At 61.9% G+C, this 55,716-nt stretch carries 57 protein-coding genes (1 of these 57 cut by a window edge); 18 read left to right on the top strand and 39 right to left on the bottom strand.

Annotation, left to right across the window (positions count from 1 at the left end):
• Nucleotides 1-247, top strand: partial view of a zinc-dependent metalloprotease gene (locus HMPREF2808_RS08465; protein WP_070624438.1) — the end only. It extends 1,172 nt beyond the left edge of the window; only the last 247 of its 1,419 coding nucleotides appear in the window; its start codon lies beyond the left edge, outside the window; its stop codon occupies nt 245-247.
• On the opposite strand, the gene HMPREF2808_RS08460 is transcribed toward HMPREF2808_RS08465, so the two are convergent.
• Nucleotides 244-741, bottom strand: a complete 498-nt coding sequence (locus HMPREF2808_RS08460) for a M48 metallopeptidase family protein (protein ID WP_070520212.1) — start codon at nt 739-741, stop codon at nt 244-246. The genes HMPREF2808_RS08465 and HMPREF2808_RS08460 overlap by 4 nt on opposite strands.
• Nucleotides 742-815: 74 nt before the next feature.
• On the opposite strand from HMPREF2808_RS08460, the gene HMPREF2808_RS08455 reads away from it, so the two are divergent.
• Entirely contained in the window at nt 816-1,646 is an 831-nt protein-coding gene (locus HMPREF2808_RS08455) for a TOMM precursor leader peptide-binding protein (protein WP_070624437.1), read from the top strand.
• Here the strand turns inward: HMPREF2808_RS08455 and HMPREF2808_RS08450 are convergent.
• The 8 genes from HMPREF2808_RS08450 to HMPREF2808_RS08415 are packed head-to-tail and all read right to left on the bottom strand — an operon-like array spanning nt 1,643 to nt 13,942.
• On the bottom strand, nt 1,643-3,697 hold the full coding sequence (locus HMPREF2808_RS08450) for an ATP-dependent DNA helicase UvrD2 (RefSeq protein ID WP_070624436.1): 2,055 nt from the start codon (nt 3,695-3,697) through the stop codon (nt 1,643-1,645). The two genes, HMPREF2808_RS08455 and HMPREF2808_RS08450, sit on opposite strands and share 4 nt — an antisense overlap.
• Nucleotides 3,669-4,400: an NAD(+) diphosphatase gene (locus HMPREF2808_RS08445; RefSeq protein WP_070624435.1), complete on the bottom strand. Its 732-nt coding sequence runs from the start codon at nt 4,398-4,400 to the stop codon at nt 3,669-3,671. The genes HMPREF2808_RS08450 and HMPREF2808_RS08445 overlap by 29 nt, the downstream gene beginning before the upstream one ends.
• Nucleotides 4,400-5,512 carry a potassium channel family protein gene (locus tag HMPREF2808_RS08440; protein ID WP_070520204.1) on the bottom strand — a complete coding sequence of 371 codons (1,113 nt, stop codon included), beginning with the start codon at nt 5,510-5,512 and terminating at the stop codon, nt 4,400-4,402. The genes HMPREF2808_RS08445 and HMPREF2808_RS08440 overlap by 1 nt, the downstream gene beginning before the upstream one ends.
• Nucleotides 5,513-5,554: 42 nt before the next feature.
• On the bottom strand, nt 5,555-8,767 hold the full coding sequence (locus HMPREF2808_RS08435; RefSeq protein ID WP_070624434.1) for an ATP-dependent helicase: 3,213 nt from the start codon (nt 8,765-8,767) through the stop codon (nt 5,555-5,557).
• Nucleotides 8,760-11,936: an ATP-dependent helicase gene (locus HMPREF2808_RS08430; RefSeq protein ID WP_246818546.1), complete on the bottom strand. Its 3,177-nt coding sequence runs from the start codon at nt 11,934-11,936 to the stop codon at nt 8,760-8,762. The genes HMPREF2808_RS08435 and HMPREF2808_RS08430 overlap by 8 nt, the downstream gene beginning before the upstream one ends.
• A 3-nt stretch (nt 11,937-11,939) precedes the next feature.
• Nucleotides 11,940-12,713: a hypothetical protein gene (locus HMPREF2808_RS08425; RefSeq protein ID WP_070520200.1), complete on the bottom strand. Its 774-nt coding sequence runs from the start codon at nt 12,711-12,713 to the stop codon at nt 11,940-11,942.
• 33 nt (nt 12,714-12,746) lie between these two features.
• The gene (locus HMPREF2808_RS08420; protein WP_070520198.1) at nt 12,747-13,688 is read right to left on the bottom strand and encodes a DUF3152 domain-containing protein; all 942 of its coding nucleotides are present in this window, start codon (nt 13,686-13,688) and stop codon (nt 12,747-12,749) included.
• A 32-nt stretch (nt 13,689-13,720) separates the two neighbouring features.
• The gene (locus tag HMPREF2808_RS08415) at nt 13,721-13,942 is read right to left on the bottom strand and encodes a DUF3107 domain-containing protein (RefSeq protein ID WP_070520196.1); all 222 of its coding nucleotides are present in this window, start codon (nt 13,940-13,942) and stop codon (nt 13,721-13,723) included.
• A gap of 104 nt (nt 13,943-14,046) precedes the next feature.
• Here HMPREF2808_RS08415 and HMPREF2808_RS08410 point away from each other — a divergent pair, with 104 nt between their 5' ends.
• Together HMPREF2808_RS08410 and HMPREF2808_RS08405 are read left to right on the top strand one after the other, a co-directional pair.
• Nucleotides 14,047-15,435, top strand: a complete 1,389-nt coding sequence (locus HMPREF2808_RS08410) for a DEAD/DEAH box helicase (protein ID WP_070520193.1) — start codon at nt 14,047-14,049, stop codon at nt 15,433-15,435.
• Nucleotides 15,432-16,733 carry an Rv3212 family protein gene (locus HMPREF2808_RS08405; protein ID WP_070520190.1) on the top strand — a complete coding sequence of 434 codons (1,302 nt, stop codon included), beginning with the start codon at nt 15,432-15,434 and terminating at the stop codon, nt 16,731-16,733. Before HMPREF2808_RS08410 ends, HMPREF2808_RS08405 begins: the two co-directional genes overlap by 4 nt.
• Nucleotides 16,734-16,743: 10 nt before the next feature.
• Here HMPREF2808_RS08405 and HMPREF2808_RS08400 read toward each other — a convergent pair whose 3' ends face one another.
• Complete coding sequence (locus HMPREF2808_RS08400; protein ID WP_070520188.1) at nt 16,744-17,202, bottom strand: hypothetical protein; 459 nt, start codon at nt 17,200-17,202, stop codon at nt 16,744-16,746.
• A 578-nt stretch (nt 17,203-17,780) separates the two neighbouring features.
• On the opposite strand from HMPREF2808_RS08400, the gene HMPREF2808_RS08395 reads away from it, so the two are divergent.
• Both HMPREF2808_RS08395 and HMPREF2808_RS13985 read left to right on the top strand, forming a co-directional pair.
• Nucleotides 17,781-18,038 (top strand): WhiB family transcriptional regulator, encoded by a 258-nt coding sequence (locus tag HMPREF2808_RS08395; protein WP_010189168.1) that lies wholly within the window; start codon nt 17,781-17,783, stop codon nt 18,036-18,038.
• An 85-nt stretch (nt 18,039-18,123) separates the two neighbouring features.
• Nucleotides 18,124-18,198, top strand: a complete 75-nt coding sequence (locus HMPREF2808_RS13985; protein ID WP_100227335.1) for a 50S ribosomal protein bL37 — start codon at nt 18,124-18,126, stop codon at nt 18,196-18,198.
• 78 nt (nt 18,199-18,276) lie between these two features.
• On the opposite strand, the gene rsrA is transcribed toward HMPREF2808_RS13985, so the two are convergent.
• Nucleotides 18,277-18,549 carry a mycothiol system anti-sigma-R factor gene (gene rsrA, locus HMPREF2808_RS08390; protein WP_070520186.1) on the bottom strand — a complete coding sequence of 91 codons (273 nt, stop codon included), beginning with the start codon at nt 18,547-18,549 and terminating at the stop codon, nt 18,277-18,279.
• Entirely contained in the window at nt 18,549-19,154 is a 606-nt protein-coding gene (locus HMPREF2808_RS08385) for a sigma-70 family RNA polymerase sigma factor (RefSeq protein WP_070520183.1), read from the bottom strand. Before HMPREF2808_RS08385 ends, rsrA begins: the two co-directional genes overlap by 1 nt.
• 37 nt (nt 19,155-19,191) lie before the next feature.
• Between HMPREF2808_RS08385 and ybaK the strand changes: the two genes are divergently transcribed.
• Complete coding sequence (ybaK, locus tag HMPREF2808_RS08380; RefSeq protein ID WP_070520181.1) at nt 19,192-19,695, top strand: Cys-tRNA(Pro) deacylase; 504 nt, start codon at nt 19,192-19,194, stop codon at nt 19,693-19,695.
• Nucleotides 19,696-19,883: 188 nt separating this feature from the next.
• On the opposite strand, the gene HMPREF2808_RS13095 is transcribed toward ybaK, so the two are convergent.
• Together HMPREF2808_RS13095 and HMPREF2808_RS08375 are read right to left on the bottom strand one after the other, a co-directional pair.
• Nucleotides 19,884-20,573 carry a hypothetical protein gene (locus tag HMPREF2808_RS13095; RefSeq protein WP_210386357.1) on the bottom strand — a complete coding sequence of 230 codons (690 nt, stop codon included), beginning with the start codon at nt 20,571-20,573 and terminating at the stop codon, nt 19,884-19,886.
• A 124-nt stretch (nt 20,574-20,697) separates the two neighbouring features.
• Nucleotides 20,698-21,360 carry an SOS response-associated peptidase gene (locus HMPREF2808_RS08375; protein WP_070624433.1) on the bottom strand — a complete coding sequence of 221 codons (663 nt, stop codon included), beginning with the start codon at nt 21,358-21,360 and terminating at the stop codon, nt 20,698-20,700.
• On the opposite strand from HMPREF2808_RS08375, the gene aroA reads away from it, so the two are divergent.
• Together aroA and rsgA are read left to right on the top strand one after the other, a co-directional pair.
• A complete protein-coding gene (aroA, locus tag HMPREF2808_RS08370) occupies nt 21,359-22,663 on the top strand; it encodes a 3-phosphoshikimate 1-carboxyvinyltransferase (protein ID WP_070624432.1) in 1,305 nt (434 codons plus the stop codon). The genes HMPREF2808_RS08375 and aroA overlap by 2 nt on opposite strands.
• Nucleotides 22,656-23,678: a ribosome small subunit-dependent GTPase A gene (rsgA, locus tag HMPREF2808_RS08365; RefSeq protein ID WP_070624431.1), complete on the top strand. Its 1,023-nt coding sequence runs from the start codon at nt 22,656-22,658 to the stop codon at nt 23,676-23,678. The genes aroA and rsgA overlap by 8 nt, the downstream gene beginning before the upstream one ends.
• A gap of 69 nt (nt 23,679-23,747) precedes the next feature.
• On the opposite strand, the gene HMPREF2808_RS08360 is transcribed toward rsgA, so the two are convergent.
• From HMPREF2808_RS08360 to HMPREF2808_RS08345, 4 genes are all read right to left on the bottom strand, one after another.
• The gene (locus HMPREF2808_RS08360; protein ID WP_070624430.1) at nt 23,748-24,353 is read right to left on the bottom strand and encodes a hypothetical protein; all 606 of its coding nucleotides are present in this window, start codon (nt 24,351-24,353) and stop codon (nt 23,748-23,750) included.
• A gap of 53 nt (nt 24,354-24,406) precedes the next feature.
• Nucleotides 24,407-24,748, bottom strand: a complete 342-nt coding sequence (locus HMPREF2808_RS08355; protein WP_070597299.1) for a hypothetical protein — start codon at nt 24,746-24,748, stop codon at nt 24,407-24,409.
• Between the two features lie 85 nt (nt 24,749-24,833).
• Entirely contained in the window at nt 24,834-25,340 is a 507-nt protein-coding gene (locus HMPREF2808_RS08350; protein WP_180952063.1) for a DUF6912 family protein, read from the bottom strand.
• A gap of 12 nt (nt 25,341-25,352) precedes the next feature.
• Nucleotides 25,353-25,763 (bottom strand): HAD-IA family hydrolase, encoded by a 411-nt coding sequence (locus HMPREF2808_RS08345; RefSeq protein ID WP_070522579.1) that lies wholly within the window; start codon nt 25,761-25,763, stop codon nt 25,353-25,355.
• 123 nt (nt 25,764-25,886) lie between these two features.
• Between HMPREF2808_RS08345 and HMPREF2808_RS08340 the strand changes: the two genes are divergently transcribed.
• On the top strand, nt 25,887-26,408 hold the full coding sequence (locus tag HMPREF2808_RS08340) for a hypothetical protein (RefSeq protein WP_227486282.1): 522 nt from the start codon (nt 25,887-25,889) through the stop codon (nt 26,406-26,408).
• On the opposite strand, the gene HMPREF2808_RS08335 is transcribed toward HMPREF2808_RS08340, so the two are convergent.
• From HMPREF2808_RS08335 to HMPREF2808_RS08295, 9 genes are all read right to left on the bottom strand, one after another.
• The gene (locus tag HMPREF2808_RS08335; RefSeq protein ID WP_246818544.1) at nt 26,405-26,731 is read right to left on the bottom strand and encodes a hypothetical protein; all 327 of its coding nucleotides are present in this window, start codon (nt 26,729-26,731) and stop codon (nt 26,405-26,407) included. The genes HMPREF2808_RS08340 and HMPREF2808_RS08335 overlap by 4 nt on opposite strands.
• A 179-nt stretch (nt 26,732-26,910) precedes the next feature.
• On the bottom strand, nt 26,911-29,463 hold the full coding sequence (gene secA, locus HMPREF2808_RS08330; protein ID WP_070624429.1) for a preprotein translocase subunit SecA: 2,553 nt from the start codon (nt 29,461-29,463) through the stop codon (nt 26,911-26,913).
• A 275-nt stretch (nt 29,464-29,738) separates the two neighbouring features.
• Complete coding sequence (gene hpf, locus HMPREF2808_RS08325) at nt 29,739-30,383, bottom strand: ribosome hibernation-promoting factor, HPF/YfiA family (protein ID WP_070522571.1); 645 nt, start codon at nt 30,381-30,383, stop codon at nt 29,739-29,741.
• A 171-nt stretch (nt 30,384-30,554) separates the two neighbouring features.
• Nucleotides 30,555-31,235: a ComF family protein gene (locus HMPREF2808_RS08320; RefSeq protein WP_070624428.1), complete on the bottom strand. Its 681-nt coding sequence runs from the start codon at nt 31,233-31,235 to the stop codon at nt 30,555-30,557.
• Between the two features lie 21 nt (nt 31,236-31,256).
• A complete protein-coding gene (lpqB, locus tag HMPREF2808_RS08315; RefSeq protein ID WP_070564896.1) occupies nt 31,257-32,966 on the bottom strand; it encodes an MtrAB system accessory lipoprotein LpqB in 1,710 nt (569 codons plus the stop codon).
• On the bottom strand, nt 32,963-34,636 hold the full coding sequence (gene mtrB / locus HMPREF2808_RS08310; RefSeq protein WP_256388863.1) for an MtrAB system histidine kinase MtrB: 1,674 nt from the start codon (nt 34,634-34,636) through the stop codon (nt 32,963-32,965). The genes lpqB and mtrB overlap by 4 nt, the downstream gene beginning before the upstream one ends.
• A 69-nt stretch (nt 34,637-34,705) precedes the next feature.
• The gene (gene mtrA, locus HMPREF2808_RS08305; protein WP_070522560.1) at nt 34,706-35,392 is read right to left on the bottom strand and encodes an MtrAB system response regulator MtrA; all 687 of its coding nucleotides are present in this window, start codon (nt 35,390-35,392) and stop codon (nt 34,706-34,708) included.
• A gap of 1 nt (nt 35,393) precedes the next feature.
• Nucleotides 35,394-36,014 (bottom strand): dTMP kinase, encoded by a 621-nt coding sequence (locus HMPREF2808_RS08300; protein WP_070530849.1) that lies wholly within the window; start codon nt 36,012-36,014, stop codon nt 35,394-35,396.
• Between the two features lie 33 nt (nt 36,015-36,047).
• The gene (locus HMPREF2808_RS08295; protein WP_070522555.1) at nt 36,048-36,401 is read right to left on the bottom strand and encodes a DUF4259 domain-containing protein; all 354 of its coding nucleotides are present in this window, start codon (nt 36,399-36,401) and stop codon (nt 36,048-36,050) included.
• 377 nt (nt 36,402-36,778) lie between these two features.
• Here HMPREF2808_RS08295 and HMPREF2808_RS08290 point away from each other — a divergent pair, with 377 nt between their 5' ends.
• Together HMPREF2808_RS08290 and HMPREF2808_RS13775 are read left to right on the top strand one after the other, a co-directional pair.
• Nucleotides 36,779-37,510: a DNA-directed RNA polymerase II gene (locus HMPREF2808_RS08290; protein ID WP_246818542.1), complete on the top strand. Its 732-nt coding sequence runs from the start codon at nt 36,779-36,781 to the stop codon at nt 37,508-37,510.
• A 29-nt stretch (nt 37,511-37,539) separates the two neighbouring features.
• A complete protein-coding gene (locus HMPREF2808_RS13775; RefSeq protein ID WP_246818541.1) occupies nt 37,540-37,719 on the top strand; it encodes a hypothetical protein in 180 nt (59 codons plus the stop codon).
• Between the two features lie 51 nt (nt 37,720-37,770).
• Here HMPREF2808_RS13775 and manA read toward each other — a convergent pair whose 3' ends face one another.
• Entirely contained in the window at nt 37,771-39,000 is a 1,230-nt protein-coding gene (gene manA / locus HMPREF2808_RS08285; RefSeq protein ID WP_070624426.1) for a mannose-6-phosphate isomerase, class I, read from the bottom strand.
• 9 nt (nt 39,001-39,009) lie between these two features.
• Nucleotides 39,010-39,963, bottom strand: a complete 954-nt coding sequence (locus HMPREF2808_RS08280; RefSeq protein ID WP_246818540.1) for an exopolyphosphatase — start codon at nt 39,961-39,963, stop codon at nt 39,010-39,012.
• Nucleotides 39,964-39,992: 29 nt separating this feature from the next.
• Between HMPREF2808_RS08280 and cobA the strand changes: the two genes are divergently transcribed.
• Nucleotides 39,993-40,721, top strand: a complete 729-nt coding sequence (gene cobA, locus HMPREF2808_RS08275) for a uroporphyrinogen-III C-methyltransferase (protein WP_070624424.1) — start codon at nt 39,993-39,995, stop codon at nt 40,719-40,721.
• A 22-nt stretch (nt 40,722-40,743) separates the two neighbouring features.
• Here cobA and HMPREF2808_RS08270 read toward each other — a convergent pair whose 3' ends face one another.
• Genes HMPREF2808_RS08270 through HMPREF2808_RS08255 form a run of 4 tightly spaced genes read right to left on the bottom strand, consistent with a single transcriptional unit; the run spans nt 40,744 to nt 44,381 of the window.
• On the bottom strand, nt 40,744-41,760 hold the full coding sequence (locus HMPREF2808_RS08270; protein ID WP_070624423.1) for a sulfite exporter TauE/SafE family protein: 1,017 nt from the start codon (nt 41,758-41,760) through the stop codon (nt 40,744-40,746).
• Nucleotides 41,753-42,445, bottom strand: coding sequence for a sirohydrochlorin chelatase (locus HMPREF2808_RS08265; RefSeq protein WP_070624422.1), 693 nt, complete (start codon nt 42,443-42,445; stop codon nt 41,753-41,755). Before HMPREF2808_RS08265 ends, HMPREF2808_RS08270 begins: the two co-directional genes overlap by 8 nt.
• Nucleotides 42,446-42,465: 20 nt before the next feature.
• Nucleotides 42,466-42,714: a hypothetical protein gene (locus HMPREF2808_RS08260; RefSeq protein WP_070624421.1), complete on the bottom strand. Its 249-nt coding sequence runs from the start codon at nt 42,712-42,714 to the stop codon at nt 42,466-42,468.
• Complete coding sequence (locus tag HMPREF2808_RS08255) at nt 42,711-44,381, bottom strand: nitrite/sulfite reductase (RefSeq protein ID WP_070624420.1); 1,671 nt, start codon at nt 44,379-44,381, stop codon at nt 42,711-42,713. Before HMPREF2808_RS08255 ends, HMPREF2808_RS08260 begins: the two co-directional genes overlap by 4 nt.
• 229 nt (nt 44,382-44,610) lie before the next feature.
• Between HMPREF2808_RS08255 and HMPREF2808_RS08250 the strand changes: the two genes are divergently transcribed.
• Nucleotides 44,611-45,963 carry an FAD-dependent oxidoreductase gene (locus HMPREF2808_RS08250; protein WP_070624419.1) on the top strand — a complete coding sequence of 451 codons (1,353 nt, stop codon included), beginning with the start codon at nt 44,611-44,613 and terminating at the stop codon, nt 45,961-45,963.
• Nucleotides 45,964-46,129: 166 nt separating this feature from the next.
• Here HMPREF2808_RS08250 and HMPREF2808_RS08245 read toward each other — a convergent pair whose 3' ends face one another.
• Both HMPREF2808_RS08245 and HMPREF2808_RS08240 read right to left on the bottom strand, forming a co-directional pair.
• Nucleotides 46,130-47,497, bottom strand: coding sequence for a phosphomannomutase/phosphoglucomutase (locus HMPREF2808_RS08245; protein ID WP_070624418.1), 1,368 nt, complete (start codon nt 47,495-47,497; stop codon nt 46,130-46,132).
• A 48-nt stretch (nt 47,498-47,545) separates the two neighbouring features.
• Nucleotides 47,546-47,989 carry a DUF3499 domain-containing protein gene (locus tag HMPREF2808_RS08240; protein ID WP_083299235.1) on the bottom strand — a complete coding sequence of 148 codons (444 nt, stop codon included), beginning with the start codon at nt 47,987-47,989 and terminating at the stop codon, nt 47,546-47,548.
• Between the two features lie 93 nt (nt 47,990-48,082).
• On the opposite strand from HMPREF2808_RS08240, the gene HMPREF2808_RS08235 reads away from it, so the two are divergent.
• A complete protein-coding gene (locus tag HMPREF2808_RS08235) occupies nt 48,083-48,553 on the top strand; it encodes a metallopeptidase family protein (protein WP_070564863.1) in 471 nt (156 codons plus the stop codon).
• 128 nt (nt 48,554-48,681) lie between these two features.
• On the opposite strand, the gene HMPREF2808_RS08230 is transcribed toward HMPREF2808_RS08235, so the two are convergent.
• From HMPREF2808_RS08230 to HMPREF2808_RS08220, 3 genes are all read right to left on the bottom strand, one after another.
• The gene (locus HMPREF2808_RS08230; protein ID WP_005528147.1) at nt 48,682-48,930 is read right to left on the bottom strand and encodes a WhiB family transcriptional regulator; all 249 of its coding nucleotides are present in this window, start codon (nt 48,928-48,930) and stop codon (nt 48,682-48,684) included.
• Between the two features lie 489 nt (nt 48,931-49,419).
• A complete protein-coding gene (locus HMPREF2808_RS08225) occupies nt 49,420-50,514 on the bottom strand; it encodes a mannose-1-phosphate guanylyltransferase (RefSeq protein WP_070522520.1) in 1,095 nt (364 codons plus the stop codon).
• A gap of 56 nt (nt 50,515-50,570) precedes the next feature.
• Nucleotides 50,571-51,446, bottom strand: a complete 876-nt coding sequence (locus tag HMPREF2808_RS08220; protein WP_070565257.1) for a glycosyltransferase family 2 protein — start codon at nt 51,444-51,446, stop codon at nt 50,571-50,573.
• An 89-nt stretch (nt 51,447-51,535) separates the two neighbouring features.
• On the opposite strand from HMPREF2808_RS08220, the gene HMPREF2808_RS08215 reads away from it, so the two are divergent.
• The 3 genes from HMPREF2808_RS08215 to HMPREF2808_RS08205 are packed head-to-tail and all read left to right on the top strand — an operon-like array spanning nt 51,536 to nt 54,679.
• Nucleotides 51,536-53,188 (top strand): LCP family protein, encoded by a 1,653-nt coding sequence (locus HMPREF2808_RS08215; RefSeq protein WP_193629808.1) that lies wholly within the window; start codon nt 51,536-51,538, stop codon nt 53,186-53,188.
• A 45-nt stretch (nt 53,189-53,233) separates the two neighbouring features.
• Nucleotides 53,234-53,932: a TIGR03089 family protein gene (locus tag HMPREF2808_RS08210; RefSeq protein WP_070624416.1), complete on the top strand. Its 699-nt coding sequence runs from the start codon at nt 53,234-53,236 to the stop codon at nt 53,930-53,932.
• Between the two features lie 24 nt (nt 53,933-53,956).
• A complete protein-coding gene (locus HMPREF2808_RS08205) occupies nt 53,957-54,679 on the top strand; it encodes a sulfite exporter TauE/SafE family protein (RefSeq protein ID WP_070624415.1) in 723 nt (240 codons plus the stop codon).
• 88 nt (nt 54,680-54,767) lie between these two features.
• Here HMPREF2808_RS08205 and HMPREF2808_RS08200 read toward each other — a convergent pair.
• On the bottom strand, nt 54,768-55,716 hold a 949-nt coding region (locus HMPREF2808_RS08200), incomplete at its 5' end, for a type IV toxin-antitoxin system AbiEi family antitoxin domain-containing protein (RefSeq protein ID WP_246818539.1).

The following is a 55,716-nucleotide window of genomic DNA, read 5'->3' as shown; positions in this document are numbered from 1 at the left end:
GCGTGACTCCGCCTGGGACCACCCGGACCTGCTGCCCACCGCCGAGCACTTGGAGAACCCGGCTTCCTTCATCGACGGTTTGCTCGATGACACCCCCGACGAGGGCTTTGAAGAAGAGTTTTCCAAGCTGGAGGAGATGCTCCGCCAGCAGGACGCCAGCGGCAGCGATGCTGCTGACGAGGACAAGAACACGGACGCTGGCGAGGATAAAGAAAACAAAAAGGACAAGCCGGAAGACGAGAACTAGCGGAAGCGCTGGTAGGCCTCGAGGTATCCCTTCGCGCGCTCGGCTTTGGGGGCTCGATCGGCCCACTCCCAAAACTCCGGGCCATGGCCCGGGATGAAGGTGTGTGTTAGCTCGTGGATGATGACGGCGTCGAGGACGTAGTCGGGAACATCCTGCAGCCGGTCAGAAATCCGAATATCTCCCGTTGAGGTAGTACAACTACCCCAGCGGGATTTTTGGTTACTCACCCACCGGATGGATCCCACCGTGGCGCGGCCCTCCAGAAAGCGGGCATTCAGGGTACGGGCGCGAGAGGACAAGGAGTCGTCGGAAAGCTGCGAAGAGCTGTGCTTCTTGCGGACCTTCGCCACGATGCCATCCACTGCTTCACGTTCCTCCGCCGCCGACATCCAGGCGGGGATGCGCACCTCCACGACGCCATCAACGACGCGGGCTTGGACAGTGCGGCGGCGCCGGGCGGAGCGGATAACGCGTACCTCGGGATTGCTCGACATGACAGGGCATTCTACCTGTGGTGCAATGGTGGCTAAACACAACTGGGGTGGGTTAAAGAACGGGGAGGAAAATCATGGGTGCTAAGACGTACATGTTGGCGCCAGAAACCGTGGTCATTGAACGCGAGCCTGGAATTCTCCAATGTGGGATGGATGCCACGCGCGTTGGGGTCTTCGAAGCCCACCCGCAGCTGGCGGGGCTGCTCAACCGGCTGCGCACTCCGCTGACCCGGCAGACCATTGAAAAGTCCATCGAGAACACAGGCGTTAGCGCCTCCGCTGCTCGCAGTCTGGTCGATGATCTGATTAGCTACCGCGTTCTGTGGCCGGCTCCCCGTCCCCAGCGCGTGGCGGTTTTGGGGACCTCGGCCCTGGCCAATGAGCTGCGCGACGTCCTGCTTAGCGATTCCTTCCAACCCCGTTCCCCTCTCCACAGCGAAACCCCCGCCGAGTACATCGCGAACGTGGCCGGGCACCTGCCTATCGTGGCCGTCGATATGTTGGATGGCGCCACGGAATGGGCACAGGCACTGAGTAATTCCCCGGCGACCTGGCTGCCAGTGTCCATGCTCGATGCCCGCGGCATCATCGGACCGGTCCGCGTAGCTGGAGCCGGTCCCTGTCCGATGTGCGCGCACCTGCATCGCATCGAAGCCGACGAGCAGTGGCACGAGGTGGCTCACCGCGCCGCAGCGGTAGAGCCACCGGGTGATCCCATCGTGCGCACGGCGATAGTGATGCATGCGGTGGTGACCATCCGCCGACTCTTGGGAAGACCCGCCCCACCCGGGGCACCAGGCGGTAAACCGCTAGCAGGTGAGCTCACGGAGATAGACCTCTACGGCATGGAGCAACGCCGCCTGCTCATTGAACACCCGCGCTGCGCGTATTGCGCCGGTGTTTAAGCGCGGGCAGACGCGATGATCTGCAGCACCTCCGCACCATAGCGCTCCAGCTTGGAAGGGCCCACCCCGGAGATATCGAGCAGCTCCGCCTCGTTTGTGGGAAGCGCCTCCGAGATCGCTTGCAGGGTGGCGTCAGAGAACACGACATAAGCAGGTACCTGAGAGTCCTTCGCCACGGACGCACGCCACGCGCGCAGTGCGTTGAAGACATCCTCATCGCCCTCGTATTCACACCACTCGTGGCGGCCTAAGACCTTTTCCGCTGGGCTGCTGAGCTGGCCCGAGCACACCCGGCAGCGGCGCGGGCGATAGCGGCGGTTGGAGGATTGGCTTTCTTCGATTCCTGGCACCACGCCATCCAAGAAACGAGTGCGCTCACGCGAAGCCCGCGAGCCGGTGGTCTTTGCCAGAGCCCACGACAAAGCTAGGTGCTCGCGCGCACGAGTAATGCCGACATAAAACAGCCGGCGCTCCTCCTCCACGTGCTCATCGCCGGCCTTGATGGCGTGGTTGATGGGTAGCAGTTTTTCGGTGAGACCAACGAGGAAGACCGCATCCCACTCCAAGCCCTTGGCTGCGTGGATGGTGGCCAAGGTGACGCCCTCCATCGTGGGGTTGTGCTTGTTTTCGGAACGGCGGTGTAGCTCACCGAGCACGCCGGGAAGATCGATGCCCTCGTGGTCCTCCACGATTTGTGCGATGAGATCCACCAGTGCGGTGAGCGACTGCCAGCGCTCACGGGCCTGCGCGCCCTGCGGCTCCGTGGCGGACAGTCCCAGCTCCACGAAGGCCGCGCGCGCCACGGCCACCGGATCGTTCGGCAGATCATCGCGGCGCGTGGCGGCGATGAGCACGCGGATGGCCTCCAAGATCTCTGGGCGGCGGAAGAAGCCTTCGCCGCCGCGGACCTGGTAGACCACTCCGGCGTCGGCAAGCGCCTGCTCAAACTGCTCCGACTGCGCGTTGATGCGGTAGAGGATCGCAATCTCCGAGGCCTTAACTCCCTGGTTGAGCAAGGTCAGAACCTGGCCCGCGACCTCCTTGGCCTCGATCTCCTCAGACTCATAGGCCTTAAACGTGGGCTCGGGCCCTGGCTCGCGCATACCCTGCAGCTCCAGACGGGTTCCCGCAGCGCGGCCTGAAGCCTTTGAGATAACTTCGTTGGCCAAGTTCGTCACCTGCGGGGTGGAGCGGTAGTCTCGCTGCAACTTCACCACAGTGGCCTGCGGGTAAGTGCGAGAAAAATTCAGCAAGTACTCCGGGGAAGCCCCGTTGAAGGAGTAGATGGTCTGGTTAGCATCACCCACAACCGTCAGGTCATCGCGCTCCCCCAACCACGCCTCCAACACTCGCTGCTGCAGCGGCGTGACGTCCTGGTACTCATCCACCACGAAGGTGCGGTACTGCTCACGGAATACCTCAGCCACCGAAGGAACGTTCTCGATGGCACCGGCGATATGCATGAGCAAATCATCGAAATCGAGGTACATGACATCCGGAGTGGCCTTCATGTCCTCATAGCGGCGAAAGACCTCCGCCACCTTGGCCGGGTCCCCCGGTGCCTCGCGGTCCGTGGATTCGATGATGCCGGGATAGCCCTCGGGGCTGATCAGCGAGGACTTTGCCCACTCGATTTCCCCCAGGAAGTCACGGATGGTGTCCTTGTTGTTGTCCAATCCGAGTGAGCGCACCGCGCGCCCCACGAGGCTGAACTTGTTGTCGATGAGCTGCCAAGGCAGATCCCCCGCAACCTGCGGCCAAAAGTACTTCAGCTGACGGCGCGCCGCGGCGTGAAAGGTTTGGGCCTGCACTCCCCCGACGCCCATGTGATTGAGACGCTCACGCATTTCGCTTGCGGCACGAGTAGTAAACGTGACGGCCAGAACGCGTTGCGGGTTGACGAAGCCCTGGTCCACCATGTGGGCAATGCGATAGGTAATCGTGCGCGTTTTGCCCGTACCGGCACCCGCGAGGATGCAGACCGGACCGCGCGGCGCCGTGGCTGCGGCCCGCTGGTCTTCATCAAGCAGGGACAGATCCGGTCTCATCACCGTGGAACCACTCCATAATCATCGTGTGTGCAATTGAGCCCTTGCGGGCAATGGTCAGTTCTGGCAGTTCAGCGCGGGACACCCACCGCACTTCCGCGAGCTCTCCGTCAGTATCGCACACGGGCCGGACATCCTCCGTGACCGCGGAAAAGCCCACCATCAGCGAACCGCTCGGTGGCCAGGGTTGCGAGCCCCAGTAGGTAACTGATTCAACGCGGCGACCGGTTTCTTCCAAAGCCTCGCGGACCATGGCCTCTTCGAGGGTCTCGCCGGGATCAACATAACCGGCAATGAGCGAAAAGAACCCTGAACGGTGCCGGTTGCGAGCCAGAAGAATACGGTCCGTTTCCGGGTGGCGGATGATGCCGATGACGGCCGGATCGAGGCGCGGGAAAACGAGGCGCTCGCCATCGTGGCCCACAGCCCCCGGGGCAGGATAGGACAGCTCACGCCCAGTGCGCGGATCAAAGCGCGCTTCACGACGGTTACGAATCAGGTGCAGCGCTTTGAGAATATCGCGCTGGCCGTTGAAGAAGGTGGCATCGCGCAATGTCCCGAGCCGTTCGGCGGACTCAGTGTCCATGAGGAAAGCATGGATGGCCCCGGCTGTCACCACGATATCCCCCGCCGGCTCAGCCAGGTAAACAGGTTGCCCTCGTGGCGTTACCGGAACGCGGCCGGCTTCGGTGACGGGCAGGAACATTAGTTGCCTTCGTCCTCATCTTCATCGGTATCTTCCGCGGCTTGCTGCATCTCGTGCTTGATGTAGAGCAGGCGGTCACCGGGCTTGAGCGCGTAGGCATCTGCCGTGTCGACGCGGTGCAGCTCGTTATTACGCAGGACGGCCAGGACAATGTCCGCGAGGTGGCGCGGGTTGGAGCCCACCTCGAATTCGCGTACAGCGCGCTCGGCCACGGAGAAGCCCTCATTCGGAGAGAGGAGGTCCTCCATCATCTCCACCACCGTTGGCGTCACGGTGGCGAGGCCCAGGAGGCGGCCGGCCGTTTCCGCGGAGGTGACCACCGAGTCGGCACCGGACTGCAGGAGAAGGTGGCGGTTTTCGGATTCGCGCACAGACGCGACAACCTTGGCCTTCGGATTGAGCTCGCGCACAGACAACGTGCACAGCACCGCGGTATCGTCCGTGGACGGCGTCACCACCACGGAGGAGGCGTGCTGCGCGCCGGCGATGCGCAGGACATCCTGTTTGGTTCCGGAGCCATAGATGGTGACAAGGCCATGGTGCTCGGCGCTGGCTAGGGCCGCACGGTTATTGTCTACGACCACGATTTGGGAGGCTGGGACGTCATCGGCGATAAGCGCGGCGACCGCACCGGCGCCCTTGGTGCCATAGCCGATGACGACGGTGTGGTTACGCAATTGCTTTCTCCAATTCTGGATTTCAAACGTGCGACGGGCTCGATCCGTCAGAACCGACAAGGTAGCACCGACCAACAAAACAAGGAAGAGCAGGCGGGCCGGAGTAACAATAACGAGGTTGATAAAGCGCGCCGTGGGGGTCACAGGGACGATATCGCCGTAGCCCACAGTGGTCAACGACACCGCTGAATAGTAAGCGGCATCGAGGAAGGACAGGTCTTCGCTGTAGCCATCGCCGTCGAAAAAGACGACGATGGTGACGAAGACCAACAGCCCCATGGCCCAAATAACGCGGCTTGCCAGCTGTTTCCACGGGCTAGTGCTCTGCGTGCGCGGAATCGTGATGACGTCGATCAGCGCATGATCTGGCTGCGAGGTCAGCTCAACCTGCGACAAGAAACGCGATGTAAAGCGTTTACCTAAGTGCTTGGGCACGAAGTGCCAACCTCCCTAGACAGTGCGGATTTCCTCGTGAGACTACCTTAGACTCAACCCCGGTGGCGTGGAAACTGCGGAGCTTAAAAGCTCAGCCAACCGTGCTCCGGTGGGCAAGTCATCCGGCTCCAAGAGATAATTCTCATGCACGTAGAAGAACGCCGCGCGGACGGTCTCCACGCCGTGGATGCGCCGCCATGCTTCTGCGTAGACAGCCAGCTGAATCTGCGCCGAGGCCAATGCGGCGCCCTGCGGGCGGCGGCCGGTCTTCCAGTCCACGATGAGCCAGGAGCCATCCGGCTGCTGGAACACCGCGTCCATGCGGCCGCGGACAACCGAGTCCCCAATGGTGATCTCGAAGGGTGCCTCGACATAAGCGGGAGTGCGCTGTGCCCACTCGGAGGCCAGGAAAGACTCCTTGAGGGATTCCAAGTCATGGTCCGGTTCGTCATGCGAGCCTGGCAGCTCGTCCTCCCCCAGCAAGGCTGGGGAACCGAAACGATCCTCCAGCCAGGCGTGGAAAGCTGTGCCGCGCTTGGCATAGGAGTTGGGCTTGAAGGGAATGGGGCGACGCTGGCGGCGCGCGAATTGGGTGGGATCCGCCGACATAGCCACCATGTCGGAGGCCGTCAGCTCGCCAGGCAGTTCAACATCGACCACGGGGGCTTGAAGGGCCTTGTATTCTTCGATGAGCGCACTCGCCTCCTGCTCCCAGAGCCCAAAGACTTCGCCATCACGCAGCGACGGTAAGTCCTCCATCGCCGCGCGCACCGCGTCTGCTGCTTTCAGCGCTTCCGCTTGCGGGGTCAGCGAGGGGAAAGACGCCTCTTTAACCGCGCCTTCCGCTTCTTCTTCCGGAACCTCGGGGACCTCCCAATGGACCACCAGATCTGGGTGCTTATCCGCCAGCAACTGCAGGTAGGAATAGGGTCCCTTCTTATTCTTTCCCTTCATCCTGTTGGTGCCGGAGCCCGTCACCGTCAGCGTGGACTCGGTGCGGGTCATCGCCACATAGAACAGACGGGCCGCTTCCTCTGCCTGGAACTCGCGGTTTTGTTCTTTGAATGCCGTGCACGCCTTGTCGAAGTCGGTGCGTGTCACCGCATCCTCGGGGACATCAATGACGTCCTCATCGCCTGGGGCTTTCTCGATCTTGGTCAGGAAGGTTTCCGCCTGCGCCTTGTAGCTCGAGGAATCCGCATGTGCCACGCAGACGTGCTCCCATTCCAAGCCCTTGGCCTTGTGCACCGTCATAATCTGCACGCGGTTGCGCACGAGCGGGACCTCTCCCAGCTCGAGTCCATCTTCCTTCTCCTTAGCCAGCTCAAGGTAGTCCAAGAGGCCCGCCAGGCCATCCCCGTGGAAGCCCGCGACGAAGTCAGCGAAAGCGTCGAGGTGCGTAGTCCCACCAGCCTTGCCGGAAGCGAGGACTTCGGTGCGCAGGCCGAAGAGTAGCTCAATGTCGGCGATGATGTCATTCAACGACTTCCCCAGGGAATAGGTGCGCAAGTAACGCAGCTTGGAGGAGACCTCCTCCATGCGTTCCAATCCTTCGGCGCTGTAGCGATCGCGTTCGCCGAGGTCTGCGAGGGCGTCGGCAAGCCCCAGCACCTGGTCCGGCCCCTCCGCAGTGATCTCTTCGACCTGGATAGCCAGGTGCTCCAAAGGATCACCGCCCTCCCACCGCGTGCGGCCCTCGGTGGCGCCTGCGAGGTTGCGCTGACGCGAATGCAGCGCCTGGATATCGGCGATGCCCAAGCCGCACATCGGACCGGTCAGCACACGCAGTGCCGCCGCGCTGTCCTGTGGACGCACCAAGAGCGTAGCCACTGCCACGAGGTCTTGGATCTCTGGCTGCCAGAGCAGGCCACCCAGGCCGAAGATCTCATTGGGCACGCCAGCCTCATCCAAGGCGGCGGCGATCAAAGGCGATTGCCTATTGGTGCGCACGAGCACGGCGGCGCTGAAATCCTCGCCTTCCGGCGTGGACTCATAGAGCTGACGAAGGTGATCAGCGATGAAGGAGCGCTCCTCGTCCTCAGATGCGAAGTAACCCAGCTCAACCGTGCCAGCCGGTGCCGTGGGCTTGGGCGACAGCTCATCCACGGGGCGCTCGCCGGGGCTTGAGGAGAAGAGCTCCGAAGCCACGTCATTGGCCAACCCCAGCACCGTCGACGGGTTACGCCAAGAGGTAGTGAGCTGATCCTTCGGCGCCGGGGTGCCATCAGGCTGCGGAAAGTCCGTGACAAAAGCCTCCAGGTTTTCGGCCGTCGCGCCACGCCAGCCATAGATGGACTGCATGGGATCACCAACCGCAGTAACGGATAGTCCCTCGCGCTCGCCGCCGAAGAGGGAGCGCAATAGGATGCGCTGCGCGTGGGAGGTGTCCTGGTACTCATCCAGCATGATGACGCGGTAGCGCGCGCTTTGTTGCTCACCCAAAAGCGGGAAGTTTTTGGCCAGGGTGGCGGCGATGGACATCTGCTCACCGAAGGTGATCACCCCGCGCTCCGCTTGCTCTTTCTTGAGAGCTTCCACCAAGGGCAGGTGCTCCAAGCGCAGGCGCTGGATATCCAAGTACTTCTGCAAGTCTTTACCGAACTCGCCTTTAGTCCGCTTGCTCTTTTCTAGATCCTCAGCGGTTTTTCGGAAGATATCCTCGTGCTCATAGAGATCCTGCGGATCTTTGAGCTCCCCGTCCATCGTTTCCGCGAGCTTGAGCAAGGTCGCGGTCACCGTGGCCACCGCATTATCGGTGCTCAGCGAACCCGTGTAGTTGCTGACCACCTCGTGGGCAATGGCATAGCGTTCCGCCTCCGTGATGATGCGGGCATTCGGCTCCACCGGCATGAGCAAGCCATACTCGCGGACGAGATCGCCTGCATAGGAGTCATACGTGGACACGTTGGGGGCGATATTCTCTACCGCCTCAGCCGCCGGGCTGCCCGGGGCAAGGATTCCAGAAGATCGCAGCGTCAACAGCTGGCGGCGGATGCGCTGCTCCAGTTGCTGGGCCGCCTTGCGGGTAAAGGTGAGGCCGAGGACCTGCTCGGGCCTCACCAGACCATTCGCCACGAGTGAGACCACGCGTGAGGCCATCGTTTCCGTCTTACCAGCGCCGGCGCCGGCCACGACGAGTTTCGGACCGAGCGGGCCATCGATAACAGCGGCCTGTTCCGGGGTGGGAGGAAAAGGCTTGCCCAGCGCGGCAGCAAGCTCCTCAGGGCTGAAGTGTTGAGCCGGATTCTTAGGCATTGGTCACCAGACCTCCTTCATTCATCACGGGGCAAATAGAGCGGATTGGGCAGCGATCACAATCGGCATTTTCGCGCGCGGTCAGATCCGGTCCGCGCAGCTCAGCCACGAGTGCGGGCAGCATTTGTGCAAATTCCGCAAGCTCTTCTGGGGGCTTGGTGGCTTGTTCTCGGGTGGGCACGGAGGCAGCGCTCGACCGCGGGAACACCAGAACACCACCGCCTCGCGGCAGGCCATCACCGGTCCGGATGGACACGTCATGAGATTCGCTACCTGGTTCTGCTGCAGCCCCGACGAGCTGGCCGTGTGCTAGCGCCAACTGATACGTCATGAGCTGAGTGTTGTCCTGGGCACTGGTCGCCGACGGGACTTTTGTCCCCGTCTTGAGATCCACCACGACATAGTCCTCGCCGGCTTTTGCCAGCCGGTCGATGAACCCACGGATGGTGACATCAGGACCGATATCCACGGTGACGGGGACCTCGACGCCCACGGGCTCGAGCGAGACTGAACTCGAGAGCACCCAGCCATGGGTGCGGTCGATGAGGCGTTCAAAGTCTGCGCGTTCAGCTTCCCGGTGCCACGCTGGGCCTTCGAGGAGCGAGTCGAAGGCATCGAGCACCAGCCGCTTCGCAGGCTCAGCGGCCGCGCCGCGGCCTAAAGCCTCCAAGAAGGCATGCGCCAGGTTGCCCCGCACGAGGTTGATGTTCGAGGAATCATCTTCCACCAGCTGCCCCAGCACGGCGTTGAGCGGGCACGTGAGCAGGGCATCGACCCGGGACGGCGATACTGTGCTCGCACCACGCAGCGGCAGCTCGGAGGCCACGCCGCGCGCGGCCCACCAGTGATCCGGATGCGCCCCTGGGACCCCAGCCTTTGCCAAACGTGCCAACTGCCGTACCGCTTGGGAGCGCTCCGCCTCTCCGGTTTCCGGATCGGTAGCGCAGCGACGTAGCTGCGCCACGAAGGAAGGCACTGACAACACCGAGACATCGAGGGGATCCACTTCCTCATCCCCACGTGAACCGCTGTGCAGTGTGACCGGGCTCGGATCCGGAACCTCGAGGCCCAACTCGCGCGGCCAGGCCTGGCGCGCCAAGCGCTTGCCGGCCTCCCGGCGCGCTTGTGCACCGGGAACATCGACTCCGCGTGCAGAAAGGAATTCGTCGATGAAGCGGGAGGGTTCCTCCACCACATCGCCCTCCGGCGAATCCACCGCCACGATGAGCAGGCGGCGCAAGTGGCGGGTGGTAGCCACGTGGAAGAGGCGGCGCTCCTCCGCTAAGCGCCCGGACACGTGGCTCACCGGTGTGCCGGGCGTAATGTCGCGGTCGATGAGATCAATGAGGTCTTCTTGTCCAAAGAGGGAGCCGGTCTCCCCCACCGAGGGCCATGTGCCCTCTTGAACGCCCGCCACAATGACGGTGTCCCACTCGCGCCCCACCGCGCCGTGCGCAGTGAGGATCTCTACAGCATCGGGCAAGGCCGCGCGACGGTCGCGCACGCCGGTAGGCAGCTCCTGCTCCGTGATGTGCAGGATGAAGGACTCCAACGATGCCGCCGGACGGCGCTCGGCGTAATCACCGGCAGCGTCGAACAACGCCATCATCGCATCCAGGTCGCGGTCTGCCTGCGAGCCCGCGGCACCACCGCGCAGAGCCGCTGCCTGCAGGCGCGTGTCCAAACCGGTGGCCTGCCACACCTCCCAGAGGACTTCCTCAACGGCAGCTCCCGCGCGCAGGGCCGCACGCCCGGCAGACAGCACCCCGCGAATGCGCGCCAGAATCGCTTCCTCGCGCTCCGTGAGGAGGTTGTTGAAGTCCGGCAACTCACCGTCCAGCAACTCACGCAGCGATTCCATTCCGCGCTGCTCCGGCTTCCAACGGCGCAGGCCGCGGATGAGTCGGCGCAATGTTACCGGGTCAGCTCCACCGACAGGCCCAGTAATCAGGTCCTCGAGCTCTGCAGGATCGAGTTCGTTCTCCAAGGCACGCAATGCCAGGAGCACTGCTTTGACCAAGCGCTGCTCTGCAAGCACGACGTCCGTGGGATTGATATGTACCGGCACGCCAGCGCTGAGCAGTGTGCGACGGGCGGGACCAATATCCCCGGTGGAGCGCACTATCACCGCGATATCGCGCCATTGCACCCCGTCCTCGAGGTGGCGGCGGCGAACCGTATTAGCCAAAACATCGCGCAAAGTACCGCGGGAATCCACAACGCTGACGCACGCCGGGGAAGGCGTGCGGTGCGTAGAGTTCAGACGCAGCTCGTTCTCTGCCTCCCAAGTGGTGAGGAATTCCGAGTTGGCACCGCGGAAGGCAAAGACCGCTTGGTCGGGGTCACCACCAATCACTGTGAGGCGAGCGGTCTTTGCCAGCTCAGCAATTAATTGTCCTGAGGTCGGGTCCAGCAGCTGGGCATCATCGACCACGATGGTGTGCCATGGATGCTCACGCAGCAGCTCCGGGCGCAGAAGAACCTGGCTAACCAGCTCCGCAGCGGAATAGGAATGCGAACCCGCCAGCGCCTGGGTGCGCTCATATTCGCGCAGGAACTCGCCCGCTGCCGCCCACATGGGCCGGGAGTAGCGCTGTCCCAGTTCCTCCAAATCTGAAGGCCCCAGGCCGCGTTCGATGGAGCGCAGCAACAGGTCACGCAGTTGGCGCGCAAACCCCACGTACTCAAGGGCTGGGCGCATCTCCTCCGGCCACGCGCCCCTGCCATCGGCAGCATGTCCCTGGAGCAGTTCACGGATCACCGCATCCTGCTCAGCACCGGTAATGAGGCGCAGCTCTTCCTCGCTGCCTTGGCGCAGGAGCGCAAAAGCCAGCGAGTGTACCGAGCGCACCATCGAGGTCTGCGCGGCGTAGTCATCGAGGTTTTCAGCTAACTCGCGGCGCAGCAACGAGCCGGATTCCTTGGACGGGGCAACGACAAGGATGCCGGAGGCATCGGCGCCGGCGTTCAGTTGTGCCAAGACAACGTCGATAAGCAGGCTCGATACTCCCGATCCCGCCGCTCCCAGGACTCTCCACGTGCCCTGTTGCGGCAATGGCACGTCCCACGTGCGCGAGGCAGCACGACGTCTTCGGGGAATAAGGCGGACATCCGGCGAGGGGGGAAGCGTGACGCCGGTACGTGTGGGGGATTCGCTGCTGTACTTCACGCCCTACAGTCTGTCAGATGTTGCGGACACGAGGGCCGCTTCTACCCTTTCGATGTTCGAACGCACGGTCGCCTTTGACCGCGGGTGCAGGATATTGACGTAACGGCGGTACGCCACAGCACGCAAGAGCAACTGCTGTATACCGGGCACTGACGCAAAGCGAGCACAAATCTCATCGTCCACCGCCCCTGCAATGAGGCCATCCACCATGACCACCGCGGCGGACCAGCCCACCGGGCGCGGGGCCGCGGAAGGCACAATATCAGTCAGCGCCGGCGGGTTAGCCCCGGAGAACACCGTGGTCCCCAGGACATCCACGTGCGCGGTGACCAGCGGAAGCCCTGCAAGCTCAGTATCGGAATAGGCCTCACCGCTCTCCTCCCAGGCAGCCCTCTCCGCCCGCGCAAAAACATCTTCGCGCCTATCCAGCGTGGGCAATGGCGCCAGCGCTAGGGCCTCATCGAGCCGCAGCGCCAACTGGGCAGTCTCATCAATGCGCCCGCGCAACTGCCCCTCCACGAACTGCGTGGCCTTCCACCCGGCAGCCGTGTAGCGCCCATCCGCCGTCAGCACCGGGCGGGCAATGCGCGCTCCCGGCAGACTGAGCTTCTCGCGCACCTTGGCGGACCAGCTGGTCCACGCGCGAGCTTCGGCAAAGACAATATCCCCGACGCGAATCCCGTTATCCCAGGCAGGCCCCACGAGCTCTCCCTGCGTTCTGCGGGGATGGAACTCAGCGTTAAAGGCTGCAAGAACGGGCTCAGGAGGCAATGGCATTGGGGAAACAGTCCTTTTTAGCTTCGGGCCGATTTACTCGGGTTTGGTGTGATCGGAACTTGCGGGAGTCGGATAGGGCCAGGGGTTCGGCTCACAGGTGACATCCTCATCCGGATAGATCTCGTTTGGCTCTTTCTCAAAGAGCTGCGCGTTGTTCAAGCTCAGCGTCTGCTGCATCATGACCGGTGCGAGTTTACCGGCGCCGCCGCAGGGCTGGTGCGCGGCGAATCCGATGGCGTGGCCAAACTCGTGGTTGATCAAGTACTGGCGGTAATTGCCCAAATCCCCCTCAAATGGTGCAGCGCCCCGGACCCAGCGGGACTCGTTGAGGTTCACCGTGGACTCCCCGGTAATGGTGGTATGGCACGAGGTTTCTGATTCCAACTGCGCGCCGCACAACTTCGCCGTAGTCCCCAGCGAGGTCAGGCGGATGTGCGTATCGGGATTGTCATCAGCCTTGACGTGGATGAACTCAAAGTCGCCGTTGGCGGTCCAACCTCGGGGGTCGGCCAGGGTGGCGTCGACCAGCGCTACGACGGCCCTATCGCCGCCATAGGCGGAGGTATCCACGCCATTTTCGATTTCTACTGAGAACCGGATGGTTTGCTTCCCGCCTTTGCCCGCATGCATGGAGGATGGGCCCGCGTCGCGGTAGGTTTCATCACCTTGCTCCGTGAAGGCACCGCCGGCGGGCAAGCCATCCTTGGCCGCGGCAACTGCGCTGGCATTGGCGGGATCAGGCCCCTTGGGGGAGGGTGCGTCAGCAGCCGCAGTGCTTGCCGACGTCTCCCCTGTCACCGACACCTCCGCATCCTGGGCTGGGGAACGAAAAACATCAACCAGCACCCACACCGTGATGACGACCATGACGGGAATCGCCACCACTCGCCACCATCCGTACTCGCGAGCAAAACGCTCCACCGCCGAGACGAACTGTGGGCGCTGCTTAAGTTCCGCGGGATTATCCATGGCCATTTAGGCTACCCGCTGAGGCAGCGAGCGCGTACTTAGCCTGCGAATCCAACGGTGTGGGCGCGCACGGTGCCGATTTCCACGTAGACCACACGCTCGGTACGCACGATGTAGGTGCGGCCCTTGGTGTCCTTCAATTCGAGAGTGGAGTTCTCCCCCAAGGCGTTGTTGATGGTCTGGGTCAGCTCTTCTCGCTCACCATCCGCGTGAATGACCAGTTCGCGGGCGGTATCGGCGAAGCCAAATTTGATGTCCATGTGGTGTCTACTCCCTTAGATCGTGTTCTTTAGTCTGTGCCGTGAGGCCTGCGCCCCCGGCGCTCTAATGGCCCCACTATAGCCACGTCCTCTACTATCAAGGTGTGCTTGCCCCGAAATCATCCCGCGATTCCCGTGAATCCCCTACCTTTGCCGAGCTCGGCGTCGCCGTAGAGATCTGTGATGCCCTCGCTGAGAACGGGATTACGCACACCTTCGCCATCCAAGAGCTCACCCTGCCCATCGCCCTGAATGGCCACGACCTCATTGGCCAAGCGCGCACCGGCATGGGCAAAACCTATGGTTTCGGTGTGCCGTTGCTGGATCGCGTTTTCGATGACGCCGACATCCCGGAGCTCGACGGCACTCCCCGCGCGCTGGTCATCGCGCCGACCCGTGAGCTGGCCATCCAGGTCAGCGGGGACCTCAAGGTTGCTGCCGCCAATCTTCCGCTCAGCATCGTCACCCTGTGCGGCGGGCGCCCCTATGAAGAGCAAATCACACAAATCAAGAGGGGCGCGGACGTCGTCGTGGGCACTCCGGGCCGCCTGCTCGATCTCTGCCAGAAGAAGCACCTGTCCTTCGAGCAGGTCAGCGTTCTGGTTCTGGATGAGGCCGATGAGATGCTGGACTTGGGCTTCCTGCCGGATATTGAGAAGATTCTCTCCCTCCTGCACGGCAACCCGCACCAGACCATGCTCTTTTCCGCCACCATGCCCGGGCCCATCGTGACGCTGGCCCGCACCTTCCTCACCAAGCCGGTCCACATTCGCGCCGAGTCCGGCGACGCCCAACAGACCCACTCCTCCACGCGCAAGGTCACCTTCCAGGCACACCGCATGGACAAAATCGCGGTCTTGGGAAAGATCCTGCAGGCAGAAGGCCGCGGGCGCACCATCATTTTCACGCGCACCAAGAGCTCGGCAGCCGCCGTCGCAGACGAGCTCGCGCAGCGCGGCTTCAGCGTGGGCGCGGTCCACGGCGATTTGGATCAAAAGGCTCGCGAGCGCTCGCTCTCCGCCTTCCGCGAAGGCACCGTGGAAATACTCGTGGCCACGGATGTCGCTGCTCGCGGCATCGACGTCGATGATGTCACCCATGTCATTAATTATCAGGTGCCGGATGACCCCATGACCTTTGTCCACCGCATTGGCCGCACCGGCCGCGCTGGCCACACCGGCACGGCGGTAACGCTCGTTGGCTACGATGAGCTGAGCAAATGGCAGGTTATCAACGATGAGCTTTCTCTGGACCAGCCCGAGCCGCCACAGTGGTTCAGCACCTCTCCTGAGCTTGCGCAAGCGCTCGATATTCCCGAGGGCGTTTCTGACACCGTTGGTCCGCCCACCAAGGTGCTGGGCGCAGCGAAGCGTTCGGGCTCGCGCGGGGAATCGCCGCGTGGAGGCTCCTCGCGTTCCTCGGCGGCTTCCACCCGCGCCTCTCGCCGCACCCGTTCCCGCAAACGCAATCCCCGTCAAGGAGGGCATCGATGAGCACCGAGCACACCCAGGAAGCCCAGCTGGATAAGGCCCGGGCAAAGGTCGACTCGTCGAAGAAGGCTCCCATTCTGCGCTCCACGAAGGCGGACTGGATTGCCGTGGGCGCCATCAGTGCGGTCTGCGCCATCGCCATCGGCGGCGCGGTCATCACCGCACCCATTCATAAGGCGGAGCTCACCCCGGCGGTGGACGCCGCGTCCGGCGATGAACCGGCGCTTCTCGATGCCATCCCGAGCTCCCTCACCGAAGCCTTCAGCCTTCCCAATACTCTCGTGCCGGGACAGGCTCGCGCGGTATCCTCCAACGGCCTGTTAATCACCCATGACGGCGATATGCTCAGCGCCTCGAACGCCTCCGGCGACGAAGTGTGGACCTATCAACGCCGCGATGCCGACCTGTGTTCGCTCACCACAGCGTGGAACAAAATTGTGGCTTCCTATGACGCAGGCAATGGTTGCGGCGATGTAGTGGCGATCGATGCCGCCACCGGCCAATACTCCGATACCCGCAGCGCCCGCAATTCCGAGGAGGTGGTCCCCATCATGTCGAATGACCGCGTGGGCACCGTTTCCGCAGAGCGCGTAGAGCTCTGGCGCTCGGATCTTGTGCGCTCGGTTGAGTACGGTGATGTCGACGCCAAACAGGAGCCAAACCTCCAGCCCCACGAGGACTGCGCCATCACCTCAGCGCTGACCCGCACCGAAACACTGGGTATCACCGAAACCTGCCCAGATTCCCCAGACTCCACGTGGCTGCGCATCCAAAATGCCACTCCTGAGGATTCCCGTTCTCCGGAAATTACAAAGGACATCGAAATTGAGGATCCTGGTGCGCGCCTCATCGCCTACGGCCAAGAGGCAGCCGCGGTCTTCCTCCCCGGCGATTCACCGCGCATCGTCTCTTATAGCTTTGAAGGTGAAACACTGTCTTCCACGGACGTTGAGCCTTCGAAGTCCATCACCAACGCCGCGTCCCCCTTTGCGCCCGCGATTGCGGATCTGCCGCACCACATGTCGTGGTTCGACGGCGAGCGTCTTTATCTCTTTACCCCTACAGAGCTCAAGGTGGATCACATTCTCGAGCAAGCGGTGGGAACCGGCGTCGCGGTCGACGAACGCCTACTCGTCCCCACTGAGGAGGGGATCGACGTGGTGAACTGGTCTACCGGGAAAACCGAGAAGACCATCCCCGTTGACCGTGACGGCTATTCCGGCCCGATTTCGCTAACGCTAGCGGGCACGGTCATCGTTGAGCAGCGCGGCGACACCACTGTGGCGCTCACCGCCGCCTAGGCGTGCCCTACTAAAAGTGGCTTTCAGCCCACTGCGCCGCCTCGGGCCGCGCCATAAGCAGGTATAGGACGAGCCCGGCGCTTGCCAAGGTCACGATGCCTAGCAGCGCTGAGCCGCCGTTAAACATCTGAAAAGCCATGGCGCCCAGGATGAATTCCACCAGCACGATGGCTCCGCGGCCCCAGCGTTTGCCTTTGACGAAGGCCCACGAGCCGACGATGACAAAGCCAAACACGATAAAGATGAAGATGGCAGTGCCCAGGCCCACGAAGCTCGATGCGCCGGAATCAGACACCATAGAGCCGTTCTCAGCGCCAGCAACCTCACGGACTATGAGGAAGATGCCGAAAATGATAACCGCGATGGATTGGACCACGGCGATGCCGGCAGCCGCCATCACCGTACGCGGTGCACGGTTTTCGGCAGCTCGGTCAGGTGTCGTTGAGGGCTGGTTCTTCTTCTTATTCACGGGCGTTTAGTCTACTTCCCTGCCCCATGGTTTAGGCAGTCTCCACGCCAAAGCTTCACCCTCTGCCAATTCAGCCGCCGCGGTACTCGCACGTCCTGTACTCAGCTTCGGCTTTCCTCCTGCTGTGTTTTCGGGGGCAGCGAGGAGGTTGATGGATTTGACGCGATCCAGGTCACCACACTCACCCCAATCTCCCCGTCGCCGCAGGTAGGGGAACTACTGACAGGCTTCTTACAGCCGCCCACCCATTAGAAAAGTGCAAATTGGAAGAATATATTTAGTGACGTTGGACACTTTTCACCCTTTACCCCTAGCGGACTTTGAGTAAACGTGTCATTATTCTCAGGTAGCAAAAACAACGAGCTGTTAAATCAGTTCTTAACTCGGAGAATCCTTCGAGTTAACAGAAAGTGAACCACGGCGGCGTCGACGCTGGCCCTAACTCGAGACAGGGCCCCACTGACCGCAGACCAGTCCACTTACACCCAGTAGCACTCAGTTCAGTTCACCACCGTGGACTGCCCTTGGTGCGCCTACTTCGCCCACTGCTGTCAAAAATTTGTTAGGAGATTTCAATCATGGATTGGCGCCACGAAGCCGTTTGCCGCGACGAGGACCCGGAGCTCTTCTTCCCTGTCGGTAACTCCGGCCCCGCACTCACCCAGATCGCTAAGGCCAAGCTGGTCTGCAACCGCTGCCCAGTTGCCTCTTCCTGCCTCAAGTGGGCCCTCGAGTCCGGCCAGGATGCCGGCGTGTGGGGCGGCCTTTCTGAGGAGGAGCGCCGCGCTATCAAGCGCCGCAACCGCAGCCGCGGCCGTGCCCGCGTATCTGCCTAAACAGACACACCCCCGATTAACACCCAGGCATACCCTGCCGCTACAGTTGAATAAGTTCATTTACCCTTAACCGAAGGAGTACGCGATGAGCAAGCGTGGCCGTAAGCGCAAGGATCGCCGCAAGAAGTCCGCTAACCGCGGCAAGCGTCCTAACGCATAACGTCAGCATTCAGGGCTCGTTCCTCACCCCAACACCGTGGGCGGGAACGAGCCCTTTGCTTATCCCCAGGTAATTTACCTATCCCCAGGTAATTTCAGTCCTCGTAATCTGCACGCTAATGCGTTGGCGCAGCGACTGCGGCGCGGCCTGTCCCCCACAGCACTTGCGTACGAGTGCCCGAACTACTTCCTCGCTCTCAAGGCGTTGCTGGCAGGCATCGCACTGCGCAAGATGCTCGCGGATTGCCATAGCTCGCGCGTAGCTCGTCGATTCATCGAATAGTTCCCTAAAGAGCGCTTCAACCTCCGGAGAGTTACACGCACCGCAATTGCGTCCTGTTGCGCGTTCCATTACTTCTCCTCCATCTCTGGGTGGTTGCGACCAATGCCTTTTTCTCGTGCTACGTCCTTCAACGCCGCGCGAAGCAGTTTTCTTCCGCGGTGGAGGCGGCTCATCACCGTTCCCAACGGTGTACCCATCACGTCCGCGATTTCCTTATAAGCCAGGCCCACTACATCCGCGTAGTACACCACCATGCGGTAGTCCTCCGGTAGGTCATTCATGGCCTCGGAAATCTCCGAATCCGGCATCTGTTTGAGGGCCTCGACCTCCGCCGATTCCAAGCCCGTGGAGTCATGCCCGGCCGTGGTATACAGCTGAAAGTCGCTCAGCTCATCCGCAGAGGATTCCAGCGGACGACGCTTGGCCTTCCGGTAGGAGTTGATGTAGGTATTCGTCATGATGCGATACAGCCAGGCCTTGAGATTCGTCCTCTGTTTGAAGGAATCAAAATTGCTATAGGCCTTGAGGTAGGTCTCCTGGATGAGATCCTCTGCATCCTGGGGGTTGCGCGTTAGGCGCATCGCTCCGCCATACAGTTGATCCAGCAAGGGCAAGGCTTGCTCCTCAAACAATCGCTGTTTCTGAAGCGTCTCGCTCGTCGTTTCGGTGGCCATGCTCACCATCCTAGCGCTCCGGACTAGGGTGGATTCTATGGCCAAGAAGACCCCGCACGCCGCTACCCCCGCTCTCAAAATCCTCGAAGAGGCAGGAATCGACCACAGTGTCTCCACCTTCGACGGTGGCCGCGAGCACTTCGGCGACGCAGCCGCGGCGGCGCTCGACGTCGAGCCTGAGCGCATCTTCAAAACCCTCGTCATCGACCTGAGCGCCGGCAAAGGCCCCAAGCGCCAGCTCGCCGTGTGCGTCCTTCCGGTTACCTACCAGCTCAGCCTCAAGAAGGCCGCCGCTGCCTTCGGCGCTTCTAAGGCCACGATGGCCGCGCCTGCCGACGCCTCCAAATCCTCCGGCTACATCCCCGGCGGCATCTCCCCGCTGGGACACAAGCACATCCTCCCGACAGTGGTTGATGAAACGGCGCTGCTTTTCGACACCATCTTTTTCTCCGGTGGCAAGCGGGGACTCGACATCGAGATGAACCCGGAGGATCTCCCCCGTGTGCTCGACCTTTCCTTCGCTGACGTGCTCGCCGCCTAAACCTCACGCGCTAGAACTGTGATGTCTAGTGGCTTTTTGGACGTTTACGGCAGTGAAATAGCCGTACTAGTCAAAAATCTTGACACCACGGGGACGTGCCACCTATAGTCAGAGTCAGAAAGTAAGGACATGGTCCCTTGCTATGACTAAAAAGGGTCTTCTGGACGTATGCGCCAGATGGCTCTTTTTTATTGACCAGGACGCTTATTAAATACCTTTGATACCTGGCTTCGGGACGACACCCACGTTGCAATTTGGTGATCCATCGAATCAATCAATTCAAACGCTCTCCGCGATTCGACAATCACGTTCACATTCAGAAGACTGTCCATGTGAGCGACTTTATTACGCAAATCGTTACAGTGCGATACGTTCCAATACGTAATCGATCCGTCGGGGTCGGTCACATTAGGGAACGCAGACTTAATAGCCTGATTCCATAAAACTTGTCGTCCTACATTCTCGGGTGCAGCGTGATTAGCGTTAGGGTGATGATTCGGTAGTAGCGTACGCCAAAGACCGAAAGTCGTATGGGAAAGCACATCATCATGAGTGATAGCACAACCGTGACGAGGATGAGATGAAGGACGGCAATCTACCGCTGCTTGTGCACGCCTAATCGCCTTTTCCCTCTGGGAGCCGACAATCGAACGCAAGGGGCGAGGAGGCGGATCAAGTAGCCAGCTTTGAGGACCATTATTACGGGCATTCCAAGCAAGCAATTCCTTGTCAATTGCGTTTCTCAGAAAGATTTCTGTTAACGCCAAAACATCTTTAACAGCAGACGATAACTCTGCATGCCATCCATATAACGCCAGCGCGCGCTTACAGTTCCCGCCACACTCATCCAAAAACGGTTGCATGCGAGCATCCGACAATCGGTCGACAATATGCCTTCTGTCCATACCAGTATCCAACCACATGTCTGGCAAATTCCACCGGCGTTAGCCGGTCGCCTTACGCCACTATGGACATAACACTCACACGTTAAAACAGGGTGAGTTAGAACAGGGTGGTCGACGGTGGTTCGTCGATAAGCTCTGCGTAGTCGTTGCGCACATTACCCACCGCCGGATCCGCGGGGCGTGCCTGAAAGCCCCGCACGGTGCTCGGCTCCAGAAGCGCCTCCCCCGCCAGCCAGGGCGCGATTTCCTCCGTGGTCAAAAACTTGGGCAGCCGGTGGTGCAGCCATGCCATCTCCTCCGTGGCATCCGTGGTCACCATCGTGACCGACAGCCTATCCATACCCGTGGCCCACAGCCCTGCTGCCCACAGCAGCCCATCAGGGCCGGTGACGTAATAGGGCTGCTTCTTGGATTTCTTGTCCTCCCCAGCCTTCCACTCGTAATAGCCGTCCAGCGGGATGACGCAGCGCTGTGCCTTGAAGGCATCGCGGAAGGAGGGCTTCTCCGCCACGGTCTCCGCGCGTGCGTTGAATAGCGGCGGGCCGTCCGGATCTTTCTTCCAGTGCGGAATAAGCCCCCAGCGTGCGGGCTCCACGCGAGCGGTATGCTCCTCAGCTCGGACGATGGCGATGGTCTGGGTTGGGGCGATGTTATACCGCGCCGGTGGCAGACCTTCCGGCGCGTGGACCTCCGTGATGGACTCCCACGCGCCTACTTCCTCCAGTAGGGACTCGGTGAACAGAACAAATCTTCCGCACATGCCCTTTATTATGGACTACATGTCTGAATTCTGGAGCGCACCCCAACCGTCTGGGCCATTGTCCTGGGCGCAAAACCTCCCCGGGTCAAAATCGATGACCAACCGCGCCCTCATCCTTGCTGCGCTGGCTGACTCCCCGTCTATCGTCTATCACCCGCTGGTCTCCCGCGATACCAACCTGATGAAGGAGGCCTTGCAGGCCATGGGCGTGGGTATCTCCGAACAAGGCTCGCATCTTCATGTGACTCCCGGAAAGCTGCATGGAGCGAAGGTAGATTGCGGCCTAGCCGGCACAATTATGCGCTTTTTACCACCGGTGGCAGCGCTAGCGGATGGCCCCGTTGTCATCGACGGTGACCCTTATGCCCGCAATCGCCCCATGTCCACGATGACCGCGGCTCTGCGTGAGCTGGGCGTGGACATTGTGGGCGACAGCCTGCCGCTGACCATCACCCCCCACGGCGTTCCGGAGGGCGGCGAGGTCACCATCGATGCCTCCGCCTCCTCCCAGTTCGTCTCCGGTCTGCTCCTGGCCGGCGCACGCTACCGCAAGGGACTAAGCGTGCGCCACGAAGGCGGCACAGTGCCCTCCCAGCCACACATCTTGATGACCGTCAGTATGCTGCGCGAAGCCGGTGTCCGCGTCGAGGTGGGCAAGGACACCTGGGACGTGCACCATGGTGAGATTGAGGGCCGTGAGTGGCGCATTGAACCGGATCTTTCCAATGCCACTCCGTTCCTTGCCGCTGCCGCCGTCTCTGGCGGCAGCGTGAGCATTCCGAACTGGCCGGAGGAAACCCACCAGCCGGGTGACGCCTTCCGAGGCATCCTGGAGCAGATGGGCGCGAAGGTCGAGTATGTCCCCCAGGCTCCCGGCGAGGCGTCTTACTTAAAGGTGACCGGCCCGCAGGAAGGCCCGCGCAGCCTGCGCGGCATCGACCTCGACATGGGCGATATCGGTGAGCTCACCCCCACCGTGGCTGCGCTGTGTGCTCTGGCCTCAACGCCATCGACGCTGACTGGCATCGCACACCTGCGTGGCCACGAGACGGACCGCCTGGCGGCTCTCGCTGCGGAGGTCAACGCCCTTGGTGGAAACGTCACCGAGCTTGACGACGGCCTCCGCATCACCCCTGCTCCACTCCACGGCGGGGTATGGCATTCCTACGCGGATCACCGCATGGCGACAGCCGGAGCCATTATCGGATTGGCCGTTGACGGCGTCCAGGTCGAGGACATCGACACGACGTCCAAGACTCTGCCTGGCTTTGCTGATATGTGGGAGGACATGATCCGTGGCTAGGCGCGCAAGTAGCTACGACGAATCCGACGTCCGTATCCGGCCCGGAAAGGGGTCGCGACCGCGCACGAAGGACCGCCCGAAGCACAAGGATGCCAAGTTTGGCATGGTCATCACCAAAGACCGCGGCCGCTGGGGTGTCGCGCTTGATAACGACGGCCCCGTGGTTACCGCTATGCGCGCCCGCGAGATGGGCCGCACTCCGGTCGAGGTTGGTGATCGGGTCGGCGTCGTGGGCGATACCTCGGGTAAGAAAGACACCCTCGCACGCATCGTGAAGCTCGAGGAGCGCCGCTCCGTCCTCCGGCGCACCGCGGATGACACCGACCCTTATGAGCGCATCGTGGTAGCAAACGCCGACCGCCTACTCATCGTGAGCGCCGTGGCCGATCCGCCGCCGCGCTCCGGGTTCGTGGAGCGTGCTTTGATCGCTGCCTTTGCCGGAAATATCCAGCCGGTGCTGTGTCTGACGAAGACAGACCTCACTGATCCCACCCCGTTTGCACAGGAGTTTGCGGATCTGGATGTCACCGTGGTGGAGGCTGGCGTCGACGACGGGCTAGAGCAAGTCTGTGCGGCCATCGATGGCCACGTCACCGCCCTCATCGGCCACTCGGGCGTGGGAAAGTCCACCCTGGTGAACCGGCTTGTCCCCGATGCCAACCGGGAAACCGGCGAGGTTTCCGCCGTGGGTAAGGGACGGCACACGTCGACGCAGTCGGTGGCGTTGCGTTTGCCCGCTGAAGGAAGCACGCCACACGGCGGCTGGATCATTGATACCCCCGGCATCCGCTCCTTCGGCTTAGCCCACATTGACGCGGAAAACGTTATTGAGGTCTTCGACGATCTTGCCGAAGCCATCGAGGACTGCCCGCGTGGCTGCACGCATGCCGGGCCACCCGCGGACCCCGAATGCGGGCTCGACCTAAGCATCGAAGAAGGCACGGCTTCTGCGCGCCGTCGCGATGCAGTGCGCACCCTGCTGACGTCCCTGCGCACCAATGTTGACTGGGCTTAAGGCCCATAGCGCCTTAAGCCCGAAGCTTCCTAAAGGAAGGGGCTTGCGCGTTCTTAAGGCACCGAGGCTTTAGATCGGGAGCATTGCCGTCAGCTGCGGCGGCAGGACGGTCTTCAGGTAGGGGCCTGCCGCGCGAAGCGCCATGAGGATTACGGCCAAGCCACCGGAAACCCCGAGGATGATAGCGCCGCCCGTGTCAATGTTGGAGGAGGTGTTGCCACCGCCTTCCTGTTCCTTATTGAGCTCTTCTTTCTTCGCACAGGCGTTGAGAGCTTTAACGTAGTCGGGCGCAATCTTGCGGAAGGCCTCCACCACCGCAATGTTGTTCTTGGCGCGCTTGGCGGATTCCTCACCACCGAGTTCAGCGTCTACCTCATAGCCAGCTAGGGCACGGTAGAGCTCTTCCGACTGATTCTCCACGTCACGTGCACGCTTTTCGGCGTCCTTGGGAAGAATCTTAAGGCCATCCTTCAGCAGGCTGCTATCGACATCGTTGTCCTTCGACTCCGCATTCTTAAGATCGCTCGCCTCCTCCTCGCTCAAGGTAATGGTGCACTTTTCATCCTTGATGGAAGTGGTCACGGCTCCGGCCGTGGGGGCAACGGCACCGCTGGCTAGGACAGCAACAGACACAGTAGAGACGGCAACTACCCGGCGAAGACGAGAGGAAGACATGCTGAGGGGACCTTTCGATCAGGCTGACTATTACCCCTGCAGGCTATCAGCATTTAGCCCAGCTTGGGCAGGTAATCACCGAACTCCTTGTACGCGGCCAGACCGATGCTCACGATGCCGAAAAGGATGGCGATAATAACGCCTGCCGGCCCCTGCGAAGAGCCCTCAAGAATTCGCAGCCACGGAGTCTTAGGCATCACGGCCATGTCGGGGTCCGGATTGCTGGGGTCCGGTTTGTTGTTAGCAGTTCCTTGAAGAGAGCTCCCCTGCGCGGTCTGGTTAGTCTGCACTGTCGGCGCTACTGCTTCCTCAGCTCCGGCAGCTGGCGCTGAGACGAGAGATGCGGTGCTCAGGGCCGCAGCGGTGACAAGGCTAGCAAAGCGAGTTGCCTTCATGGTGGTGCTCCTTTTCTGGCGACGACAATAAAGGCTCAGATTAGCACCATGCATGAGCCCACGGCGATGAAAGCCCAGAAAATGCTTAGAGAAGCTCCACGAGGATAGGCAATTCGGTCGGGTCATAGAAGGCCATGAAATTATCCAGGGCATCACCGACGGCGAGCTCAGCATCTTCGTCACCAAGGTCGGCGTTATCGATGGCGTCGATAGCCTTGGCAGTAGCGGCTTCGGACTCTTCGATGTCCACGTGGATGGCCTGAAGATTGTCCTTCGTGATGGTCGCGGGATCCAGCGCCACGACCGGTTCCCCCATGTCCGGCTTCGGGGTCACCACGGACTCGTCCACGTCGACGGAAATGACGACTCGGCGGTGCGGAAACTTCTCCTCATCACCGATAGCCAAGAGCCTCAGCGAAGCCATAGATGCTTCGAGGAAAGCGGAGTATTCGATCTCTTCCTCGTCACCCTCGGTGTAGAACTCGCGCAGCGCGGGGGTTAGCGCAAAACCCCAGCCGCTGCGGGCAGCAAGCTGGCCGGTTTCCTCGAGCTCAGCCAGCATGGAAAAGGTTGCCGGCAGGAAGACGCGCACATCCTTCGACACTTAGAACTCACCTTCAATGTCGAAGACTGCCTGAACCTCTACGCTCGTGCGGTCGAAGACGGTGTAGAGCATGCCGACCATGCCGTTTTCCACCGCCGCGCGCACGTTAACGATGGAGTCATCCACCATGACGCAGTCATTAATCGGCAGATCAATGGCATCCGCTGCGGCTTGGAAAGCAGCGCGCTCCGGCTTCTCAGCGCCGACCTCACCAGAAAGCACAACGGCATCAACGATGCCGCGGTATTCCCACTCACGAATGTGCTCAGCGCCCGGGCCGCCCGGATCGTTGGAAAGGATTGCGGTGGCAACTCCGTTTGATTTCGCGGCGGCGAACAGATCCCGCCAGCGCTTGACGTCTTCTTCGGTGCCGTCAAGAACGCCTACAAAATCGACGATGAGTCCACGCATATTATCTACCCTTCGCATTGAACTGTGTTTATCGTCCGAAAGTATAGCGAACATACCGCCTGCCCGCTCTCACCGGCTTATGCACTGCAGTGCTCTAGCCGCATATAGGCCTACCGTGGCACAATGAACGTGCGTCCACCTTCCTTCACCGCGCCCGCCCCGAACCTAGCCTTCGTGCACTCCTCCGCCCCGCTTATCGCGGAAGAGGACGCGATCCCCATGTACACCCCCATCCCTGGCATGAGCCATTTGCAGCTGTATGTCGCCCCACAACGTATCCGCTACGAGCGTCAACCTACTGCGGGTGACCTCGCTACGCGGAAAGAGATCCACGGGCTTGTAGTCATAGTTCTAGAAGTTGCCGCCGCGCTGCGGCCTTTGAGTCATCTCAACAACCCACGTTTTGCACCGGAAATTGCAAACCATGTCCGTGCTTGGCGGAAGGCCCAGGCGTCTTCGGAGTGGCGCGGAGGGATGGCGCTGCGTAGCTTGCATGCGCGCTCGAATGGCGAGTTCTTCGGCTCGGTGCTGATGGGATCGACGCGACGCGCCTTTACCGGCGCCGCCGTTGGACGGCACCTGAGTTCCTTCCGGTTGCTTTCAGTCGGCATGCATCCCCACGGCAATGGGGAGCCGGAAGTTTAGAAAAGCGACCCCAGCTTGATCAAGATTGGCGTCCAGTCGATGCCCGCGAATGCAGCGGAAGCACTCACCAAAGCCAAACTGATACCGCCGAACATCGTGGCCCCCACTACCGGTGATTTCTTGGTGGATTCTTCCGCACTTTCCGGCGTGGCCACTGCGCCACACTCGGTGGGAACAATGTCCTGGGAGCTGAGTACCGTGTCCTTGGCGGATTCATCTCCCTGCGAGCTCAAAACGGAAGAGAGCTGGCACTGTTCTTCGGGAGCAAGCTCCACAGCAGATGCAGCCGCGCCGCCACCCAGCAGGGTGGCAGATGCGAACACGGATAGACCTACTCGCACAGACAAGCGGCGCATACTCACTCAACCTCCGAAGAATAATAATTACTAATTTGCCAGTATATACCTAAGTGCCTCCAATAAAAAAGACGCCGCGGGGAGCACTTCCCACACGGCGCCTCGCTGCACCTCAGCGCTCAATAACGCTGTGGTGTTGGCATTTACTAGGCTTCCGCCTCGTCCGCGGCGTTCGCCTCTTCCTGAGCCTTGAACTGTTTACGCAACATAAACAACTGGCGCACAGTTTCTTCCTTCACAGCTTCGTTCATGGCGTTGAACATGTCGCCGCCCTCCTTCTGGTATTCCACCAGAGGATCACGTTGTGCCATTGCACGCAGTCCAATGCCCTCCTTGAGGTAGTCCATCTCATAGAGGTGCTCACGCCACTTCTGATCAATGATCGGCAAGATGATCATGCGTTCTGCATTGCGCATCTGGCTCTCGCCGCCGATGCCGCTGACGGACTCTTCAAGTTTGTCGTACTCGGAGTTGGCATCAGCCACCAGTGCATCGCGCAGCTGCTCGGCGGAGATTTCGCCGGCGGAGCCGTACTCGGTACCGTCGACAAGCTCCTCATGCGTCTTGGTCGGCCCATACAGGGACTCCAAGGCATTCCACAACTCGTCCAGGTTCCAGTCCTCCACATAGCCGGTGGCCGTAGCACCCGCCACGTAGGCAGATACGGTGTCGTCGATCATCTCGCGGATGTTGTCCTTGATGTCGCTGGCCTCAAGGATGTCGTGGCGGGTAGCGTAAACCACCTTGCGCTGTTCGTTCAGCACCTCGTCGTACTTGAGCACGTTCTTACGCATCTCAAAGTTCTGGTTCTCAACCTGCGCCTGTGCGCCCTTAATAGAGTTGGACACCATCTTGGCCTCAATTGGCACGTCATCCGGCACGTTGAGGCGGTTCATCATGTTCTCCATGGACTGGCCCACGAAGCGCACCATGAGCTCATCACGCATGGACAGGTAGAAGCGGGTCTCGCCCGGGTCACCCTGGCGTCCGGTACGGCCGCGCAGCTGGTTATCAATACGACGCGACTCGTGGCGCTCGGTACCCAGCACGTACAGGCCGCCGGCCTCGCGGACCTGGTCACCCAGCTTCTTGGAGTGTTCCTTTTCGCGATCGATTTCGGCGTCCCAGGCCTCTTGGTACTTCTCTTCATCTTCGAAGGGATCGAGGCCGCGATCGCGCAGCTTTTCATCCAGGATGACCTCGGGGTTACCGCCGAGCACGATATCGGTACCACGGCCGGCCATGTTGGTGGCTACGGTAACGGTGCCGGGGCGGCCGGCACGGGCGACAATCTGGCCCTCTTCCTCGTGGTGCTTGGCGTTAAGCACCGAGTGCTTGATTCCGCGCTTGCTCAGCAACTGGGAGAGGTATTCGGAGCGCTCCACAGAGGTTGTACCCACCAGCACCGGCTGACCTGCGGCGACGTGTTCCTCAATGTCATCAACCACCGCGGCGAACTTCGCCTCTTGGGTCTTGTAGATACGGTCGGAGTGGTCGATACGTTGGTTCGGCTTGTTGGTCGGAATCGGCACCACATCGAGACCATAGATGGAGTGCAGCTCGGCTGCCTCGGTCTCTGCGGTACCGGTCATGCCGGAAATCTTCTCGTACAGGCGGAAGTAGTTCTGGAGCGTAACGGTGGCCAGAGTCTGGTTCTCGTTCTTAATCTCCACATCTTCCTTAGCCTCAATGGCCTGGTGCATGCCCTCGTTATAGCGACGGCCAGCAAGCACGCGGCCGGTGAAGCTATCCACGATGAGAACCTCGCCGTTGCGGACGATGTAGTCCTTATCGCGGGTGAAAAGCTCCTTGGCCTTCAGGGCGTTGTTGAGGTAGGACACCAGCTGGGAATGCTCTGGGGCGTAGAGGTTCTCAATGCCCAGCTGATCCTCAACGAATTCCACGCCTTCCTCCAGCACACCGATGGTGCGCTTCTTGTGGTCCACCTCGTAGTGGATACCTTCGCGCATCTTCGGCGCCAGCTGGGAGAAGACGCCGTAGAACTGGGAGGAGCCATCAACCGGACCGGAAATAATGAGCGGGGTACGGGCCTCATCGATAAGGATGGAGTCAACCTCATCCACGATGCAGTAATTGTGGCCGCGCTGGACCGTGTCATTCAGCGAGCGGACCATGTTGTCGCGGAGGTAGTCAAAGCCCAGCTCGTTGTTGGTGCCGTACGTAATATCGCACGCATATGCTTCCTTGCGATCCGCAGGGCGCATCTCAGAAAGGATGACGCCCACGGTAAGGCCCAGCCAGCGGTGGACACGGCCCATCATCTCGGCGTCACGCTTGGCCAGGTAATCGTTGACCGTCACGATGTGCACGCCCTTGCCCTCCAGCGCGTTGAGGTAGGCCGGCAGCAAGGAGGTCAGGGTCTTGCCCTCACCGGTGCGCATCTCGGCGACGTTGCCGAAGTGCAGGGCTGCACCGCCCATGATCTGCACCTTGTAGTGCTTCTGGTCGAGCACGCGCCAGGCTGCCTCACGCACGGTGGCAAATGCTTCGAGAAGAATGTCATTCATCTTCTCGCCGTCCGCCAGACGCTTCTTAAACTCGTCAGTCTTAGCCTTTAGCTCATCATCCGACAGCGCCGCGAATTTATCTTCTAGGGCAATAACATCATCTGCAATTTTAGCCAGGCGCTTGACGGTGCGTCCCTCACCGGCACGGAGCAGCTTGGAAAGTCCAAACACGTCTAGATAATCCTTCTTGTCGCGACAAATAAGTTAACTCGTCGCCATTGTACTCACTAGCTTTTCTGTAATGATTCGCCACCCAACCCAAAGGGCGAATCCGGCCACTGCCCGGCACCCCTCTTGCGGCCGCCTCCTCCCCACGCAAAGCTCAGCAGACAGGGATTAATAGATGTTAATAGAGGCATAAGAAGGCTCCCTGCCCCGCTGCGCGCGTGCGCTGCGGGGCAGGGAGCCTGTGGGTTAGGGCGCTAAGGCCCTTGGAGGCTTAGGCCTTAAGCATCAGCATCCGTCAGGGAGATGAGACCGTAGTCGAATGCGTGGCGGCGGTAGACCACGGAAGGCTTGTTGTTCTCTTCGTTGATGAAGAGGTAGAAGTCGTGGCCAACCAGCTCCATCTCACTGAGTGCATCATCAACAGACATCGGGGTGGCTGGGTGCTCCTTGAAGCGCACAACCTGGCCCGGGCGAACATCCTCGACGGTCTCTGCGTAGGGGTCGATGTAGCGCTCTTCCTTGGCCGGCTTGGCTGCTTCAGCCTCTGCGACCAGCTCAGCGGCAATCTCACCAGTACCCTTCTGAGCGCGGTGGCCGGACTTCACGTTCTCGCGACGTACCTTGACCTTGCGCAGGGAGCGCTCCATCTTGCCCAGGGCGGTTTCGAGCGCCGCGTAGAAGGAATCTTCCTTGGCCTCGGCGCGTGCGATGTGGCCCTTACCGGTGGCGGTGATCTGCAGGCGCTCAGCCTCGGACTCGCGGCGCGGGTTCGGCTCGTGCTGCAGCTCCACGTGGAAGAACGTCAGGGTCGGATCAAGACGCTCGATCTTGGCCAGCTTTTCAGTGACGCGGTCCTGGAAGTGCTCCGGAACCTCCACGTTGCGGCCGGTGATGGTGACCTGAGCGTTGGTCTGCTGGGACATGAAATGCCTCCCTATTCTCGTGGGGACTGAATGACTGCACATTCTGCGGACGCTCACAGCCCTGTGATGAGGGGCTTGATGCCCGCTTCCCTGTGACACCCCTCATGCTACCACTGGTCATAACCAACCCGGTCAGTGGCCCCCTCTGCGCATGCTTGGCGACGCCCCTCCCTACGCATCTGCCAGCACAATCGCACCGGCCACGTCACCCCCGATGGCCCACACGCGAGCGGCGCTGGCGCGAAGAGTAGCTCCGGTCGTGATGACGTCGTCGACAAGCAGCACACTGCGTCCCACCAGCTCGCGCGCACAAGGCCGCAAGAGCACTGCCCTGCGCATATTGTCGGCGCGTTCCGCCGCGCCGAGCTGCGACTGGTCCGCACTACCTTCGGCTGTGCTCAAGGCATTGACCACGTCCCAGCCCGGAAGCCGGGCGGACGCCGCCTGGCACAGCGCAGCGACGGGATCACCACCGCGCTGGCGGGCCGACGACGCGCGTGTGGGTGCCGGCACGAGCAGCGCGGTCTCCGGAATATCGCCGCGTGCGCGCAGGTACTCGATGCCGGCAGCCAACACCGCACCGAGGTGAGCTCGCACCGCCTGGTGCCCGCGTTCCTTCATAGCGATGATGACCCCACGGCGAGTATCGGAATAGGGGCCAAGGGCCCAGGCCGGGAAACCTAGGGGTTGCGGGCGTTCCACGCGGCATGGCACCTGTCGAAGGTGCTCCTGGCAGGCCGTGCACAGCACCCCGCCTGCGGTGGCCTCACCGCCACACCCCGCGCACGGGCGCGGCAGGAACAGTTCCAGAAGTGCAGCGGCGGCCTCCCCTATCCCCCGGTTTTTCGGCATGCGCCCCACTCTAGCGCGACTCTAGCGCGCGATGATGGGTGAGGAGCGCACGCCCTGCAGGCCTTCGACCTCACGCCAATAGGAGCGCTCGGACCCGCCCGCAGGAAGCTGCAGTAGGGCGTGCGCATCGGTGACGTAGTGCGTCGACGGTGAGGACGCCACCGCCACCACGGGCGCGGTGATGTTTCCGGTAGGCAGTGTTGTTGCCGAAGAACCATCCTGCTCGATGCGCCACACCGGAGAGTTCGAAGCGGAGGTACCCACGAGCAGGGAGCCGTCCGTCTGCCACTCCACCGACAGCGCCGAACCGGTCAGCTCCGGGCCCACCTGGTGGACGTTGACAATGCGGCGCTCTCCCGACGTCGCGCGGGCAACCACACCGGTGTACACGCTGCCGTCGATAATCATGGCTATACGCGCTCCCGTGAGTGACAGACGGATGACCGAAATCTCTCCCTCCACGTTCTCCAACGCAGAGGTGTCAACCTCGGCGGTGCTCAGCTCTCCGGTGGCCGGAGAACGCGTCACGCGGACCACGTGTTTACCGTCGACGACGGTCCACGCCACCTGGCCGCCCACCTCAAAGGTGGGGCGGGCCAAAGTCTCGCCCTTGATCGAATTCTCGAGCTCGTGGCCCAGCTCGCCCATCGTTAGCTGCGACTCCTTCTCGGAGCGCTTGCGCACGGCGGCCACCATCCCCTCATCGGAGATATCGGCGGACTGAATGTCATGAATCTGTCCGGCCATGCCCGGCACCTCGGCGCTGCCTTCACCCTTAACCTCAAGCAGCGAACCATCGTTGACTGCATAGAGCTTGGGCACCGATTGGGCGGCTACCTCGGGGTTAAACTCCGCGAAATCATCAATGGTCATCTCCTCCATGCCATCCACAAGCGGGCTGCCATCGATGGTGGCGCGGACGGAGTTCGTGATCTCGGCGTTGTTGAGGGTCCACACCAGCTGGGCGGCGAACTTAAGGCGCTCCTCCTGAGTCATCGAAGCCATGCCGCTGAACTCATAGACTCCATCATTGATTCCCAAGAAGGTGGCGTCCTTGGGGATCAGGCTGGAGGTTGCCGGCGCGATATCGGAGGATGGTCCCTGCAGCAACAGCGTGACTAGCTCCGAGGCAATCGAATCCTTTCCTGAATAAAGCCAGCGACGATCCGCCACAAGCAGGCGTTGAGTCGTATCGAAAAAGTACAGCGACTGCGGGCGATAGCGATTGCGCAATTCGGTGCGCTCAATCACGGCACCGGTAGGCAGATCCGTAATGCGCCATTGCCCATTGAATTGGCGCAGCCGAACGGTCGCCTCAAGACGCGAGTTATCGGGGACATAGGCCCCGCCGTTGGCCAGACGGCCGATGATATTGCCACGCACCGAATACTCCAGGGCACCGTCCTCCATGTTCGAGGTCACCAGATCGATGGAATCCACCACGAGAACGGTGTCAGTAGGGTCCCAAGAATTGGCTATCTCAGAGGAAAGGAAGGTGCGTGCGGCAGCGTAGTTTCCGGTGGGAATCGCCACGGCCGAATAAAAGTCACGGACAAGCAAATCAGGTTCGCTATCGGCGCGCGGCTCGACGACGGCATCGTCGGCCCGGTCATGCGGTTCGAAGGTACTTATCACCTGCGGATCGGTGTTATGCGGCAACGTCGAACAACCAACGAGAGCGGTGAGTGCGACGCAACTGAGTACTGCGAGCGGGCAGCGGGCTGGAATCATCGCTGAGCCTCCTCCTCGAAGTCGGACACGCTGTCTTGGTTAAAAGGCGGATCCACGGCGCGGGCCTCACGCTCGGAGGGCCACACAATCCCGTTGTCCGTTTCTGCTTTAACCGCAGGAGCCTCCGGATCAGCGCTCAGCTCAAGAGCGAATTGTTCCTCTGCTTCTATGGGCTTCGGTGCCCCCGGCACTTCCAGAGCAATGGGCTCGGACTCCACCTGCTGCCCCGGAGTGCGTGGAAGGATCAATCGGAAGCGCGAACCGACGCCGTAGTAGCCGATGGCGTCGAGCGTGCCCCCATGGAGCACGGCATCCTCGCGAGCGATGGCAAGGCCCAAGCCGGTTCCACCAGAATGGCGCTTGCGCGAAGAATCCGCGCGCCAGAAGCGGTTGAACACCAGCTCTTCTTGGCCTTCCTTGAGACCCACACCGGAGTCGGTGACGGCGATGCCGACGGCATCCTCAGTCGCGCCGACGTCCACGATGACGGGATTGCCCTCAGAGTGGTCGATGGCGTTCGCAAGCAGGTTGCGCAGGATGCGCTCGACGCGACGCGAATCGCATTCCACGGCTACGGGTTCTTCCGGCACATGAACGACGACCTCCACTCCGAGCTCCGAGGCGAGGTGCTCCACTTGGCTCAGCGCGGAGTCCACGCAGGAGCGAATGTCGATGGAGGCCGTGGAGAGGTCAGCCACGCCGGCATCGTGGCGAGAGATCTCCAACAGGTCCGCGAGCAAGTCCTCGAAGCGGTCCAGCTCCTTGATGAGCAGCTCCGCCGAGCGCTTGGTGTAGGGGTTGAATTCATCCGCATCTTCCGCGATGACATCCGCCGCCATGCGCACCGTTGTCAATGGCGTGCGCAGCTCGTGGGACACGTCAGAAGTGAACTGCCGCTGGAGATCGCCATACTCCTCCAGTTGAGTGATCTGCTTGGAGAGCTTATCCGCCATGTCATTAAAGGAGGAGGCGAGGCGGCCCATTTCATCGTCTGAGTTGACCACCATGCGCTCACGCAGGTGGCCGGCAGCAAAGCGCTGCGCAATGCGGGAGGCGGAGCGAATCGGGACGATCACCTGCTGGGTGGCCAGCCAGGCGATGCCGACGAGGAGGACAACCACCACCACTCCGGCAGCCGAGAGCAAACCACGCATGAGCGCCATCGTGGATTCCTCAGATTCCATAGACAACACGAGGTAGACCTGGGTATTCGGGATGTCGCTTTCAATGGGCGTGCCCACCATCAGCGCGTTGTAGGTTGCTCCCGATTGCTGGTCCACCGTGGCGTATTGCTGCACGACTTGGCCCCGGCCAACGAGCTCACGCATCCCGTCGGGGATGCGGTAGCCCTCCGGGGACGTCGTGGCCGTGCCGTCGGAATTCTCCACGACGATGACCGGTTCATACACGGCCTGGGCATCGGGTTGTTGCGCCGATAATTGGCCCAAGGCGGCGCGTGCAGAATTGATGCGCACCTGCGTTGAGTTTGCCGTACCGGTGGCATCGATCTGCTGTTCCACGGCCACGCGGGCGCGATCGAGCTCCTGTAGCGCCGTGTCCTCCTTCTGGCTCACTAGCTGCTGCGTCAGCACCGACACCAGCGCGTAGGCCAGGATGATCATGACCACCGTGGAGGCCACCAACATCATGCCCAGGACACGTGTCTGCAGGGAGGTGCGCCAGCGCTCGACGACGCCATCCCGGACTCGCCTTAACCAACCAAAAATAGCGGCAGTCCTTTACTCGGCGGTTTTTCCAGTCTTGTACCCCACGCCGCGCACGGTGAGGACGATACGCGGATCCTCGGGGTCGTGCTCAATCTTCGCGCGCAGGCGCTGGACGTGCACGTTGACAAGGCGCGTATCGGATGCGTGGCGGTAACCCCAGACAGATTCAAGCAGCGCCTCGCGAGTATGCACCTGGCCGGGCTTGCGCGCCATCTCCAGAAGAAGGTCGAACTCCAGCGGAGTCAGCGAGATTTCCTCGCCGCCCTTGCGGGTAACGGTGTGCTCGGGGACGTCGATAAGCAGGTCCCCCACCTCAATAATTTCTCCCGTGCCCCCATCGATTCGACGCAGGCGCGCGCGGATACGGGCGATGAGCTCCTTCGGCTTGAAGGGCTTGGTGATGTAATCATCCGCACCCGATTCGAGGCCGAGAACCACATCAACGGTGTCTGTCTTCGCCGTCAGCATGACGATGGGCACCGAGGACTCAGTACGAATGGCGCGGCAAATATCCACGCCATTCATGCCCGGAAGCATGAGATCCAACAGGATCAGATCCGGGTCATGCTCGCGGAAGGCCGGGATCGCCTCATTTCCATCGTTAACGGCAATAGGCTCCAGCCCTTCTGCCTCGAGCACGATGGTGAGCATTTCGGCGATTGCCGGGTCATCATCCACGACCAAGATTTTCGGTGCCACTTTATTGTTCTCCTACAAGCTCCTTGACAGCTTGGATAATCATATCGGCATCCGCGGTGGCGATCCACCGCCCTGCCCACTGCTGCTCTGCTAAGCGACGGTAGGCGGCCGCCGTGCGAGACTGCAACGCGGCATCGCGCTCATAGCGGTCGCGGTTGCGCCCTTCATCCTCTGCTGCACGGGCCACGGCACGCTGACCGGCAAGGGCGACGTCGGTATCCAAAAAGATCTGCAGCTGCGGCACCGGCAGGCCGAAGCGTTCAAACTCGAGCTCATAGATCCAATCGACGATGAGCTCACCGCCGACCCGCGCGGCGGAATACGCAGCGTTGGACGCCACATAGCGATCCAAGATGAGCAGGCTATCCGTGGACTCAGCGGCGGCAAGGAGCTGCTCTTTGGCTCCGTGCCGATCCAGCGCAAAGAGCGTAGCCATTCCATAGACCGAATCGGTCAGATCCCCCATACGCCCATACAGGGCCTCCTGCGCGAGCTGCGCATGGATGGACTCTTCGTAGCGGGGAAAGCTCAAGACTTCGACATCGCAGGCTAGTTCTTCCCGCAGGCGCTGGGTAATGGTGTTTTTACCCGCGCCATCGATTCCTTCAATACTGATCAGCATGCTGTTATATCTAGCGTGTACCTAGTGCTGCCGTTAGGACAAGGCCTCGATGAAGGGCTCGAGGTCGTAGTCTTCCTCGACCTCTTCGAGCAACTCCAGGGCATGTTCGTTGAGGTTTTCGCTGCCGGATCCGGCGAGATCCCGGATGAAGGGATAGTCTTCGACGACTTCTCCGGCGCTGAACGGGGCGCCTGCCCAGATCGCGGCTATCGTGGCCGCCGCCAAGGCGTTACGCTGCTCCTCCTCGGTCTGTTCTTCGCCCGAGACCGCAAGCGCGCAGGCATCATCTACCGCGGCAACGATTTCTTCATCCTCAAGGTCTGCCAGTTCATCCAGGAAGTCGACGTTGACCTCGTCGGCGAAGATGTCCTCATCCCATGAGCTCATTGCTTTCTCCTTCATCCTTAAGTGAATTAGGGGTCTGTGTTTTTATCCGCGTTCGTGTATCCACGGTGGGCCGGTGCAGCTTCGCGGGCGGGCGCTCCGCGCAGCCGGTATCTAATCCAATTTCTACCATTCTTTAGATGCCCTCATGCAAGGCTTCGGTCAAGAGCGCGGTTTTATTACGGTCACATCGCTCCGTGCCGTCTTCCGACTGCCTCTCCTCCTGTCCTCCTCCATATGCTGCATTTCGCCCACTGCCCTATGCCACGCCTAAACGGGGAATTTTGCCCAGGCCATTTACTATCTCCGGATTCGTGTTATCGTTGTTACCGACTTGTGACATTTACGCAGGCTTTTGTGCAGGAAGGAGAGCGCCCCGCATGACGAGCAGTTCACGCCGCATCTTGGTCTTTGTCGCGGCCGGCCTCCTCTGTGCCGTCGCCGTAGGCGTCGCAGTGTGGCGCATGAGCGCGCCCGAATCCGTCGTGTCTAAGCCCTCCGCTGCCACCGCCGTGTCGAGCACCGCGTCTTCCGCTCCCTCGACAACGCATTCCTATACCACCACGGCTGCCCCGACATCCACGCAACCGAAGCAATCGAAAACTAATGTCGCCGCGCCGGCGGAGGATCCCTACCTGGCACCGAATGCCGTGGTGAACCGCACGGAGCCGGTTGGCCCCACGGCCGTCTACCGCCCGGACAATGTTTCCTCACTGCAGAACCAGCAGCCGCAGGCAACTCCGAACAATCCGTACCCGCAGGCGCCGGTCAGCACGGCCCCTGCCGTGCCGCCAACGGACGGCTCTACTCCGGCCTCCAAAACACCGATTCCGGGTACTCCTCAGCAAAGCTCCGAGCCCACTCAGCCGTCGGCCACGCCGGAATCTCAGACCGCCGTGCCGCAAGAGGGCCCAGTGGAGGACCAGGACGGCAACCAGCCCGCTGAGCAGCCGCAACCCAAGGAACCTACGCCCTCGCAGAACACTGGAGTTCCTAAACCCCTTGACTCCTTCATCCCGCACCCCGCCGGGTTCACTCAGAACGCGCCCGCGCCTGATGCGGAGCCGAAAGCGCAACAGGGCGAGCCTATCGCTGCCCGAAAAAGCCGTTGAATGAAGCCGCTCCGCAAGGCGGCGATGTAGTGGAAGCAGTGGAGCGCGAATCCGCGGCTTACCGCACCAACGAGGCCGCCCCGACTCCCGCCGCGCCGACGGATGATGCTCCCGCGGCGGAGGAGCCTTCCGCTGCGACCCCCTCCGCTTCTCATTCGGCCGACAACGGCGAAACTACCGCCGCATCAGCATTGACGCAGTCCGCCTAATTACCCGCGCCGTTAACTAAACGGCAGCAGAGTTAACGAAACAGCCGCAGACTAAACGCGGGCGATAAATACCTCGGCGTCTTCGCCACCGGTGGAACGAACGGTGGCGGCCGGGTCGCTAGCGGGAATCCACGCCGCGTGACCCGCGCCAAGACTGACGTTTTCTGCCTCGGCATTGCTCAATGCCACCGAGCCGGAGGTGCACAACACAATCATGGGGCCATCGCTGTCGACCTCGACGCTCTCCTCACCAGAAAGCTCGACGCGATCCAGCAGGAACTCCTCAATCGGCACTGGGTAGGACCATGCCTCTGCACCCTTTATGCCTCCTGTCTCGGCTGCGTCTTTCAGGTCCACGCGCGGATCTTCTGCCGCCTGGTAGGTGAGGACTTTAACCAGCTCGGGGACGTCAACAAACTTCGGGGTCAGGCCACCGCGCAGCACGTTATCGGAGTTAGCCATGATCTCTACACCCAGGCCAGAGACATAGGCATGCAGCTGCCCAGCGTCAAGGTAAATCGCCTCCCCCGGCTGCAGGACGATGTGATTGAGCAGCAACGCGCCCAACACGCCGATATCCCCCGGGTATTGCTCGTTGAGCTTGGCCACGGTGGCCATCACGGTGGCCATCCACGGCTCGCCCGCCTGGTTGCCGCGCAGGCGCTCGCCCGCCGCTACCACCGCGCTGATCAGCTCCTTGCGCTTGGCACCCGGGATCGTAATCCACGTGGTAAACAGCGCGCGGAGGCTGTCGCCTTCAGCGGCAGGATCGGTGTCGAGCATGCCCTCGTAGTGAGCCAGTTCTTCGCAGTCCAAGGCCGCAAAGAGGCTGCGGGTCTGCGCTAGCGGACGGAAACCCGCCATGGCGTAGAACTCCGTGAGCGCCACGATGAGCTCTGGCTTGTGGTTGTCATCCTTGTAGTTGCGGTTTGACGCCGTGAGGTCGATTCCCGCCGCGTTCTCGCGGGCGAAACCTTCCTCGGCCTGCTGCTTCGAAGGGTGCGCCTGCAGCGACAGCGGCTCTGCAGCCGCCAGAATCTTCAGCAAGAAGGGAAGGCCGGCGCCATACTTGTCAGCCACCCGCTGCCCCAGCTGGCCTTGCGGATCTGCCGCGATGATCTCATCCAGCTTTTCTCCCTCAATCGTTGAGGGATCCGCCGGGTGCGCACCAAACCACAGCTCAGCAACCGGGCTTTGAGCCTCGGGCTCGCCGAGCAGCGTCGGAATCAGCGTGCGCGAGCCCCACGAGTAATTGCGGGCAGCACTGGTGAGCAACTTCATTGACTTCCTCTATTTCACGTCGTAGGCGGTCGCGGCATAACTGCGCGTAATCAACTGCAGCGCGCGAGCCAATTCCCCACAGGAGGTATCGGTGCTCGCCGCTGCGAACGAGTGGGGAAGGTTCGCCTCTTCCTGTCCCCATAAAACAACTTTCAAGGGTACCAAAGGCTCTTCCGCTTCAAACGGGTCATAGAAGATGTCCGTCGGATTTGTCTGCAGAATCGGCCCTAAGCCTTCCGCGTCGACGACGGTCCCGCCTAGCCCATGGACTGCCCACAGCGTGCCCGCCATGCGGGCAACGAGAGCGTCGAGGTGCACCCGCGTGCGCTCCTCCGAGAACGCATAGGGATCGGGTCCACAGCTGTGGATGATTCGTCCGCCTTCCACAAATTCACGCAACGCGCGCCCGGGGTTCGTCGTGGAATCGCGCTGCGGTGACAGCGCTTCCAGCTCACGGTCCACGGCATCGGCAACGTCCTCCAACCGGCGGGAGACCAACACCGGGTCTTCGCTTAACACCGCGCTCACCGCATGCACGGCCGTGATGGCGCGCACCGGTGAAATCCCTTCGGCCGTGGGAAGGGTGTCGATGACGACGGTGTCCTCAGGAGCATCCTCGATTTCATTCAGCAGAATCGTCGTCGCCCCTCGGCGCGCGGCGTCGTGCAGCGCGCGCTCTGCCCATGGGCTATCCCCCGCCACCACCACGACGTCGAGGGCACCGGTAAAGAGCGGCAGCGATTCGCTGACCATGATGGGAACCTCAGCGGGCTCGGCTAGGCCCACGGCGACGTGGGCAGCAGCACGGGAAACCTGGTCAGCGGCAAGGACGACGATGCTGCGCGGGCGCAGCCCACCCAGCACGCGAGCCAGCTCTGGTACGGCGGCGGCCACCACGCGAGCTTGCGCGCCTTCGTGGGCGATGTCGAAGAAGCTCACGGATTCGGGGTCATAGGAAGTCATAGGCCCGAGCATAGCTAGGATGAGTGGCCATGAGCATTCATCCGGTAGTCCTTGTCGGCGGCGGCCCTGGCGCGTGGGATCTCATCACCGTGCGCGGCATGCGGGCGCTGCAGGAAGCCGAGGTCATCGTGGCTGATCACCTCGGCCCCACCGCCCAGCTGGATAAGTTGTGTGATGTTGACGCCAAGGAGCTTATCGACGTCTCCAAGATCCCCTACCGCGCCCAAGTGGCCCAGGAGCGCATCAACGAGATCCTCATCGAGCATGCCCAGGCAGGCCGCCGCGTTGTGCGTCTGAAGGGCGGCGATCCTTATGTATTTGGTCGCGGCTTCGAAGAGCTCACCGCCCTTACCGCCGCGGGTCTCCCGGTGGAGGTCATCCCCGGAGTGACCTCGGCGGTGGCCGTCCCCGCGCTGGCAGGAACGCCGGTGACTCACCGTGGCGTCGTCCATGCCTTCACGGTGGTCTCCGGGCACCTGCCGCCAGGACACCCCAAGTCCTTGGTGGATTGGGCAGCACTCGCGCGGTCTGGGGCCACACTTTCGGTCATCATGGGTGTGAAGAACGCGGCGGCCATTGCCACCGCGCTGATCGACGCCTCCCTTTCCCCCCACACCCCCGTACACATCATCCAGGAGGGCTCCCTCAACGGTGAGCGGGCCTTCCACTGCGAACTCGCCGAGCTAGGCGCAACCATGGAGGAGAACTCGGTGGCTCCCCCAGCGGTCATCGTTATCGGCAAGGTCGCCGGACTCTAGTCAACGCCAATACGGCACGTTCCTAGGATCGCGGCGAGCTCACTCCGACGGGTTCTGAATCCTCCGCTGGAGTGCCGGCCGGAAAGCCATCGCGTCCGGTCGGCTCCGTGGTTTCGACAACGCGGCTGCCGCCCCGCTGGGGCGCGGTGCTGGAACCGCTGTGCTCGTTTTCCTTGCCGCTAGCGCGGCGCGCACGGCGGGCATTTCCCCACACGGTCACCGCCACGCCCAGAACGAACGCGATGGACTGCACGATGAGAGTCTGCGGGTGCTGCAGGGCCCAACCCAGAGCTTTGGGGATGTTGAGCACCACGATGACCGTTCCTACGAATCCACCGAGGAGCGTGGGATTGATGCGGGAAATGAGCCACGCCGCAACCGGCGCAGTGATCGCCCCGCCGATAAGCAGGGCCACGACCGCGGCGGCGTTGGCCACGATTTCTTCCCAGAGGCCGACGATGAAGCCTGCCGTCGCGCCAAAGGTAACAAGGAATTCTGCGGTGTTGACGGTGCCGACAATGCGCCGCGGTTGTTCGCGGCCGACCGCCAACAGTGTCGAGGTGGAAATCGGGCCCCATCCGCCGCCACCCGAGGCGTCGACGAAGCCTCCCACCACGCCGAGGCCGGCGAGGAAAGGAGTCGAATGCGGCCGGGATTCTCGCGGTGCGGCGCTGCGCGTTCGCGAAAAGCGCCAGACCAGGTTGATGCCCAAGGCGATGAGGATGGCGGAGGTTACGGGCGCGGCTGCTTCCAGTGAGAGGTTGGACAGAACCGTCGCCCCGATGAAGGCAGACAGGCCTCCCGGCACACCGAGCTTGAGCACGGTGGGCCAGTGCACGTTGCCGAAGCGCCAGTGGCTGATTCCGGAGACCAGGGTGGTGCCGAGCTCCGAGGTGTGCACTACCGCAGAGGCTGTTGCCGGCCCCAGACCAGCCAGCAGCAGGATGGTCGTGGAAGTTACGCCAAAGCCCATGCCGATGCCGCCGTCGACAAGCTGCGCAGCAGCACCTGCCAGCGCGATGAGGATGAGGCTACGCATGGACCACCTCCGCATAGCGGTGCGACACAATTCCGGCGAGCGCCTCCCCCAGGGGCGGGAGCACACGCCTAGACTGGCCGCCGCCATCCCCGGAATCCGTGTCGAGGCGGTCTAGGAGCAGTCCTGGGCTCACGAAGAGCGGCACGACGACCTCCTGGCTCCCCTCCGAGCCCACGGGCCGGCGCTCGCCGCGCGTGGCAAAAGAGACCCGCGCCGCACAACCGGTGAGCTCTCCCACGCGCCTTGCTAGGTCAGCTACCGCTGCATTCGCTCGCTCATCGGAGGAACCGACGGAGTACACCACGACGGTATCCGTTCCTTCCGGCACCTGCTGCGCGAGCAGCCTGGCCATATCCTCCCCGGTGCCGAGGCCACGTGCTTGGCGGAGGGCGACTCCGGAAGCCGCGGAGGCCTGAGCCAGTGCGGCGGGAACGTCGACGCGCTGGTGGTAGCCCTCAGTAAACAGCAGGGGCACGACCACCGCCTCACGCACGCCTTGTTCAGCAAGGTTGCGCGCGGCCTCTTCGAGGGGAGGATCGTTGAACTCGAGGTGCGCGGCGGTGGCTGGCGCACCGGCAAGCTCGCCGGCAGCGCGGGTCAGGGCCGCCACGCTCGCCGCGGCCGCGGGATGGCGCGAGCCGTGCGAGAGGGTCAGCAGTGCGGTGGTGGAAGTCGGGGCTGTCATGGCTGGGCGGTGTCCTTTTCCTAGGCGGTGGCGGTGGAGTGGCCGCGGCGAGCGAGGGAGCGCTGCAAAGCCTCCGTTGAGGACACCGCCGGCGCGGGCGCTACCGGGGCATCGTCCTGTCCGTGGAAGCGTACGGAAAAGATGCGGAGGCACTCCTGACACTTCCACGCAAAGTCGTCTTCCTCGTCTGGGAAAAGATCAGTGCCGGCACAGTAGGGGCAGTACGCCGGGTGGTTGCGGTTGGGGTTGGGCTTGCGGCGGAAATTCATTGCAAGTCCTCCTCGTCCGCGCGTAGCACCCAGTGGCGGAACTGCTCGCCATCTTCGCGCTGCTCCTTGTATTTATTGACCAAGCGGATGACATAGTCGGGGACTTCATCGGCCACCACCTTGTGCCCGCGCAGCTTGCGGCCCCAGTCCGGGGATAGGCCGAGGGCACCGCCGAGGTGGACCTGGAATCCTTCGACGCGATTGCCATCGGCATCGGTCACGATCTGTCCTTTAAGCCCGATATCCGATACCTGCGAGCGCGCGCAGGCATTGGGGCAGCCGTTGAGGGCGATGGACAGCGGCACGTCGAGGTCACCGAGGGTATCTTCCAGGATGTCGACGAGCTCGATGGCGCGGGCCTTGGTGGTCACGTGGGCGAGCTTACAAAATTCCAGGCCGGTGCAGGAGATGACGCCGCGGCGGAACTCCGAAGGCTGGGAGTACAAGCCCGTCTCATCCAAAGCGCGGGACAGGGCGGGGATATCCTCTTCCGCGACGTCGAGGAAGAGAAGCTCCTTCATCGGGGTGGTACGGATGCGGTTGATTCCGAATTTCTCGGCCACGTCGGCGATGGCGATGAGCTGCTCGCCGGTGGCATGCCCCACAGTGGGCTTGACACCCACGTAGAACTTGCCGTCCCGCTGGCGGTGCACGCCGAGGTGGTCGCGGTTACCGGGGGCGATGGGGAGCGGGAGGCCGTCGAGAAGCGGCGCGTCCAGATACTCCTCTTCTAGGACCCTGCGGAACTTCTCAATGCCCCACTGCGCCACCAAGAATTTCAGGCGCGCGCGGTTGCGGTTTCGGCGGAAGCCATAGTCGCGGAAGATGCGCGCAACACCGGCCCACACCTCCGGGACGCGCTCAAGCGGGATCCACGCGCCAAGGGATTGCGAGAGCATCGGGTTGGTGGACAGGCCTCCGCCCACGAAGCAATCGAAGCCCGGCCCGTACTCGGGGTGCTCGGTGCCAACAAAAGCGATGTCCTGGATTTCGTGCGTCACGTCCTGCCGGGAGTTACCAGAAATGGCGGTCTTAAACTTGCGCGGGAGGTTGTGAAACTCCTCGCGCGGGAGATAGTTGTTCTTAATCTCCTCGATGGCCGGGGTGGCGTCGATAATCTCGTCGGCCGCCACACCCGCTACCGGTGAGCCAAGGATGACGCGGGGCACGTCGCCGCAGCCCAGCAAGGTATCCAAGCCGACGGAGCGCAGCTTCTCCCAAATAGCGGGGACATCTTCAATCTGAATCCAGTGCAGCTGAATGTTCTGGCGGTCCGTAAAGTCCGCGGTGGAACGGGCATAATCGCGGCTAATCTCGCCTACCGCGCGCAGCTTGGCGGGATCCGCGCGGCCCCCGTCGAAGCGCACGCGCATCATGAAGTACTCATCCTGCAGCTCGGCGTTGGTGAGTTTGGAGGTCATCTCACCGCCCAGGTTCTGGTTGCGCTGGGTATACAGGCCCAACCACTTAAAGCGCGGGGCAAGATCCTCGGCGGGGATGGAGGAGAAGCCCTGCTTCGAGTAGATATCAATGACGCGCTGGCGCACGGCGAGGGCGTCGTCGGCCTGCTTAATCTCCTCGTCAGCGTTAAGCGGGGCGGTGCCGTCGATCTTCCACTGGCCTTCCGGTTTTTTCGCGCGTGGCTTTCGCTGTGTGGCGGTGGTCATAATCTGCTGCCTTTCGTCGGATACTGAAAACCTACCGGTCTAGCTAAAACAGACAAAGCAGTCTTTTTTATTTTCTCCCGAATATGCAAAGCACGCTGGGTTTATGCCACAATGTTCTCCGAATGTAATTAGGCCCAGTTGCCCTACAGCAGACAAGCCGGTTCAATGAAACCCACGCTTGTTTAGACCTAAGCTTTCGTTAGTTACTACAACATTCCGAAAGGCCATCATGACCCAGCAGCCCCTGAAAGTAGCCGTCATCGGCGCCGGCCCAGCCGGCATCTACGCCTCCGACATCCTGGTGAAGAAGACCGGCGGCAACGTTCAGATCGATCTCATCGAGCAGATGCCAGCCCCCTTCGGGCTCATCCGCTACGGAGTGGCTCCGGACCACCCGCGCATTAAGGGAATCATTAACTCCCTGCACCGAGTGCTCGACACCGAACAGATCCGCCTTCTGTCCAACATCACTGTGGGCCGCGATGTCACCGTCTCCGAGCTTGAGGAATACTACGACGCCGTCGTCTTCGCCACCGGCGCCGTTGGTGACCGGGGCATGCAGATCCCGGGCTCCGATCTCGAGGGCGTCCACGGCGCCGGCGAGTTCGTCGGTTTCTACGACGGAAACCCGCGCTTCGAGCGCTCCTGGGACTTGTCCGCCACCGACGTCGCCGTGATCGGCGTGGGCAACGTGGGCCTCGACGTGGCCCGCATCCTGGCCAAGACCGGCGACGAGCTTAAGGAAGCCACCGAGATCCCCGATAACGTCTACGAGTCCCTGGCCAAGAATCAGGCCACCACCGTGCGCGTCTTCGGCCGCCGCGGTCCGGCACAGGCTAAGTTCACCCCGCTGGAGCTCAAGGAGCTCGACCACTCCCCCACCATCAACGTGGTGGTGGACCCGGAGGACATCGACTACGACGAGGCCTCCCTCAAGGCCCGCGAAGAGGCCAAGTCCTGCGACCTGGTCTGCCAGACCTTGGAGGGCTACGCCATCCGTGAGCCCAAGGAAGCTCCGCACACCCTGCAGATCCACCTCTTCGAGCAGCCTGTCGAGTTCATCGGTGAGAACGGCAAGGTCACGGCAGTAAAGACCGAGCGCACCGCACTCAACGGCGATGGCTCCGTCTCCGGCACCGGCAAGTTCACCGAGTGGCCGGCACAGGCCGTCTATCTGGCCGTGGGTTACCGCTCTGATGCCATCGAGGGCGTTCCCTTCAATAAACAGAAGAACGTCATCAACAACGACGGCGGCCACGTTGTCGACCTCGACGGTGACGTCGTGCCGGGCCTCTACACCACCGGCTGGATCAAGCGCGGCCCGGTGGGGCTCATCGGCAACACCAAGTCCGATGCCACGGAAACCATCGGCATGCTGCTTGCCGACGCCGATGCGGGCAACCTCTCCCACTCCCGCGAGGAGGACATCGTGGAACTCTTCAAGTCCAAGGGCTTGGAGCACCTGACCTGGGAGGGCTGGAAGAAACTGGACGCCGCCGAGCGCGCACTGGGTGAGGCCGAAGGCCGCGAGCGCAAGAAGTTCGTCGAGTGGGAAGAGATGGTCACCCACTCGCGTGACTAAACCGCCAACCCACGGCTGGGCCCCTCAGCCCAGCCCCCCACGGCCAAGCTGGGTTTTCCCAAACTACAACTGCCCTATCTGACGAAGTTATCGCTCCCGCCGCGATGAACGCGGGGAAAATCGTCAGATAGGGCAGTTTTTCTTCAAGGAATTAGTGCGTCACACGCTAGGCGCGGATGATGCCGAGGACCTCGTCGACGATGGCCTGCACCTCGTCGGCAGTCTTGGCCTCAACGTTGAGGCGCAGCAGCGGCTCAGTGTTGGAGGCGCGGACGTTGAACCACGCGTCGGTGCCCTTCAGCTCTACGGTCACGCCATCGAGTTCGTCGACGGACTCAATCTTGTCCGCCAACTCATCGAGCACGCGCTGCGTCGTAGCCTTCTGGTCCTCCACAGTGGAGTTGATTTCACCCGAGGCCTCGTAGCGCGAGTACTGCGCCATGAGCTCGCTCAGCGGCTTGTCCTGCTCACCCAGAGCAGCCAGCACGTGCATGGCAGCGAGCATGCCAGAGTCCGCGTTCCAGAACTCCTGGAAGTAGTAGTGCGCGGAGTGCTCGCCACCAAAGACCGCCTTCTCCTTGGCCATCTGGGCCTTAATGAAGGAGTGACCCACGCGGGTACGCACGGCCTTGCCGCCCTTCTCCGCGATGAGTTCCGGGACGGTCTTGGACGTAATCAGGTTATGGATGACGGTGGCACCAGGGAACTTGTCCAGGTAGCGCTCCGCCACCAGCGCACAAATAGCAGAAGGCGAGACCGGCTGGCCCTTCTCATCCACCACGAAGCAGCGATCCGCATCGCCGTCGAAGGCAAGGCCGATATCCGCCTTCTGCTCGACGGTGAACTTCTGCAGGTCCACCAGGTTCTTCGGATCCAGCGGGTTAGCCTCGTGGTTGGGGAAGGTGCCGTCGAGCTCAAAGTAGAGATCCCGAACGTCGAAAGGCAGGCCCTCAAAGACCGCTGGGACGGTGTGGCCGCCCATGCCGTTAGCGGCGTCGACAGCCACGACCAGTGGGCGGGAATTCTCCAGCGGCACCAGGCCGCGAAGGAAAGCCGCGTAGTCCGGCAGAACCTCACGCTCAGTGACGGTGCCTGGCTCGCCGTCGAAGGCCGGGGTGCCGTCGATCAGCATGTCCTTGATCTGCTCCAGACCAGTCTCCTGCCCCACCGGAACAGCACCCGCGCGGCAGAGCTTGATGCCGTTGTACTTAGCCGGGTTGTGGGAGGCGGTAAACATAGCGCCCGCACAATTGAGGTGGCCGGCGGCAAAGTACAGCTCATCGGTGGACGTGAGGCCGAGCTGGATAACATCGAGGCCCTGCGCGGCAGCCCCCTCAGCAAAGGCGGCGGCCAGCTGCGGGGAGGAAGGACGCATGTCGTGGCCCACTGCCACGGTGGTCTCCCCTTCCCCGCAGAGGATGGCGGCGTAGGCCGCGCCGGTATCGCGCACGAGGGTTTCGTCGATGTCCTCACCCACGACGCCACGGACGTCATAGGCCTTGATCACTGCATTGAGCTGTTCACGAGTTCGCATAGCCCACAAGCATACCCCCGTCAGTCGCGGTAATCCGCGTGCGACGAACTAGTCGGCGTCCGGAACCACCGTCAGGTGAGCGCGGCGGCGCTGGCGGGCATCGTGGACGCGGCGGGTTCGGAACACAGGGTGGTTCGAATTCCGCGGATCCGCGCCGTCGAAAGTAGCGGAATAGTCAATGGGATCGGCGCCGGAACCAGCAGTGGAATCATCCACCAGGCCAGTGGTCACGCGCCCGGCCTCCCGGACGGCCTCGGCGAGAGCTGTAAGGTCATCGTCCTCATCGAGCTCGATGCGGTCAACGCGCACCATTTCCCATCCTTGCGGGGCGGTAATTCGTGCGCTGTGCTTTTCGCACAGATCCCAGGCATGGGGATCGGTTTCTTCGGAGAGCGGGCCCACGACGGCGGTTTGCTGCGCGTAGGCGTAGGTCAACGTCGCCACGGCGGGACGGCCGCAGCCGGGGCGGGAGCAATGGCGAGAGCTATTCACGGGCCCAAGTCTAAACCCTAACTTGAGATTTAGATAGTTCAGCGCGGCGCGTCTCGCCGCGAGCCCACCTCGATGCGGCTTAGACTAAGCCGCATGACCACGCCTCGCCCGCATATTCGCCCGGCCCGCCACCGCCATGGCCGTGGTGCCCGCGGGCCGCTGTTGCCGCAGAATACGCCGCGCTACCGCAGCAGCGCCGAGCGCTTCGACATGGCCGTGCTCGAGGCCTACTCCCCCATTCACAATGCCTTTGCCGAACAGCTCACCGGACTCGATCTCGCCGTTGATACCGTGCCCCGCATGCGCCTCTCAGTTGATATGACTGTGTTGCCGGATGAAATCATCGCGGATGGCCCCGTTCCGCTCGGGCGCATCGTCCCGGCGGGCGTGGATTCCGAAGGCCAACCCACGCGCGCCCGACTCGTCATTTTCCGCATGCCCGTGGAGGAGCGCGTGCACTCCGCGCAGGAGCGTGAAGAGCTACTGTCCACGGTGCTAACCGCTCTGGTGGCCAATTACCTCAACGTCGATCCCGGTGATATCGATCCGCGTTTTACTTGGTAAAGGCTAGGGGTGCAGAGCGCCCCTGCCCTAAAACCACTACTCCCCCTCACCGCCGAGACCCGAGCCAAATGACATAGGACTGTGCAGTGAGGGGGAGCACTGATGCTGGTTAGTAGCTGCTTTGAGCTCTAACCAATCTCACGCTTGAGGCGGCGACGCTCACGGTCCGAAAGCCCGCCCCAGATACCGAAGCGCTCGTCATGCTCCAAGGCATACTCGAGGCATTCATCACGCACCGCGCAGGCCTGGCAGATACGCTTAGCCTCGCGGGTAGATCCTCCCTTTTCCGGGAAGAATGCTTCTGGATCCGTCTGGGCGCACAGCGCCTGGTCTTGCCACTCCTGCTCGACGGCACCAAAGAGTTCATCGAGCGACATCTCTGCAGCAGCACCGCCACGGAGAATAGCGCTGTTATTCGTTGTATTGTCCACGCCGCTTCCTTTCTCCGAGGTCGTTTCTCTCTTAATTCGATGGCACCGACCCTACACCGAAAAGATTTTTCGGTGCCGTGCCCGCCGTGCCGTTGATTACACTGATGTCATTTCACACCGAATCACTAAATATCGTCAACCTGTCGCGAGAGATTTTTCGGCGGCTCCAGCGAAAACGCTGTACAGCATCCCCAACTTTCACATCCGTCACAGATCGCCCATCTAGGGGGCAATCATCGGGGGTACTACATGTAGTGGCCACCCCCAACCCTGTGAACAATTCTAAGGTTGCTTCGGCGTGTCGCCACCCAGTTGGGCAAAACACATGGATCTCATTCGCACCATGAAAACCATGCGTCACGCCCAAAAGATACGGAAAGCACCGAGAAGGTTCCTTCCTCCTCGGTGCCTTTTCCTCCTTTTACGGCGCAGCGCTTAGGCGTCGGAGCTGAAACGCACGCCAGCGTCCGGAATGCTCACGCCCGGGAAGACGCGCATGCCGCCCTGCAGTTCGCAACGCGCGCCAATGGTGGCGCCTTCACCAATAACGCAACCATCAATATGCGCGTTGGCACCGATGTGCGCGCCCGAGGCAATGATGGAGTTGTTAATGATGGCACCCGGCTCAATGGTCACGCCGTCAAAGACCACCGTGCCGTCCAAACGCGAACCCGCCCCAATGACAGACCCGCGACCCACAGCCGTACCCGACAGCAACAGCACGCCACCGGCAATACCCGCGGACTCATCCACCACGGACTCGCCCGTGCGGCCCACCAGCAACGGTGAATGCGCAATGCCGCGCACCAGATCGGAAGAACCACGGACGAAATCATCCGGGCGGCCCATGTCGCGCCAATAGGAGTTGTCCACATGCCCAACCACTAGGCGGCCAGACTCCAGCAGCTGCGGGAAGGTCTCGCGCTCCACGGAAACCACACGGCCCTCCGGGATGGTCGCAATAACATCCTTCTTAAACACGTAGCAGCCAGCGTTAATCTGGTTCGTCGGCGGATCCTCGGTCTTCTCCAAGAAAGCGGTCACCCGCCCGTTGGAATCCGTCGGGACGCAGCCAAACGCGCGGGGATCGGCGACGTTGAGCAGGTGCATCGTCACGTCGGCATCCTTCGAGTGGTGAGTATCGAGGATGCCGTTGAGGTCCATACCGGACAAAACGTCACCGTTGAACACCATGACCGTATCCTGACGCAGCTTGTCGTAGACATTGCGGATACCGCCGCCCGTACCCAGTGCGGTTTCCTCCACGACGTACTCGATCTCCAGACCCAGATCTGAGCCGTCCCCGAAGTACTCCTCAAAAACCTCCGCCTTATAGGAGGTGGAGAGCACCACGTGCTCAATCCCCGCGTCCTTGATGCGGGCGAGGAGGTGCTGAAGGAATGGGTAGTTGGCCGTGGACAGCATCGGCTTCGGTGTGCCAATCGTCAGCGGGCGCAGGCGAGTGCCGCGACCTCCCACCAGAATGACGGCATCGGCCGTCGATCCCCACTGGGGCGCTGATTCAGTCATATCGTTCCTTAATCTCTTTTCAGATAAGCCACCGTTAGTGTATAGGCGCACCTAGCTCAGGAGCCGTCGCGGCACGCGCTTAATACCAGCCCACGTACGCGCAGCCCCAGCCACAAGGCCACGCGCAGGGGCGCTTGGTACCAGTGCGGGTGCCTGTCCGCCTGGAAGCGATAGGCCGAATCATGGTGCGCGCGCAGCATTGCGCCGCGGTGCGCCTGCGTCGAATGGCCTTTGGCGTGGGTAATCACCGCCGTGGGGCAGAAGATATTGCGCCAGCCGGCGCGGACGAAGCGGTCACCTAAGTCCACATCCTCCAAATACATGAAGTAACGCTCATCAAAGCCGCCAATCTGTGCAAAAGCCTCCCAGCGCACCAACAGACAGGAGCCGGATAGCCAGCCGGCGGGGCGCTCGCTGTCCATGTCGGCGTCATCGCGGTAGGCGCGCGACCACGGGTTGGAGGGCCAGATCGTTCCGAACAGCGCATGGCCAATTCCCGTGAGCAACGTGGGCACTGCGCGCGCCGAAGGATAGTTACTGCCGTCCGGCTCCACGATGCGCGGCCCCACCGCCGCGGCATCCGGGTGACGGCGTGCGCACGCAATCAGCTCATCCAGGGAGCCTTCGCTAAAGGTCACGTCCGGGTTGGCGATGAGGAAAAATTCGTCATCGACCCCACGCGCACGCACAAAGCGCGCGCCGGCATTCATCCCCGCGCCGTAGCCGATGTTGCCGCCGGTATCGAGGAATTCCACGTCCACGTGTTCCCGCGCGGCGGCTTCCGGCACCCCGTCGGTCGAGCCGTTGTCGGCAAGGATGGTGAGGGTAGGGCGGGACGTCGCCAAGCGCAGCGATGCCAAGAAGTCGCTGAGGTAACGGCCAGGAGAAAAGGTCACGGTGACCACGGCCAGGGGTTTCTGTAAATTCTTCACGATGAATCTGAGCGTACCCAACGCCAACGCGCGCACGCGCCCGCGACACTGCTTCACGTTTTTGCAGCGAGCTCACCTAAACTAGTCCCGTGACTTCCCCGAACTCCCCGCGCGCCGCCCGCCATATCCAGGCCGCGCCCTCGCAGTCCGCGCCCACCGCCCAACGAGGATCGACGCCGGTGAAAGCCATCGTCGCTTTCTTGTCCGCCGTTGTCCTCGTGGTCTCCGGCGTGGGTTACTTCACCGTGGGCAAGCTGGGAAATGACATCTCCTCTGCGTCGAACCTGGCACTGGGTAACCAGGGTGGTTTCAAGGACAGCAGTCTCGATGGCGCGGTCGATATCCTGCTCGTGGGCAAGGACTCCCGCACCGATGCCAAGGGGAATCCGCTTTCCGAACAGGAGCTGGCAGATCTGCATGCCGGCGTGGACGAAGGTGAGGAAAACACGGACACCATCATGGTGATCCGTATTCCGAACGACGGCTCGCGCGCGACTGCCGTGTCTATCCCGCGCGATACCTATGTCCACGACAGCGAGTTCGGAAACACCAAGATCAATGCTGTCTTCGCGCTCCACAAGTCCGCCAAGATGGAGGAGCTCCAGCAGGAGAACGCTGAAGCTGAGGCAGCAGGTAAAAAGCCTCCCTACACGGAGAAGGAGATGGAGAAGGAGAGCACGGAGGCCGGCCGTGCTGGTCTCATCTCGATGGTGCGCACGCTCACGGATGTCAGCGTTGATCACTACGCTGAGGTGGGGCTCTTGGGCTTCGTGCTGCTTACCGACGCCGTCGGGGGCGTCGACGTCTGCCTCAACAATGATGTGGATGATCCGATGTCCGGGGCGAAGTTCCCGAAGGGGCGCCAGACCCTCAAGGGCTCCGAGGGCTTGTCCTTCGTGCGCCAGCGCTACGACCTGCCGCGCGGCGACCTCGACCGCATCGTGCGCCAGCAGGCCTACATGGCCTCGCTGACCTCGAAGGTTTTGGATTCGGGAACGCTGACGTCCCCGGGCAAGCTCAACAAGATCGCCGATGCCGTGGAGCGCTCCGTTGTCATCGATGATGGCTGGGACATCATGGGATTCGTCACCCAGCTGGCCGGACTGGCCGGCGGCAACGTGACGTTTACGACGATCCCGGTGACCTCCATTACCGGCGTGGGTGACTATGGCGAATCGGTGGTGACCATCGATACCGCGGAGGTCCACCGCTTCATGGATGATCTGGCCAAGTCCCAAGAGAAGGCTGAGGAAGAAAAGAAGTCTGAGGATGCCCCAACCGACCAGGAAGGCGAAGACGGCGAAAAGCCCGTGGCCGAGGACCTCAACCTCCACGTCCTGAACGCCGGCACCGTCGACGGCATGGCCGGCGGAATCGGCGCGTGGTTGAAGAACGTGGGCTACACCGTTGAGCGCACCGCCAATGCGCAGTCGGGCCTGTATACCGAGTCCCAGATTGTGGCCGCGGATGCCAACGATGAGCGCGCCCAGGCCTTGGCTGAGCAGCTCGGTGGCCTGCCGGTCACGGCCAACGAGGAGCTCGAGCCGGATACCTTCATCGTGGTGGCTACCGATGACTACTCCGGTCCGAAGGACGACTCCGCGCAAGAAGAGGAGGCTACCGCCGAGACGAGCGAAGGCGGCGACACCCAGCAGGTGGGTACTCCGGGCGATGACTTCGGTACCGCCGAGGTGGCACCGGAAATCGACGCCGGCGGCGACGGCCCGCGCTGCGTGAATTAAGAGCGTCGTGGCGGGCTGAGCGCCCGCCACCTACGATGGGCGGACATGGAACTCCTTCAGCATCTCTTGTCCGCCGATGCCTCCGCTCCCCGCCTCAGCGTCTACAACGAAGCTGACGGCACCCGCATGGACTTCTCGGCGCAGACGCTGGAGAACTGGACCTCCAAGATTGCCAACATGCTATTGGAAGAGCTCGACCTTGAGCCCGGCACCGATGCCCGCATCCTCATCGACCTTCCGGTGTCGTGGCAGTCTGCCGTCATTGCGCTTGGGGCACTAGCCGCGGGCATCCCCTTTGACATTACGGATGGTGCGGCTGCCCCAGAGCCGCACGCCGATGATCTCGCCGTAGTTTTCACCTCCCCGGAGGCCTACCTCGAGGCCACCGCCGGCTCGGCTTCTACCCCACTGGTCGACACGGTGCTGGTCACGCAGGATCCTTTTGGCCGCGGCGTGGTTGAAAGCGGCGGCGAGTTGCCTCTCGGCACCATCGACTTCGGCCCCACGGTGCGCTTTTATGGCGATCACTTCTATGGTTCCACCACTCCGCTTCCGGAGCTTTTCCCCACGGATTTGGGCGCTGAGCGCGTGTTGTCTCCTGGGTGGAGCGACACCGCTTCCTTCCAACGTGCTGTGTTAGAGCCACTGGCTGCGGGTGGCTCGGCCGTCATCGTGTCCGGATTGTGCTCGGCGGACCGCTTGGAGGAAATCGCGGCCAACGAGAAGGTCACTGTCCGCACTTGAAGCCTGTCGTGAGATAGTAGACCGATGTTCAGCTGGCTCTACGTCTTCATCGGCCTACTCATCCTTGTGGGCACAATCTGCCAGGGCACCATCGGATTCGGCCTGGGCACCATCGCCACCCCAATCTTGGCGCTGATTAAGCCGGAGCTTGTTCCCACGCTTATCCTCCTGCTGGCCTTCGTCATTTCAACCACGACAATGCTCAAGTCACGCTCAGCGGTGTCGTGGGACATCGTGGCGATTTCCTCCATCGCGCGAATACCCGGCTCCCTGCTCGGCGCGTGGGCCATTGCCTCCCTCTCCCACCGCGGGCTCTCCCTTTTCATCGGCTGCGCCGTCATCTTTGCCATGACCTTGTCCAGCCTCGGCTGGTCGCCGAAGCGAACCACCACCAACATCGCGGTGGCGGGCGTTGCCTCGGGGTTCCTGGGCACGTCGACCTCCATCGGTGGTCCACCCATGGCGTTAGTCATGAAGGGTTACGACCCCGCCCGCATACGCGGCACCCTGTCGGGCACGTTCATCATTGGCTGCGCCATCTCGCTGGCGATCTTGGCCTTAAGCGGGCAAATCACCAGCCTGCAGCTCACCACGGCCGCGGCCTACCTTCCGGTAGCCATCGTCGGCCTCATCGCCGCCGGATACCTCAACCGATTCATCAACGCCACGGTGCTCAACCGCATCGTCATCATCGTGGCCATCAGCGCGGCTGTGGCGCTCATTGTTGAGGGGCTGGTTGCTGCCTAGCGTCCGCGGCCTACTGCCAGGACCACGCTCCACACTGCCCGTTCTGCCAAAGTTCTCGCCTCCGACCCAAGATCTGTCAATAACTTTGTCAACTAGGGCAGTCGGGCGGCTGCGGGACGTCGGGCGGCTCAGGCGGGTCCGGTGGCAGATACCCCAAGTGCTCGCTGTACTCCCAGGGCTTTGGCTTGGGTGGCAACACTCCCTCATGCCAGAAGCCGATGAATTTGAAGTAGCGCTTCTCAAAGTCCGGATTCCTGGCATTGGCTATCTGGTCGATGACATAGTCCAGATGATGTGCCACGCAATGACCTGTGTAGCGCAACGTGAGCCACCCAATCAGCGCACCCTCGTTGTTCTTCCAATGGTCTCGCAGCCATGCCTCTCGCTGGGAATGGAATTTCATCCCGTTGATTTCTACCGCAACCTTGAGCTCTGGGAGCACGATGTCCCAAGTGTAGTGGCCGATAACAACGTTGCACTCAACTTTGATTCCGCGCCTTTTCAGCCCCTTGGCCACCTTGACCTCCGCACCGGAATCCGTGAACAGGGCGGCTTGCTCCAGCATCCGTTGGCTTGCAACAGGGATGACATTGAGTGCTTCGCGGTGGCTGTCCAAGCGAGCACGCCCCACCTTCGAAGAATAGATAGATTCGAAGACGCGAATCCCCAAATCAGGACTAACGGACTTCATAGCGACAAGAGGATTAAGAATCCGGATCCCCGACAAAGTGACAAAACTAGTGACGCTCACCCGCGAGTGCACATAAAAGGTCGATGTCGGCATCCTCTCTGCACTAGCAAGCCTCAGTGGAAAAGTGACAGGCTCGCCAAGGAGGACCTGGGCTGCCGTTGTGCCTGTCGCCTTAAGGTATGGACGGTGCTCCTGCAACAGCTTCAAAAGCTCTAAAGGCTCGGGCCTGCCCCAGACGTAGATTCCCTTGGCGATTCTCGCAATCTCCCCACGGCTCACGCGAGTTGCAAGCGCGCCTTTAGATAGGCCGCGCACAACGCCATGGTTCATGTCATTCCCCCCCCCC

It is taken from the genome of Corynebacterium sp. HMSC078A10 (assembly GCF_001811565.1).
In the GTDB taxonomy this organism is placed as follows: Bacteria; Actinomycetota; Actinomycetes; order Mycobacteriales; family Mycobacteriaceae; genus Corynebacterium; species Corynebacterium hesseae.
Note: the sequence above shows the minus strand (reverse complement) of the source record. Positions and strands in the feature narration are given on the sequence as shown.

What these genes read in the sequence shown, in the direction of transcription:
- HMPREF2808_RS08460 (WP_070520212.1), bottom strand. Translation starts at nt 741, where the DNA reads ATGTCGAGCAATCCCGAGGTACGCGTTATCCGCTCCGCCCGGCGCCGC.
- HMPREF2808_RS08455 (WP_070624437.1), top strand. Translation starts at nt 816, where the DNA reads ATGGGTGCTAAGACGTACATGTTGGCGCCAGAAACCGTGGTCATTGAA.
- HMPREF2808_RS08445 (WP_070624435.1), bottom strand. Translation starts at nt 4,400, where the DNA reads ATGTTCCTGCCCGTCACCGAAGCCGGCCGCGTTCCGGTAACGCCACGA.
- HMPREF2808_RS08435 (WP_070624434.1), bottom strand. Translation starts at nt 8,767, where the DNA reads ATGCCTAAGAATCCGGCTCAACACTTCAGCCCTGAGGAGCTTGCTGCC.
- HMPREF2808_RS08425 (WP_070520200.1), bottom strand. Translation starts at nt 12,713, where the DNA reads ATGCCATTGCCTCCTGAGCCCGTTCTTGCAGCCTTTAACGCTGAGTTC.
- HMPREF2808_RS08420 (WP_070520198.1), bottom strand. Translation starts at nt 13,688, where the DNA reads ATGGCCATGGATAATCCCGCGGAACTTAAGCAGCGCCCACAGTTCGTC.
- HMPREF2808_RS08415 (WP_070520196.1), bottom strand. Translation starts at nt 13,942, where the DNA reads ATGGACATCAAATTTGGCTTCGCCGATACCGCCCGCGAACTGGTCATT.
- HMPREF2808_RS08405 (WP_070520190.1), top strand. Translation starts at nt 15,432, where the DNA reads ATGAGCACCGAGCACACCCAGGAAGCCCAGCTGGATAAGGCCCGGGCA.
- HMPREF2808_RS08395 (WP_010189168.1), top strand. Translation starts at nt 17,781, where the DNA reads ATGGATTGGCGCCACGAAGCCGTTTGCCGCGACGAGGACCCGGAGCTC.
- rsrA (WP_070520186.1), bottom strand. Translation starts at nt 18,549, where the DNA reads ATGGAACGCGCAACAGGACGCAATTGCGGTGCGTGTAACTCTCCGGAG.
- HMPREF2808_RS08385 (WP_070520183.1), bottom strand. Translation starts at nt 19,154, where the DNA reads ATGGCCACCGAAACGACGAGCGAGACGCTTCAGAAACAGCGATTGTTT.
- ybaK (WP_070520181.1), top strand. Translation starts at nt 19,192, where the DNA reads ATGGCCAAGAAGACCCCGCACGCCGCTACCCCCGCTCTCAAAATCCTC.
- aroA (WP_070624432.1), top strand. Translation starts at nt 21,359, where the DNA reads ATGCCCTTTATTATGGACTACATGTCTGAATTCTGGAGCGCACCCCAA.
- HMPREF2808_RS08375 (WP_070624433.1), bottom strand. Translation starts at nt 21,360, where the DNA reads ATGTGCGGAAGATTTGTTCTGTTCACCGAGTCCCTACTGGAGGAAGTA.
- HMPREF2808_RS08360 (WP_070624430.1), bottom strand. Translation starts at nt 24,353, where the DNA reads ATGTCTTCCTCTCGTCTTCGCCGGGTAGTTGCCGTCTCTACTGTGTCT.
- HMPREF2808_RS08355 (WP_070597299.1), bottom strand. Translation starts at nt 24,748, where the DNA reads ATGAAGGCAACTCGCTTTGCTAGCCTTGTCACCGCTGCGGCCCTGAGC.
- HMPREF2808_RS08345 (WP_070522579.1), bottom strand. Translation starts at nt 25,763, where the DNA reads ATGCGTGGACTCATCGTCGATTTTGTAGGCGTTCTTGACGGCACCGAA.
- HMPREF2808_RS08340 (WP_227486282.1), top strand. Translation starts at nt 25,887, where the DNA reads ATGAACGTGCGTCCACCTTCCTTCACCGCGCCCGCCCCGAACCTAGCC.
- hpf (WP_070522571.1), bottom strand. Translation starts at nt 30,383, where the DNA reads ATGTCCCAGCAGACCAACGCTCAGGTCACCATCACCGGCCGCAACGTG.
- HMPREF2808_RS08320 (WP_070624428.1), bottom strand. Translation starts at nt 31,235, where the DNA reads ATGCCGAAAAACCGGGGGATAGGGGAGGCCGCCGCTGCACTTCTGGAA.
- lpqB (WP_070564896.1), bottom strand. Translation starts at nt 32,966, where the DNA reads ATGATTCCAGCCCGCTGCCCGCTCGCAGTACTCAGTTGCGTCGCACTC.
- HMPREF2808_RS08300 (WP_070530849.1), bottom strand. Translation starts at nt 36,014, where the DNA reads ATGCTGATCAGTATTGAAGGAATCGATGGCGCGGGTAAAAACACCATT.
- HMPREF2808_RS08295 (WP_070522555.1), bottom strand. Translation starts at nt 36,401, where the DNA reads ATGAGCTCATGGGATGAGGACATCTTCGCCGACGAGGTCAACGTCGAC.
- HMPREF2808_RS08290 (WP_246818542.1), top strand. Translation starts at nt 36,779, where the DNA reads ATGACGAGCAGTTCACGCCGCATCTTGGTCTTTGTCGCGGCCGGCCTC.
- manA (WP_070624426.1), bottom strand. Translation starts at nt 39,000, where the DNA reads ATGAAGTTGCTCACCAGTGCTGCCCGCAATTACTCGTGGGGCTCGCGC.
- HMPREF2808_RS08280 (WP_246818540.1), bottom strand. Translation starts at nt 39,963, where the DNA reads ATGACTTCCTATGACCCCGAATCCGTGAGCTTCTTCGACATCGCCCAC.
- cobA (WP_070624424.1), top strand. Translation starts at nt 39,993, where the DNA reads ATGAGCATTCATCCGGTAGTCCTTGTCGGCGGCGGCCCTGGCGCGTGG.
- HMPREF2808_RS08270 (WP_070624423.1), bottom strand. Translation starts at nt 41,760, where the DNA reads ATGCGTAGCCTCATCCTCATCGCGCTGGCAGGTGCTGCTGCGCAGCTT.
- HMPREF2808_RS08265 (WP_070624422.1), bottom strand. Translation starts at nt 42,445, where the DNA reads ATGACAGCCCCGACTTCCACCACCGCACTGCTGACCCTCTCGCACGGC.
- HMPREF2808_RS08260 (WP_070624421.1), bottom strand. Translation starts at nt 42,714, where the DNA reads ATGAATTTCCGCCGCAAGCCCAACCCCAACCGCAACCACCCGGCGTAC.
- HMPREF2808_RS08255 (WP_070624420.1), bottom strand. Translation starts at nt 44,381, where the DNA reads ATGACCACCGCCACACAGCGAAAGCCACGCGCGAAAAAACCGGAAGGC.
- HMPREF2808_RS08250 (WP_070624419.1), top strand. Translation starts at nt 44,611, where the DNA reads ATGACCCAGCAGCCCCTGAAAGTAGCCGTCATCGGCGCCGGCCCAGCC.
- HMPREF2808_RS08245 (WP_070624418.1), bottom strand. Translation starts at nt 47,497, where the DNA reads ATGCGAACTCGTGAACAGCTCAATGCAGTGATCAAGGCCTATGACGTC.
- HMPREF2808_RS08235 (WP_070564863.1), top strand. Translation starts at nt 48,083, where the DNA reads ATGACCACGCCTCGCCCGCATATTCGCCCGGCCCGCCACCGCCATGGC.
- HMPREF2808_RS08230 (WP_005528147.1), bottom strand. Translation starts at nt 48,930, where the DNA reads ATGTCGCTCGATGAACTCTTTGGTGCCGTCGAGCAGGAGTGGCAAGAC.
- HMPREF2808_RS08225 (WP_070522520.1), bottom strand. Translation starts at nt 50,514, where the DNA reads ATGACTGAATCAGCGCCCCAGTGGGGATCGACGGCCGATGCCGTCATT.
- HMPREF2808_RS08210 (WP_070624416.1), top strand. Translation starts at nt 53,234, where the DNA reads ATGGAACTCCTTCAGCATCTCTTGTCCGCCGATGCCTCCGCTCCCCGC.
- HMPREF2808_RS08205 (WP_070624415.1), top strand. Translation starts at nt 53,957, where the DNA reads ATGTTCAGCTGGCTCTACGTCTTCATCGGCCTACTCATCCTTGTGGGC.